This is a genomic window from Aliivibrio kagoshimensis, from assembly GCF_050337105.1.
Lineage (GTDB): Bacteria > Pseudomonadota > Gammaproteobacteria > Enterobacterales > Vibrionaceae > Aliivibrio_A > Aliivibrio_A kagoshimensis.
This window is the reverse complement of the sequence record NZ_JAKJSQ010000039.1, coordinates 1-42056: the sequence shown is the minus strand read 5'-3', so window position 1 is coordinate 42056 and position 42056 is coordinate 1. Positions and strand designations below refer to the sequence as shown.

The 42056-nt window shown below is 44.1% G+C and carries 34 protein-coding genes and 3 tRNA genes; 23 read left to right on the top strand and 14 right to left on the bottom strand.

The window, feature by feature from the left end:
* Nucleotides 1-213: 213 nt before the first annotated feature.
* From uvrY to L4C32_RS13240, 9 genes are all read left to right on the top strand, one after another.
* On the top strand, nt 214-858 hold the full coding sequence (gene uvrY, locus L4C32_RS13280; protein ID WP_428197362.1) for a UvrY/SirA/GacA family response regulator transcription factor: 645 nt from the start codon (nt 214-216) through the stop codon (nt 856-858).
* Complete coding sequence (gene uvrC, locus L4C32_RS13275; RefSeq protein ID WP_428197361.1) at nt 858-2696, top strand: excinuclease ABC subunit UvrC; 1839 nt, start codon at nt 858-860, stop codon at nt 2694-2696. Before uvrY ends, uvrC begins: the two co-directional genes overlap by 1 nt.
* A gap of 66 nt (nt 2697-2762) precedes the next feature.
* Nucleotides 2763-3320 carry a CDP-diacylglycerol--glycerol-3-phosphate 3-phosphatidyltransferase gene (gene pgsA, locus L4C32_RS13270; protein ID WP_428197360.1) on the top strand — a complete coding sequence of 186 codons (558 nt, stop codon included), beginning with the start codon at nt 2763-2765 and terminating at the stop codon, nt 3318-3320.
* Nucleotides 3321-3539: 219 nt separating this feature from the next.
* Nucleotides 3540-3613: transfer RNA gene (locus L4C32_RS13265), tRNA-Cys, on the top strand.
* Nucleotides 3614-3712: 99 nt separating this feature from the next.
* Nucleotides 3713-3799, top strand: a tRNA-Leu gene (locus L4C32_RS13260).
* Between the two features lie 8 nt (nt 3800-3807).
* A tRNA-Gly gene (locus L4C32_RS13255) sits at nt 3808-3883 on the top strand.
* Nucleotides 3884-4225: 342 nt separating this feature from the next.
* Nucleotides 4226-5203 (top strand): esterase/lipase family protein, encoded by a 978-nt coding sequence (locus tag L4C32_RS13250; protein ID WP_428197359.1) that lies wholly within the window; start codon nt 4226-4228, stop codon nt 5201-5203.
* A gap of 172 nt (nt 5204-5375) precedes the next feature.
* Entirely contained in the window at nt 5376-6716 is a 1341-nt protein-coding gene (gene hflX / locus L4C32_RS13245; protein ID WP_428197358.1) for a GTPase HflX, read from the top strand.
* A 123-nt stretch (nt 6717-6839) separates the two neighbouring features.
* Nucleotides 6840-8366 carry an NAD(P)H-hydrate dehydratase gene (locus tag L4C32_RS13240; RefSeq protein ID WP_428197357.1) on the top strand — a complete coding sequence of 509 codons (1527 nt, stop codon included), beginning with the start codon at nt 6840-6842 and terminating at the stop codon, nt 8364-8366.
* Between the two features lie 71 nt (nt 8367-8437).
* Here the strand turns inward: L4C32_RS13240 and L4C32_RS13235 are convergent, their stop codons facing one another.
* Complete coding sequence (locus L4C32_RS13235) at nt 8438-8779, bottom strand: cytosolic protein (RefSeq protein WP_428197356.1); 342 nt, start codon at nt 8777-8779, stop codon at nt 8438-8440.
* Between the two features lie 274 nt (nt 8780-9053).
* On the opposite strand from L4C32_RS13235, the gene L4C32_RS13230 reads away from it, so the two are divergent.
* Nucleotides 9054-9674 carry a hypothetical protein gene (locus L4C32_RS13230; RefSeq protein ID WP_428197355.1) on the top strand — a complete coding sequence of 207 codons (621 nt, stop codon included), beginning with the start codon at nt 9054-9056 and terminating at the stop codon, nt 9672-9674.
* 23 nt (nt 9675-9697) lie between these two features.
* Here the strand turns inward: L4C32_RS13230 and L4C32_RS13225 are convergent, their stop codons facing one another.
* The gene (locus tag L4C32_RS13225) at nt 9698-10126 is read right to left on the bottom strand and encodes an Lrp/AsnC family transcriptional regulator (protein WP_428197354.1); all 429 of its coding nucleotides are present in this window, start codon (nt 10124-10126) and stop codon (nt 9698-9700) included.
* A gap of 139 nt (nt 10127-10265) precedes the next feature.
* On the opposite strand from L4C32_RS13225, the gene yjeH reads away from it, so the two are divergent.
* Entirely contained in the window at nt 10266-11528 is a 1263-nt protein-coding gene (gene yjeH, locus L4C32_RS13220) for an L-methionine/branched-chain amino acid transporter (protein WP_428197353.1), read from the top strand.
* A gap of 39 nt (nt 11529-11567) precedes the next feature.
* Complete coding sequence (locus tag L4C32_RS13215; protein ID WP_428197352.1) at nt 11568-12017, top strand: GNAT family N-acetyltransferase; 450 nt, start codon at nt 11568-11570, stop codon at nt 12015-12017.
* Nucleotides 12018-12081: 64 nt separating this feature from the next.
* On the opposite strand, the gene L4C32_RS13210 is transcribed toward L4C32_RS13215, so the two are convergent.
* Entirely contained in the window at nt 12082-13665 is a 1584-nt protein-coding gene (locus L4C32_RS13210; RefSeq protein ID WP_428197351.1) for an aldehyde dehydrogenase (NADP(+)), read from the bottom strand.
* A 48-nt stretch (nt 13666-13713) separates the two neighbouring features.
* The gene (locus L4C32_RS13205) at nt 13714-14715 is read right to left on the bottom strand and encodes a 4-hydroxyproline epimerase (RefSeq protein ID WP_428197350.1); all 1002 of its coding nucleotides are present in this window, start codon (nt 14713-14715) and stop codon (nt 13714-13716) included.
* Between the two features lie 98 nt (nt 14716-14813).
* Between L4C32_RS13205 and L4C32_RS13200 the strand changes: the two genes are divergently transcribed.
* The 6 genes from L4C32_RS13200 (at nt 14814) to L4C32_RS13175 (ending at nt 21630) form a co-directional block, all read left to right on the top strand.
* Nucleotides 14814-16067: an NAD(P)/FAD-dependent oxidoreductase gene (locus L4C32_RS13200; protein ID WP_428197349.1), complete on the top strand. Its 1254-nt coding sequence runs from the start codon at nt 14814-14816 to the stop codon at nt 16065-16067.
* A 145-nt stretch (nt 16068-16212) separates the two neighbouring features.
* Nucleotides 16213-17289: an ABC transporter substrate-binding protein gene (locus L4C32_RS13195; protein WP_428197348.1), complete on the top strand. Its 1077-nt coding sequence runs from the start codon at nt 16213-16215 to the stop codon at nt 17287-17289.
* 103 nt (nt 17290-17392) lie between these two features.
* Nucleotides 17393-18304 carry a dihydrodipicolinate synthase family protein gene (locus tag L4C32_RS13190; RefSeq protein WP_428197347.1) on the top strand — a complete coding sequence of 304 codons (912 nt, stop codon included), beginning with the start codon at nt 17393-17395 and terminating at the stop codon, nt 18302-18304.
* A 73-nt stretch (nt 18305-18377) separates the two neighbouring features.
* On the top strand, nt 18378-19463 hold the full coding sequence (locus L4C32_RS13185) for an ABC transporter ATP-binding protein (RefSeq protein WP_428197346.1): 1086 nt from the start codon (nt 18378-18380) through the stop codon (nt 19461-19463).
* A 39-nt stretch (nt 19464-19502) separates the two neighbouring features.
* Complete coding sequence (locus tag L4C32_RS13180) at nt 19503-20783, top strand: ABC transporter permease (RefSeq protein WP_428197345.1); 1281 nt, start codon at nt 19503-19505, stop codon at nt 20781-20783.
* A 1-nt stretch (nt 20784) separates the two neighbouring features.
* Nucleotides 20785-21630, top strand: a complete 846-nt coding sequence (locus L4C32_RS13175; RefSeq protein WP_428197344.1) for an ABC transporter permease — start codon at nt 20785-20787, stop codon at nt 21628-21630.
* A gap of 7 nt (nt 21631-21637) precedes the next feature.
* Here the strand turns inward: L4C32_RS13175 and L4C32_RS13170 are convergent, their stop codons facing one another.
* The 6 genes from L4C32_RS13170 to L4C32_RS13145 form a co-directional block, all read right to left on the bottom strand.
* Nucleotides 21638-22513, bottom strand: a complete 876-nt coding sequence (locus L4C32_RS13170; RefSeq protein ID WP_428197343.1) for a LysR substrate-binding domain-containing protein — start codon at nt 22511-22513, stop codon at nt 21638-21640.
* Nucleotides 22514-22647: 134 nt separating this feature from the next.
* A complete protein-coding gene (locus L4C32_RS13165; RefSeq protein WP_428197342.1) occupies nt 22648-23922 on the bottom strand; it encodes an ABC transporter substrate-binding protein in 1275 nt (424 codons plus the stop codon).
* Between the two features lie 56 nt (nt 23923-23978).
* Nucleotides 23979-24863 (bottom strand): carbohydrate ABC transporter permease, encoded by an 885-nt coding sequence (locus tag L4C32_RS13160; protein WP_428197341.1) that lies wholly within the window; start codon nt 24861-24863, stop codon nt 23979-23981.
* 14 nt (nt 24864-24877) lie between these two features.
* Nucleotides 24878-25735 carry a carbohydrate ABC transporter permease gene (locus tag L4C32_RS13155; protein WP_428197340.1) on the bottom strand — a complete coding sequence of 286 codons (858 nt, stop codon included), beginning with the start codon at nt 25733-25735 and terminating at the stop codon, nt 24878-24880.
* A gap of 11 nt (nt 25736-25746) precedes the next feature.
* Nucleotides 25747-26877: an ABC transporter ATP-binding protein gene (locus tag L4C32_RS13150; protein ID WP_428197339.1), complete on the bottom strand. Its 1131-nt coding sequence runs from the start codon at nt 26875-26877 to the stop codon at nt 25747-25749.
* A gap of 208 nt (nt 26878-27085) precedes the next feature.
* Nucleotides 27086-27769: a GntR family transcriptional regulator gene (locus tag L4C32_RS13145; protein ID WP_428197338.1), complete on the bottom strand. Its 684-nt coding sequence runs from the start codon at nt 27767-27769 to the stop codon at nt 27086-27088.
* Between the two features lie 544 nt (nt 27770-28313).
* Here L4C32_RS13145 and L4C32_RS13140 point away from each other — a divergent pair.
* Genes L4C32_RS13140 through nspC form a run of 3 tightly spaced genes read left to right on the top strand, consistent with a single transcriptional unit; the run spans nt 28314 to nt 33662 of the window.
* Nucleotides 28314-31241: a pyridoxal phosphate-dependent class III aminotransferase gene (locus L4C32_RS13140; protein ID WP_428197337.1), complete on the top strand. Its 2928-nt coding sequence runs from the start codon at nt 28314-28316 to the stop codon at nt 31239-31241.
* A 9-nt stretch (nt 31242-31250) separates the two neighbouring features.
* Complete coding sequence (locus L4C32_RS13135) at nt 31251-32495, top strand: carboxynorspermidine synthase (protein ID WP_428197336.1); 1245 nt, start codon at nt 31251-31253, stop codon at nt 32493-32495.
* 36 nt (nt 32496-32531) lie between these two features.
* A complete protein-coding gene (gene nspC, locus L4C32_RS13130) occupies nt 32532-33662 on the top strand; it encodes a carboxynorspermidine decarboxylase (protein ID WP_428197335.1) in 1131 nt (376 codons plus the stop codon).
* On the opposite strand, the gene L4C32_RS13125 is transcribed toward nspC, so the two are convergent.
* The 3 genes from L4C32_RS13125 to yccS all read right to left on the bottom strand — a co-directional run bounded on the left by L4C32_RS13125 (nt 33659) and on the right by yccS (nt 38459).
* A complete protein-coding gene (locus L4C32_RS13125; protein WP_428197334.1) occupies nt 33659-34801 on the bottom strand; it encodes a DUF1501 domain-containing protein in 1143 nt (380 codons plus the stop codon). The genes nspC and L4C32_RS13125 overlap by 4 nt on opposite strands.
* An 8-nt stretch (nt 34802-34809) precedes the next feature.
* Nucleotides 34810-36192 carry a DUF1800 domain-containing protein gene (locus L4C32_RS13120; protein ID WP_428197333.1) on the bottom strand — a complete coding sequence of 461 codons (1383 nt, stop codon included), beginning with the start codon at nt 36190-36192 and terminating at the stop codon, nt 34810-34812.
* A 98-nt stretch (nt 36193-36290) separates the two neighbouring features.
* Nucleotides 36291-38459 (bottom strand): YccS family putative transporter, encoded by a 2169-nt coding sequence (gene yccS / locus L4C32_RS13115; RefSeq protein ID WP_428197332.1) that lies wholly within the window; start codon nt 38457-38459, stop codon nt 36291-36293.
* Nucleotides 38460-38642: 183 nt separating this feature from the next.
* On the opposite strand from yccS, the gene helD reads away from it, so the two are divergent.
* Nucleotides 38643-40706: a DNA helicase IV gene (helD, locus tag L4C32_RS13110; RefSeq protein WP_428197331.1), complete on the top strand. Its 2064-nt coding sequence runs from the start codon at nt 38643-38645 to the stop codon at nt 40704-40706.
* A 46-nt stretch (nt 40707-40752) separates the two neighbouring features.
* Here helD and L4C32_RS13105 read toward each other — a convergent pair whose 3' ends face one another.
* Complete coding sequence (locus L4C32_RS13105; protein WP_428197330.1) at nt 40753-41211, bottom strand: methylglyoxal synthase; 459 nt, start codon at nt 41209-41211, stop codon at nt 40753-40755.
* A 334-nt stretch (nt 41212-41545) separates the two neighbouring features.
* Here L4C32_RS13105 and L4C32_RS13100 point away from each other — a divergent pair, with 334 nt between their 5' ends.
* Nucleotides 41546-42031 carry a hypothetical protein gene (locus tag L4C32_RS13100; RefSeq protein ID WP_428197329.1) on the top strand — a complete coding sequence of 162 codons (486 nt, stop codon included), beginning with the start codon at nt 41546-41548 and terminating at the stop codon, nt 42029-42031.
* Nucleotides 42032-42056 lie beyond the last annotated feature (25 nt).

Genomic DNA, 42056 nt, shown 5'->3' with positions numbered 1-42056 from the left:
CTATTGAAGCCATTAATGATAGAGTACATGAAATCTATTTTTGCTGTAATTTTCAGCAATTTAATGTATTTTATTAAAAGTTTGGGATGTAACGCAAAAAGAAAATGAGTTTTTAATATCAGTTGAGTTAGAATCTTTGAGTAGCATTTTTTCGTATTATGTTGAAAGTCTGTACTGAAACAAAAGTGAATAGTAAAATGTGGAGATGCAAGTTTGATTAAAGTATTCCTTGTAGATGATCATGAGCTGGTTCGCACAGGGATTAGACGTCTTCTTGAAGATGTCCGTGGAATTAAAGTAGTAGGGGAAGCTGACAGCGGTGAGCAAGCGGTAAAATGGTGCCGTGCTGAAATGGCAGACATTGTTCTTATGGATATGAACATGCCTGGTATTGGTGGATTAGAAGCAACACGAAAGATTTTACGATTTAATCCAGATGTTAAAATTATTGTGCTCACGATTCATACGGAAAACCCATTTCCTACGAAAGTGATGCAAGCTGGAGCTGCCGGTTATTTAACCAAAGGTGCAGGACCAGACGAGATGGTTAATGCCATCAGAGCCGTGAACAGTGGCCAACGTTACATATCACCTGAAATTGCCCAACAGATGGCATTGAGTCAATTTTCACCCGCGTCAGAAAATCCATTTAAAGAACTTTCTGAACGAGAATTGCAGATCATGTTAATGATCACTAAAGGTCAGAAAGTGACGGACATTTCAGAGCAGTTAAATTTAAGCCCGAAAACAGTCAACAGCTATCGTTATCGATTGTTTAGTAAATTGAACATCGGGGGCGATGTCGAATTGACGCATCTTGCGATCCGTTATGGAATTTTGGATACCGAGTCTCTTTAGTGCCAGCATCAACGACAACCTTTGATTCAAAAAGCTTTTTAAGTAGTGTGACTCAACAGCCAGGCGTGTACAGGATGTATAACGCTGAGTCTGTTGTGATTTATGTTGGTAAAGCCAAGAATTTACGCAAACGCCTTGGTAGTTACTTCCGTAGCAACATTCCTAATGAAAAAACCAAAGCGTTAGTCAGTCATATTACCCATATTGACGTCACTGTTACTCATACAGAGACGGAAGCGTTGATCCTTGAACACAACTATATCAAGCAGTACATGCCTAAATATAATGTGTTGTTACGTGACGATAAATCCTACCCCTATATATTCATCAGCCAACATCGACACCCTAGAATTTCCATCCACCGTGGCAGTAAAAAGCGCAAAGGGGAATACTTTGGGCCTTACCCTGACTCTGGGGCAGTACGCGAAAGCTTGCACCTCATGCAGAAGCTATTTCCAGTTAGACAATGTGAAGATTCAGTGTATGCCAATCGTCGACGTCCTTGCCTAATGCACCAAATTGGTCGATGTGTTGCGCCGTGTGTTGAAGGAATTATTAGCGATGAAGCTTACCGTGAGCAGGTCAGCTTTATCCGTCTATTTCTGCAAGGGAAAGATCAACAGGTAATTACTGAGTTGGTGGAGCAGATGGAGCAAGCCAGCCAAGCATTGAACTTTGAAGCTGCCGCGAAATACCGAGATCAGATTCAAGCGATGAGGCGGGTGCAAGAGCAGCAATTTGTCACCGGAGAGAGCGGTGAAGATATTGATGTGCTCGGTTTTGCCATTGATCAAGGGATGGCGTGTATTCATCTGTTAATGATTCGTCAGGGCAAAGTATTAGGTAGCCGCAGTTATTTCCCTAAAATCCCCGTTAATACGGAGAAAGAAGAGGTTTTCGCCAGCTTTCTGAGTCAATACTATTTAAGTTACTCAGAAGGCCGTACTATTCCTTCTCGGGTGGTCATTGGTGAGCACCCAGAAAGAGATGTGTTTGAACAAGCACTTACCGAACTGGCCGGTCGGAAAGTGACTCTGCAGGTTAACCCCAAAGGCATCAAAGCTCGATATTTTAAACTTGCCAATACCAATGCGACGACTGCACTGAGCAGCAAACTGAATCATAAAATGACCGTTCACCAGCGATTCAAGAAGCTGGAGAAAGTACTGGCGCTTGACGCTATTTCGCGTATGGAGTGTTTTGATATTAGTCATACCATGGGTGAAAAAACCGTAGCGTCATGTGTGGTCTTTAATCATGAAGGCCCCGTTAAAGCCGAATATCGTCGTTATAACATCACTGGGATTACTGGCGGGGATGACTATGCCGCTATGGGGCAAGTACTCGAGCGAAGGTACAGCAAACAGTTGGATGTGGATAAAATACCAGATGTGATTTTCATCGATGGGGGTAAAGGGCAACTCAATCGTGCTCACGATATTATCAGTACGCACTGGGATGATTGGCCTAAGAGACCACTGCTCATTGGTATTGCTAAAGGTACAACACGTAAGCCCGGTTTAGAGACCTTGATTAAAACCAGTGGTGAGGAGTTTTCGTTACCGAGTGATTCTTCTGCCCTTCATTTGATTCAACATATTCGCGATGAGAGTCATAATCATGCGATCAGTGGGCACCGTGCTCAACGTGCTAAAGTCAGAAAACGTAGTGTGCTTGAAGATATTGAAGGGATAGGGGCTAAACGAAGACAGAACTTATTGAAGTTTATGGGTGGGATTCAAGAGTTAAATCGAGCAACTGTTGAAGAAATCGCCAAAGTGCCTGGCATTAGCCATGCATTAGCAGAAAAAATACATGATGCATTGCAACAGAAGTGAATTTAGCGCACCATTGTAGCTATTAGAGCTGACCAATAAAAAAGCCAATACTAAGAATAATTTATTATGAAACTTTCAATACCTAATGTTTTAACATTGATTCGACTTTTCCTGATCCCTGTCTTTGTGGTGGTTTTTTATCTGCCTTATGAGTGGTCTGCAATGGCTGCGGCTGCTATTTTTTGGGTAGCAGGCTTTACCGACTGGCTTGATGGTCTTATCGCTCGAAAGTTGCAGCAAACCACTAAGTTTGGTGCCTTTATTGACCCGGTCGCTGATAAAGTGATGGTGGCAGCTTCATTAGTATTGATCACTGATTATTATCACTCACTCTGGATTACTATTCCTGCGATAACAATGATTGCGAGAGAGATTATTATCTCTGCATTGCGAGAGTGGATGGCTGAAATTGGAAAGCGTTCGAACGTAGCGGTTTCTTGGGTAGGTAAAGTAAAAACCGTTACTCAGATGTTTGCGCTGTGGGTATTAATTTGGCACCACAATGATTACATGATTTGGGTGGGGTATGCCTCTTTATACGTGGCAACTATTTTAACCTATTGGTCTATGTTCCAGTACTTATCAGCCGCTAAAGGCGATCTGTTAGACAGTAAACACCACTAAGTCGCATAAACCGGATTCAAGAGAGCGAGCTGATATAGCTCGCTTTTTTTATATTTGTGACGAGTAGAAAGAGGCATAAAGTCTGAATTATAGACGTTCTGATGCAAAATTAGCCAAACGGCACAAAATTATTAAAATAGTGTTGACTCCACTTAGTGAATCCGTAGAATGCATCCCGTACCCAAGAGGAAGCAACCAAACTTCTTATTGAGTGACAACGGCGCCTTGGCAGAGTGGCTATGCAGCGGATTGCAAATCCGTGGACCTCGGTTCGACTCCGGGAGGCGCCTCCAAAATTTGTAATAACGATTGATATTGAGAGATTGAAATCAGTCGGTATTAAGATGGTGTCTAACTAAATCAGTTACAAGCACCGCAATCCAGAATTGCGTGCCCTGGTGGTGGAATTGGTAGACACAAGGGATTTAAAATCCCTCGGCGTTCGCGCTGTGCCGGTTCAAGTCCGGCCCGGGGCACCATCTATAATGCGATACTAGCTCAGTTGGTAGAGCGCAACCTTGCCAAGGTTGAGGTCACGAGTTCGAGCCTCGTGTATCGCTCCAAACAWCRAAGCCCTGACAGCAATGTCGGGGCTTTTTTGTATTTGAGATATAGCTAATAAAAGTGTGTGTCCCTRCAAAAAGTTGATAGAGCGTAACCTTGCCAAGGTTGAGGTCACGCCTAAGACCTCGAAGATCGGGAGCCTCGTGTATCGCTCCAAACAWCRAAGCCCTGACAGCAATGTCGGGGCTTTTTTGTGCTTGAAGGAAAATGAAATTAGCACTCTGCGCGGATGATGAGGTTACGATAATTAAACAGTGTTAGGATGAACTAACAAAGCACAGTAATAATGCTTTAATTATATAATCAATAAGTTAATTCGTTTGAAGTCAGTAGGGTGCCTAATGAATAGAGTCGATCTGTTTCGTTGTTCGAGTATTGGAGTTTTACTTACCGTAATAGGGTGCTCTTCACCTGTACTAAATGAAACTGATACGCTTGTGATAGAAAACTCCTCCACCACCCAGTCCTTACAAATCGATGGGTTAAAGCACTGTAACAATGAAAATGATGCCACTATTAACGTTAATCCAGATGAACCGTTAACCGTTATTGTACATGGCTGTTTTTCATCGGCTGGGCGATTCCGTACCCTGGCAGATGTTTATAGTCTGCATGATCAACAAGCTATCTGCTTTGAGTACAATGACAGAGATAGCCTCGAGAAGGCGTCCGGTGAGTTAGTGTCTGCCTTGAATCAATTGAGCCAACAGAATCCGCAGCAGTCACTGCATGTTATCGGACATAGCCAAGGCGGATTGATTTCCCGACGGGCACTAACGGCTGAAAGAGAAGATCAAAAAGCGGTGAATACCGAACAGCTTCAGCTTACTACCGTCTCTGCGCCATTTAATGGGATCAACGCCTCTTCTCATTGTGGAATAACATCACTTCGCATTTTATCGTTAGGGATTGTTGATCTGATTTGCTATGCAGTGACTGGGGAAAAGTATCAGCAAATCCCACCGAATGTTGAGTTTATACAGCAACCGGGCAGTCTGCTCTCTTCCGTATCACAACATGTCGTGATCAAAACAGATGAGCGCAATCAATGCCGTCATGTCGATGAGAGTGGTGAATGTGTAGAAGATGATTACGTATTTAGTGTGAGTGAACAAACCAATCAAAATGTCGATGGGGCAGGGCAAGTCAGTACGGTTACTGTCGCCGCTGGACATGTGGAAATTGTTGGAAATGGGCAATCAGTACCCACGGATCTCATTACTATTTTAAAAGAAAAAAATCTTCTGGTGGATAAAAAAGGGGTTGACGACTTACAACAAGCCAGACGAATAAAAGCGCTGTATTTACCTCAGAGATAAAAAATCCCTTGAATCATGCCAACATATTGTTATTAAAGATAAAAATCATATCATTTAGATAATATATGTATTTAGTTTTCTATTGCCCTATAAAGCTTACTTATAACAGCGTAGGATCACACTACATTAGATGAGAATTAGGTTGCACTTAGGTGCATGAACATAAAAAAATATGCAACTAACAGAAAAACCATTACTGAATCACGCGTTACTTATTTCTATTTGTACACCGCAATTTAAAGGGTATGAAGCAGAAGAGTCCCTTGCCGAGCTTGCGCGTTTGGTGACAACGTTAGGATTTAAAGTTGTAGGCACTCAGTCGCAAAAACAGAACTCTACACAAAAAGTGAATGTGTTGGGTGAAGGGAAGCTGATTGAAATAGCGCGTCTCACTGGCAACAAAGGTGAGGTCGAAGACAGCTCTGGAGGTGACTACTTCCTAGATGACACGGATTTATTTGATATCCCTTCAGATAATCTACCGTCTGCCTGTGCTGATGTGGTGGTATTTGACTGCGACTTAACCCCATCTCAACTGCGTAACGTCGAGAATCAATTAGGTGTAGAAGTATTTGATCGCACTGGTATTATTATTGAAATATTCAGCCGTCATGCCCGCACCAAAACAGCGAAGTTACAAGTTGAAATGGCTCGTCTTAATTATGTCGCACCACGACTTCGTGAGACATCATGTGGCGATAGAGAACGCCAAATGGGTAAAGGTGCCGGTGAAACGACACTGGAGCTAAACCGCCGTAAAGTACGTGACCAGTTAGCCGACATTAAGCGCGAACTGGTGAGTGTTCAAGATGAAATGAAAGGGCGACGTACACAACGTTCTGACCTTTTTTGTGTTGCTTTGGTTGGCTATACCAATGCGGGTAAGTCATCGATGATGCGAGCCATTACAGGGAGTGATGTTGAAGGTGAAAATAAGCTTTTTGCAACACTTGATACGACGGTTCGCGCTTTGTACCCCGAGACACAACCTCGAATATTAGTGTCAGACACTGTTGGTTTTATTAAAAAACTGCCGCACGATTTAGTTGCCTCATTTCATTCAACCTTAGCTGAAGCGCATGATGCATCATTGTTGTTATATGTGGTGGATGCTTCAGACCCTTCTTTTCGCGCACAGTTAGATGTGGTGCATGAAGTATTGGAAGAGGTAGGTGTTGAGGATAGCCAAAAATTATTGGTGCTGAATAAATCCGATCGACTGAGCTCAATGCAACAACAAGCGCTGATGGAAGAGTTCCCTGATGCCATGATGACGTCCACACGAAATCCGGCAGACATCACTAAACTTCACAAATACATTGTGGACGTTTCAGAGAAGGGGATGATCGAAGAGGAAGTCGTTGTTCCTTATACTGCAAAAGGTATTATCGGTGAAATTCGTTCCAGCATGAGTGTGACTAAAGAAGAGTATGAGTATGAGTATATCAAGCTCACGGTACGGTCAAACTCGATTGATCTAGCAAGATTGAAAAAACGCATGCTGGAGTTGTGACCTTCTTTCGGCACCCACTAAATTGGTTTTCGGTCTGGCATTGGTAGCAATAGAACCCGATGAACATCGAATTAGAGTGTTTGCCCACAAAGAATCAACTCATATCAAATAAAGGTGCTTTTTATGTCGGTGACTCCCGCTATTCAACCACTTCCTGTCCCTCTTCATTTATCGTCGACGGTTCGTGAAGGCGAGAAAGAGGCGGCGAGAGCGCTGAATATCTCAATGTTTGACTTAATGCAGAGGGCTGGGCAGTCCGTATTCTCGGTGATTGAACAGCGTTTCAATCACGGTCGTCACATTCTGGTTGTTGCAGGAATTGGCAATAACGGGGGGGATGGCTTTGTAGTCGCTCGTTTGGCGTTGCAATCCGGTTATCAAGTCACTGTATGGCAAGTTGGCAATTCTGCTCGGCTTTCGGAAGGTGCACAGCGTGCGAAGCAGCAATTCCTCGATGTTGGAGGAGAGGTTCAATCACCACAGGCTCAAATCGATGAAGATATCGATCTTATTGTTGATGCTATTTTGGGAACGGGTATAGCCGGACAAGTCAGGCCTGATGTTCAAGGTGTGATTGATACAATCAATCAAAGCAAACGCCCCATTATCGCGGTAGACATCCCTTCGGGACTAGATAGTGACAGTGGCCGAATCTTAGGTTGTGCCATTCGAGCAACGCTCACCATTACCTTTATCGCAGTGAAACAGGGGGCCGTTACGGGGCAAGCTCGGCGTGTCACGGGTGAACTTCTGTTTGCCGGGCTGGGGGTTGATCATATCTTTACTCAGCAAAACCCAACACAGACGCTGCTCACTCACCCTGATTGGTTGAATTCTTTGTCAGAGAGAGAACAAGATTCGCATAAAGGAAGCCATGGGCGCTTGCTTATAGCCGGTGGTGCTGAAGGGATGAGTGGAGCGGCTTATTTAGCCGCTGCAGCTTCTCTTAGAGCAGGAGCTGGCCTCACTGCTGTGATTTGTCACGACTCTAGTTGCGGTGCCATACGAGGTTTGTTGCCCGAAGCGATGGTGGCAACTCAAGCACAATTAACGACTCGCTTAACGTGGTGTTCCGTCATCTGTTTAGGGGTTGGCTTAGGGCGAGATGAATGGGGGGAAACACTCTACAATACTCTCCACCACCATACGGCCAACAACGAAGACATTCCCAAACTCATTGACGCAGATGGTCTTTTTTGGCTCGCTAACAGCGACGACCAGAGCGAAAAGTGGCAGAACTTGGTGATCACCCCACATCCAGGTGAAGCAGCTATGTTATTGGATTGTGATATCTCAGAGGTTGAAGCTAACCGTTATCAAACCGTGCTATCACTGTGTAAAAAGTATCGTTGCATAACGGTATTAAAAGGGGCAGGAACCCTAATTAGTGATGGCGAAACCGTGGTTGTCTGTCATGCGGGGAATGCGGGAATGGCAACGGGTGGTATGGGAGATCTGCTTGCTGGTATAATCACCGCCTTACTCGGCCAAGGTTACACGCCGATGCGCGCAGCAACCCTAGGTACATTACTACACAGTATGGCAGCGGACCATGAGGCTCAGCAATTTGGAGAAGTCGGTATGGTCGCCTCGGATCTATTGTCATCGATTCGCTTGATGGTGAATAAGCGAGCCTTAACGATAGAGTGATACATTTTTCCTAAGCAAGTTGTGCCCTATTTCTTGCTAGGAATGTCAATTTCAACTTATTGAATATCTTTTCAGTCGATTCGGGTAATAAAGGTGTGCTCGTCATCCACAAAAGCCACAAAGCCGCCATGACCATATAAAAACACCCGACCACGCCCTTCAACTAGACAGGCAAGCTGTGGGTTCAAATCTTCTTCGTTATCTTGGCTTTGAAATATCCCAGTATCAGTTATTACGCCGTTGAGTGTAGGCAAATATCCATAAGTGCGCTTGGCTTGATCAATCAGGCTCAATTCGCTGGCGGTAGAGAAGCAAGAAGGGATCGCACCGGCTTCCTCGATAAATAGAGTTTTCAGTTCTTCAAAACCGGTAATCACCAGCCAGTCGATGTCGTTAACATGATGGATAAACATAGAGTTTCTCGATAATTCTGATGCGGAGATTCTATCACTATCAGAGGCAGAACGTAGTAGAGATTTAGTTGCTAAAGACGGTAATTCTGTGCCATTTCCGGACATTCACTCGGCCTACATAAAACACGGTTATTTCTAAATGTCACGGCAACCAATTCGTTAATTATCGCTTTTATCATTAACCTAAAGTGTGTGTCCCCCTAAAAAAGTGTTAAGATTGAATGGTGTATGTTGCTAATAAGTTACTTCCGTTGGTTTATAGAAGGGTAATGCGATGAATTTTGATTGGGTTGAGTGGTTTGGTTATCTGGCATCATTAATTGTTCTTGTCTCTTTGACGATGACGTCAATTATCAAGCTAAGGACAATCAACTTAATTGGTTGCCTTGCGTTTGCTGCTTTTGCGTACTTTATTGACTCTTATCCGACCATGCTGATGAACTTAGGTATTGCCGGGATCAATATTTATTACTTATGGAAACTCTATTCAACCCAAGAGCAGTTTAAATTGGTTGTCGCTCCAGTACATACAGAGTATTTTCAACATTTTATCTCAACCAATCAGAGTGAAATTGAGTTGCAAACCACCGCAGATGAGCTTAAAAATGCCAATACCGCCTTTTATATGTTGAGAAATAATAGCATTGCGGGTGTGCTCGCGGGCAATATAAATGCAAAAGGGGAACTGTCTGTGCTGCTGGATTTTGTCACCCCTCAGTATAGAGATTTTAAATTAGCCAACTACTATTTTGTGTCGCATCCAGAAGAGATTAAACAGCGTGGCGTTAAGACGTTAAAGGCAAAAGCGAAGACAGAGAATCACAAAGAGTATCTATTGAATATTGGTTTTACTGCTACTGATGAGTCAGAGGATGTCTATCAGAAGCAGCTGTAGAGAGTTTGTGTGGAGGTTGAAGGTTAGCCTCCATTATTTATCCACTCACTCATAACGACATTGGTACGGATTTTCTCGATGTCTCCCTGCATATCAATAAACTCGCGAATTTCATGAATGCGGCTCATTGTTTCCGCTTTTACAAAAACCACCAGATCCATATCTCCAGTAATACCACGGCATGTGATGACTTCAGGAATGTCTTGAAAGAGTGGGATCACATCTGAGCAACGCGAACATTTGTGTTTGATTTCAAAGTAGGCCGATACCCCCTCTTTTTGAGATTCACTCAGCAATACTTGATAGCCTTTGATCACATCCGTGTTTTCAAGTTTTTTTATCCTTTCCGATACCGATGATCGAGATAAGTTAACGGCCTCTGAAATGTGAGAGATACTTTGACGCGCATTTTTACGCAACTCGTTGATAATCGCTTTATCGAATTTATCCACACTGCTCCCTTATGCATAGCGTTATGTTGAAATTCCGTTATTTTGTTGGCTTGGCAGAACTATTGTTGGATATTGCCGTCACTTTGTCACCGTGTTTGTGCATATAATGACTTTATCATTAATAACGAACAAGAAGCCAATGAATAACCATCAAGGAACGATCGGACGCTGGCAGGGCGCTGGTCTAATTGCCACAACACTACTGGGGACCGGTGTCTTTATTTTACCCCAAATGACCATCGCCAGTTCGGGCAGTGGTGCTCTGTTTGCATGGGCGATACTGACGTTGGCAATCATTCCAGTAACATTTGTGTTTGGACGACTGGCCAGTGTATTTCCTCATGCAGGAGGCCCTGCTTATTTTGTCGAGAAAGCCTTTGGACGAATCATAGGAAGGACCATAGGGTTGAGTTTTTTATTGGTGATACCGTTCGGTGCTCCTGTTGCGATCATTATTACCTTTCAATTTATTAATGAATTAGTGCCGATGACAGGCATAAAAGAACTGTCTGTAGAATTGGGACTGATTGCATTAATTTTTATTCTAAATATTAAAGGCATACAGGTATCTGCTAAGTTGCAGTTTGCACTCACCATGGCCATCGTTGCGATTGTGTTGGTACTGTTTGGTGCGGTGGGCATTAATAGCGGGAGTTTATCCTCTTTGTCGTTTGAAGAGATAAGCCATGAAAGTGCAGTTTTTCGCGCTGTCGGTATCGCGTTTTGGAGCTTTTTAGGCGTAGAGGCTATCACCCACTTAGCCAATGATTTTAAACGTCCTGATAGAGATATGATCCCTGCGATGTTAATTGGTGTCACAGTAGTCGGTATGATCTATCTTGCGTGTACTTTACTGCTGTTATTAGTGCCAACCGACGCCCCTTTGGCCATGGTCGAGGTATTTGATCGCTTATTAGGGGGTTACGGTGCGGAGGTTATCGGAATTTTAGGCATCTCTGCGGGTGTTGCCACAGTGAATGTGTATACCGCCAGTGCGGCTCGATTGATGTGGTCATTCAGCTCTGAAGGTGTGCTACCGCGTTATTTTAGTACACGTAATCGCCATAACGTGCCTGTTCGAGCACTCAACGCTCAGTTGATTGGAATGTCGATTGTATTAATTTTCACCTTTTTTAGTGGTCAAGATCTTGAAGAGTTAATCAATTGGAATAATGGGGTCTTTGTTTTTATCTATTTGGCTGCAATGCTGTCGGCGATTAAATTGTTAAACAAACGCTACCTTCCCCTCATTTTTATAAGTTGTCTATTCTGCATGTTGTTAGCCTATTCCATAGGTTGGGATATGATCTTTTCTATCATTCTATTCTCTGTTATTGCCCCGTTTATTTGGTGGCAACAGAGTGTGTTAGACAGAAGAGCACTGGCGGCAGAGTGCCAATAGACTATGACTAAAAACTGGATGAAACAGAGGAAGGGATTGATGGGGATTATCATAGAGAGAGCGACCAACCAAGATATTGACCAAGTGTCGGAGTTGTTTAATCAATATCGACTGTTTTATGGTTGTGATGACCAACTTAATTTAGCCAAACAGTTTATTGCAGAGCGGATCAGCCTACAACAGTCGGTGGTTTTTTTCGCTAAAGATGAGAAGGGCGTAATGCTGGGGTTTACTCAATTATATCCGTCATTCTCTTCGGTATCTATGCAGTCTATCTGGGTGCTTAATGATCTATTTGTGGCTGAATCTGCAAGAGGGTTAGGAGTAGGAAGAGTGTTGATGGAGCGAGCAAAAGAACATGCGGCTGAAACCAAAGCAAAAGGATTGGCTCTAGAGACAGCGGTGACAAATGACAAGGCACAAGGATTGTATGAGTCATTGGGATATGAAAAACAGAGTGACTATTTTAGCTATTTTCTGAGCTTATAAAAAATGAGCTGAATCTCTTCAGCTCACTGTTTCTCAGCTAATCATTAGTTTTCATAGCTAACAACTAGTTAATAAATTGAACCGATTGCTGGCTCATCTCACCATTAATCTGTCTCCAAGTCCCTTTTGAGTTTCGATCTCTCAGCACTTCAGGAAGCAGTGCTTGCGGGAAGTTTTGATATGAGACTGGACGTAACCAGCGATAAATTGCGCCAGAACCGACTGATGTGCTACAGCTCATTGTGGCTGATGGATAAGTACCACCGTGTACCATGCTGTGACATACTTCAACGCCCGTTGGCCAACCATTGAGTAGTACGCGTCCAACTTTATCACTTAAAATACTGGTTAAGCGTTCAGCTTGGTAGTGATCCTCTTCACTGCAATGGATCGTTGCGGTTAAGTGGCCACTTAACTTCTTGCTGATGATCTCTAATTGTTCATTATCTTCACAGGTAATAACGAGTGCTTGTGGCCCGAAAATCTCATCTTCCAGAGCGGGATTATTTAGCCAATCTTGAGCAGAGACTTGATATAACTTGGCCATCACGCTGTTATCGTCAGAGTCGGCGGTGATTTTGGTTAAGTTTGGCTCCAACTCCCTCTCTTTACATAAAGCGATGTAACTCTGCTTAATGCCTTGAGTCAGAAGCGTGTGTGATTGCTGAGCAGCAAGCTGTGTTTGAGCCTGTTTAATAAATAGGTTTAATGCCTCGCCTTCGACTGCGATGATCAAGCCTGGTTTGGTACAGAATTGACCTGCACCCATTGTCATTGATTGTACAAACTGTTCAGCCAATTGAGTGGCTGAGTTTTCCAGTTGGTTTTTAAGAAGGTAGACAGGGTTCGCTGAACCTAGCTCGCCATAGAATGGAATAGGCTCTGGACGAGAGCTCGCTATGTCCATTAATAGACGACCGACTATTGTTGAACCAGTAAAACCGACGGCTTTAATGTTCGGATGACGAACCAACTCACTACCAAGTTCATTTGAAGTCCCTTGCAGTAGAGAGAACACACCTTCAGGAAGTTGACACATAGAAAGTGCATTTTTGATGCAGCGTTCTACACGTTCACTGGTTCCTGGATGAGCAGGGTGACTTTTCATGACGACCGGACAGCCAGCGGCTAATGCTGAAACAGTGTCACCACCGGCGGTAGAGAACGCCAGAGGGAAATTCGATGCACCGAATACGGCAACGGGGCCAATGGCAATATTGTGAGAACGAATATCAGGTTTTGGTAGCGGCTGGCGATCGGGATCCGCCGTGTCGATCACCGCTTGCTGCCATCCTTCACTTAATAGGTTATTTGCGAACAAGTTGAGTTGACCAATCGTACGGCCCAGTTCGCCATTAAGGCGCATTTCAGGTAATCCAGACTCAAGCATGGCGCGACTAACGATTTCAGCTCTGTTCTCTTCGAGTTGCTGTGCAATCGTCTGTAAAAAGGTAGCGCGCTGCTGACTGTTGGTTGATTTATACTCTAAAAAGCAATCTTGAGCACCTTGAGCTGCGTGATTAATTTGCAGCAGCGAGTCTTGCCTAAAGTCGCCAGTAAGCTTAGATCCATCTACCGGGTTAACGGCTTGAAAAACATTCGTAGAAGCTGTATTTACTGGGCTTGCTTGAGTTGTCGAGGTTGACATGGTTATTCCTTACGTCCAAATTCATGTATGAGTTATTTGTTACTGTATCTACTTCACTTCAAAACCAAATGCATACGGGTCATCTTCATCTACCCAAATGGTGTTGTGACCAAACACTTTTGCCCAGCCCTCTACACTTGGGTTAATCCCTTCATAACGGCCCACTTGTGCGGTGGATTCCACTCGACCTTTAAACATGCTGCCAATGATGCTTTCATGAACAAAATCGTCACCGACTTGCAGTTTTCCTTTGGCATACCATTGCGCCATTCGAGCACTGGTACCGGTACCACATGGGGATCTATCGATGGCGCGATCACCATAAAAAACGGCGTTACGGGCGACCGCTTCTGGCTGGGTTGGTTCACCTGTCCATAACACATGGCTGACGCCATTCACGGTAGGGTCTTCTGGATGGATACATTCAACGGCGCGGTCTACCGCTTGGCGAACTATTGGGCTTAACTGTAGGATCTGATCGGCACTGAAATGTTCTAACCCTTGGTAATTCTTCTGAGGATCAACAATGGCGTAGAAGTTTCCTCCATAAGAGACATCCACCACTAACTCACCCAGTGTCGGTACATTAACCACCACATCGGTGTGAGCTAAATAAGAGGAGATATTGTAAATTCTCACGGATTCAACTTTGCCATTAACTTGTTGATACTCGATTTTGATTTGGCCCGCGGGGACATCAAGAATAAGTTCACCGGGAACTTTTGGCGTAATAATGGCGTTTTCGATGGCCGAGGTGACAGTACCTATGGTGCCATGACCACACATTGGCAAGCAGCCGCTGGTTTCAATAAACAGGATAGAGGCATCGGCATTACTCGAACAAGGGGGCAATACCATCGAGCCGGACATCATAGAGTGACCTCGAGGTTCAAACATGAGCGCTTGTCTTATCCAATCAAACTCTTTTAAAAAATGTTGTCGCTTCTCACTCATGGTATTACCGATCAGTGGCGGGTATCCGCCAGCAACTAATCGAACAGGATTGCCGCAAGTGTGAGCATCAATACAAAAAAACGTTCCCTTTCTCATTTTTTATTCCTCCTTAAAATCGCATCTTTTAAAATGTAATAATAATGTTAATATACCCCATAGTATATTTTATACAATCTTATTTTGGGCGAAATGTGATGAATAGAGATGCAGAATCAGATGTGATAGTTATTGGTGGTGGTATTGTCGGTTTATGTTGCGCATACCGCTTACAAAAGAGTGGACTGAAAACTCGTCTTATAGATAGTAAAGGAGTTGCACAAGGTTGCTCGAAAGGTAACGCAGGTCACTTTGCCACAGAGCAAATTTTCCCACTTTCATCACCGGCGTTAATTCCTCAGTTGCCTAAAATGCTATTTGACCCACAAAGCCCAGTGTCGATTCGTTGGCGGGATATTTTGCAAACCATTCCTTGGATGTTGCGTTTTTTATTTAATGCCAGACCGAAACAATTTCGCAAAGCGACCACTGCACTGATCGAACTTAATAAGCACTCTATAGAGGCGTGGCATCAGTTACTGACAGAGATCGGGCAACTGCACATGCTGAAAGATGAAGGGTCAATGTTAGTATTTGAAACGGACATGGCGTTTAACAATTACCGCTCTGTTTTGGACGAACTTCTACTGAATGGCGTTGATGCCGTGGTGCTTGATGGCAATGCCGCTCGCCGAAAAGAACCGAACTTAAGCGACCAGGTTAAGCATGCGATTCTCTTTCCTAAAACCGGCCACACTATAGAGCCATTTGATTTGTGTCTTGCTATATCAAAGGCTTATGAGGATATTGGCGGAGAGATTATTATTGACAAAGTGGATGACCTCAAGGTGTCCGACTCAGGGTGTGAAGTGATCACCGCTGAAAATAATGCTATCAGTAGTGACAAGGTAGTGTTGTCCGCGGGTGTGTGGTCCGCCAAGTTAGCCAAACGTGTGACTAATATAAACGCCCCTTTACAGGCAGAGCGCGGCTACCATCTCATGATACCTAATCCCATTAAGTCGTTATCAATGGCGGTCAGTTCTGCGGAAAGAAAGTTCATCATGACGCCTATGAATGGAGGATTACGTTTGGCGGGTACAGTGGAATACGCCAATGTGGATGCAGTAGAAAACCAACACCGCTCAACGATGCTGCATCAACATGCAAGTGCACTTATTCCTGACTTATCGCAAGAGAGAGGGGAAGGGTGGATGGGACCAAGACCGTCACTGCCAGACTCACTGCCTGTGATTGATTCCACATGTGATGGACGAGTTCTCATGGCTTTTGGGCATCAGCATTTAGGCCTGACACAAGCCGCGTTTACCGCTGATCTTATCTTGTCATTGCAACAGGAACAGCCAACTAAGATTGATTTAGAACCTTACTCCATTTCACGATTTATTTAAAAAATTTGCATAAATATATTGTATACARTATAAAATGCTGATAGCTTTGTTAACGATTCATTAACATTATTAAATATTAAAACAAAAAATACGCGCTTGACCGCAGTAATGAATAAGCGTTAATTAATTTAAATGGAGAAGGTCAATGTTAAAGAGTATCAAGCTAAAGCCATACCTCTTACTTCCTGTATTTTTAGGAACTGCGTTTAGTGCTGTCAGTGCGGATAAACTGACTGTCGTATCTTGGGGTGGGTCATTTACCAAGAGTCAGGTAGAGGCGTATCACAAACCATTTATTGAAGAGACGGGTGTTCAAATCGTTTCTGAAGATTTTAACGGTGGCTTAGCAGAGATTAAAGCACAGGTTGAGTCAGGTAATGTGACTTGGGATCTTGTCTCTTTAGACAAGCCTGACATTGTAAGAGGTTGTGCTGAAGGGTTGTTAGAAACGTTTGACCCATCTTTATTACCTGCGGGTGCTGATGGAACGCCAGCCAAGGATGACTTCATTGACGGTGCGGTACATAAATGTGCGGTTAACTCGATTGTTGTTTCAACCATTTTAGCCATCAATGAGAGCCAATTTGAAGGCAAAGCTAAACCAAGCAAGATGACCGATCTTTTTGATATAAAAACATTTCCCGGTCGTCGTGGTTTACAAAAAATCCCTCAAGGTAACATGGAATGGGCACTGTTGGCAGATGGTGTAGCACCACAAGATGTGTATGCGCAATTAGAGACACGTGAAGGTCGTGATCGCGCGTTTAACAAACTGAACAGTATTAAAGAGCACGTATTTTGGTGGACAACCGGCGCTCAAGCACCACAGATGTTAGCGGATGGCGAAGTGGTGATTTCATCGGCATTTAATGGTCGTATTTCAAACGCTAAGCGTGATGAGAACCAACCATTTGCAATTATCTGGGATCGTCAAATGGGTTACATGAACGGTTGGGCTATTCCAAAGGGCAGTAAGAACTTAGAGCGCGCGGTTGAATTTGTTGTGCACTCTTCTAAAACCAAACCATTGGCAGACCAGGCTAAATACATCTCATACGGTCCGACTCGTAAGTCATCGACCATTAATATGGATAAAGATCTGCTAGACACACTTCCAACAGCACCTCAAAACTTTGAAACGGCTTTCCTAGTGAATGACGAGTGGTGGGGCGATTATGCGGATGAGTTAAACGAAGAATTTAATACTTGGTTAGCTAAGTAAGAAATAAAATTGATGGAGGCGCTGTTCAATTCTGAATTGACGCTTCCATTTTTTAAGAGTGGTATTTTTGTATAAAATATCCAATATTAGAAAAGGACTTAACATGAAAATTAATTGGAAAGGCGTTTACCCAGCAGTAAGTACACAGTTCAATGCAGACGAATCATTGAATATTGAGGCAACTCAACAGGTGATTGATAACCAAATCAATGATGGTGTCGATGGGATTATCTGCCTAGGTACAGTTGGTGAGAACTGTACATTATTACCAGAAGAGAAGAGACAAGTGTTAAAAGCCGCACATGAAGTGGTTGATGGCCGCGTTCCTTTGATTGCTGGTACTGCAGAATCAAGAACTGCAAGTTCAATTGAATACATGCAAGATGCCCTTAAGATTGGTATTGACGGATGTATGGTTATGCCAGCGATGGTTTACCGCACTTCTGAGCGTGAAACTGAAGCGTATTACTCGACGCTTGCTCAAGCCACACCAGAAATGGCAATGATGATCTACAACAACCCAGTCTCTTACGGTGTAGATGTTGGTCTGAGCAGTATGGAAAAACTGGCTGAGTTTGACAACATTGTTGCGATTAAAGAGTCAACAACCGATACCCGTCGTATCACCGAGTTGTATAACAAATTTGATGACCGTTTCACTGTATTCTGCGGTGTTGATGATATCGCTTTAGAGTCACTCATGCTGGGTGCAACGGGTTGGATCTCAGGTCTAACTAACGCTTTCCCTAAAGAGTCTGTAGCCATTTACCGTTTGGCTTCACAAGGTCGCTACGCTGAAGCTTTAGAGATCTACCGCTGGTTCTTACCACTATTGAAACTGGATACGATTCCGACATTGGTTCAGTGTATTAAATTAGCTGAGCAAGTATGTGGACGTGGTTCTGAAGTGGTTCGTGCACCACGTTTGGCTCTTGAGGGTGCAGAGCGTGACGCTGTGATTCGCCTTGTTGAAGAGTCAATGGCTTCTCGCCCAGATCTTAATAAGTACCAATAAGCTCGACTCGTTGGTTCATTGAGATGGGTAGCGAAAGCAGCTACCCATTTAATTTCAAAATTAAGAGGCAGTGATGAATAGTCAATACGTGAGTTTTAAAAAAGTACAAAAGACCTATGACGGTGAACAGCTAGTGGTTAAAAACTTCAACCTTGATATTGCAGAGGGGGAGTTTGTCACTATGTTAGGACCATCAGGATCCGGCAAGACCACTTGCTTAATGATGCTTGCGGGCTTTGAAACTGCCACTAATGGTGAAATCTTTATTGATCAAGTCGCAGTGAATAATTTAGCTCCTCACAAGCGTGATATTGGCATGGTGTTTCAAAACTATGCCTTGTTCCCGCATATGACCATTGCAGAAAATTTAGCCTTTCCACTGAAAGCACGAAAAATGAGTGCAGAGGTGATCGATAAAAAAGTCAAAGATGTTCTTGAGATGGTTGAGTTGGGTCATGTTGCAAGCCGTCGTCCTGGACAGCTTTCGGGTGGACAGCAGCAGCGTGTCGCGTTAGCACGAGCCCTTGTCTTTGAACCTAAACTGGTGTTAATGGATGAGCCTTTAGGTGCATTGGATAAACAACTTCGGGAACAGATGCAATATGAGATAAAACGTCTCCATGAAAAACTCGGCATTACCATTTTATACGTGACTCACGATCAGACTGAAGCGCTTACTATGTCCGACAGGATTGCGGTTTTCAATGATGGCGCAGTACAACAGTTAGCGAGCCCAATCGATCTGTATGAGCACCCTGAAAACACTTTTGTTGCCCAGTTTATCGGTGAAAATAATCAACTTGATGGCCATGTCGGCGAATTTAACAATGATTATTGTGTGATAAATATCTCTGGTGAGAAGGTTAAAGCCAGAGCGGTTAAGGTGAATGAGATCGGCGAAAATAGCACCTTATCGATACGCCCTGAAAAAGTGGTTGTTGACCCTGAAAGTGGCCAATACGACAATATTTTCCAAGCAAAAACTCAAGAAGTTATCTATCACGGTGACCATTTAAGATTGGTTGTTGATCTACTCGGTAATCGCAATTTTGTGGTTAAAGTTCCGAATAACTCTGATCATAAGCTAATGATAGGTGAAACAATTTCGGTGGGATGGTCAAGTCATGACTGCCACGCATTGAACGCGGTAGCAAGTTAATTTGATTTATCTAATTCAACTGAAAGCAAGGAGAGATGTATGTGCCAGGAGCTGGCGAGTTTGTCATCTGTAGTGGGTGTACAAGAGTCATTAAAAGAAGAACAAACTAAGCTAAAACAGAAGTTACAAAAAGCGGAACGACAAAAGCGTGTTCGCTCTTTGATGCTAACTCTACCAATGTTAGCCTTTATCATGGTGACTTTTGTGGTACCGATCGCTGAAATGTTGTATCGCAGTATCGACAATCCATTGATTGTAAAAAACCTACCTAACACGGTGACATCACTTTCTGAGTGGGATCAATTGAGCCTACCACCAACAGAGAGTTACGACGTATTGGCCAAAGAGCTGATCACGTTATATAAAAATAAAACCTTACCCCCTTTGGCCAGTCGACTTAACATTGAAGTGGCAGGTATGCGCAGCTTGATGATGAAAACCGGTCGTAAACTGAGCAACCTTGAAGAGATTAACGACTATCAAGCGGTGATGATAAAAATCGATAAGCGCTGGGATAATGTTGAATATTGGGGAGCGATTAAGAATTTAAGTTCGCGATTTACCCTAAGTTACTATTTGGCGGCTTTGGATTTTCGTCAAGATGCACAGGGTGATATTGTCGCTCAGCCAGAACATCGACAGGTTTATGTTGATCTTTTTGTCAAAACCATCGGTCTGTCGGCACTGATTACCGGATTATGTCTCTTATTGGGTTACCCATTAGCGTATTTATTGGCGACACTGCCAGATAGCAAATCCAATTTACTGTTGATTTTAGTTCTACTCCCTTTTTGGACCTCACTTCTTGTTAGAACGACTTCTTGGATTGTTATGCTGCAAATGCAAGGTGTGGTGAATGATCTATTGCTCTATGTGGGGGTGATTACTGAACGGATACAACTGGTACATAATACGTTTGGTACCGTTGTTGCAATGGTGCATATCCTGTTGCCGTTTATGATTCTTCCGCTTTATAGTGTAATGAAAGGGATCTCATCGGACTATTTCCGTGCAGCGCGTTCATTGGGCGCGACACCAACCGTCGCCTTTGTCAAAGCGTATATGCCACTGACGATGTCGGGTGTGGGGGCAGGGGTGCTGTTGACCTTTATCTTATCAATTGGTTTCTACATTACTCCGGCGTTAGTGGGTGGACGTAGTGGACAGATGATCTCTAACTTTATCGCCTATCACATGCAGACCTCCCTGAATTGGGGCATGGCTTCAGCACTCGGTGCCATCTTGTTACTGGGTGTTTTAGTGATGTTCTATCTGTTTAATCGAATTGTTGGTATTAATAATATTAAGGTGGGTGGCTAAGATGGCGTTACCAAAATATTGTACTCCGATGGAGAGAATCGGCTTTGCTGGTTTCAAACTTTACTGTGCAGCCGTGCTCTTTTTTCTTGTGGCGCCGATCATCATTATTGTGCCGCTCTCATTTAATGCGACGCCTTATTTTTCGTTTACTGAAGGGATGTTAACCCTTGATCCCTCTGCGTATTCGCTACGCTGGTATCAAGATATGATTGATAATCCGCAGTGGTTCGCCGCGCTTAAAAACAGTACCTATGTGGCGGTGGCGGCGACGCTTATCGCGACCATACTGGGTACGGTGGCAGCGTTGGGTTTAGCCAACAGTAAAATGCCATTTCGTAATGCGGTGCTGGCATTGTTAATATCTCCGATGATTGTTCCAGTGATTATCTCTGCAGCAGGTATGTACTTTTTCTATACTCGCTTTGGTCTGTCACAAACCTATCTCGGAATTATCTTGGCGCACGCTGCATTGGGAACTCCCTTTGTGGTGATTACCGTGACAGCAACGCTATCGGGTTTTGATCACAGCTTGGTGAGAGCGGGAGCAAGCTTAGGGGCAACCCCCGTATATACTTTCTTTACGGTGACTTTTCCTTTGATACGACCTGGGGTGATTTCGGGTGGATTGTTCGCGTTTGGTACTTCATTTGATGAAGTGGTGGTGGCGCTATTTATCACCGGGGTTGAACAGAGAACGGTTCCTCGGCAGATGTGGTCGGGCATCCGTGAACAGATCAGCCCAACCATCTTGGCGGTGGCCAGTGTGTTAATTTTGATGTCAGTCATGTTACTGCTGACGTTAGAGCTGCTAAGACGTCGTAATGCCAGGTTAAGAGGGTTGAGTTAACGCCGATTTACGATATTGACTGCATGAAGAACTCATGCAGTTTAACAATATTAATGTTTGAATCTTGTCCCTCTGGATAAACCAGATAGTAGTCTTTACCTTTGGCCAGAGTCTTGTCAAACAGTTGAATTAACCGGCCGTTTTTTATGTCATCTTCTAAGACTGAAATTCGGCCAAGTGCAACCCCATGACCTTCCATTACCGATTTCATTAATGAGCTACTGTCATCAATGATAGGCCCACGCTCTGTATTAATATTTACCTTCGCTTGTTTACCCCAAAGGTTCCAGTCATTGCGGCTATCTTCATGCAAAATGGGAACGTTGATCAGATCGGATGGGGTTGTAATGCTAACTCCTTTACTCAGTAACAATGGGCTACACACAGGAGCCAGATCCCCAGAAAGGAGTTTTTTAGAGATAAGTCCCGGCTGCTGTCCATCACACCAACGAATGGCTAAATCGGCTTCACCGCTGGTGAGATCGGCAAAATCCAAACTGTGGTGCAGTCTCAAGTCAATATCAGGGTGCTGTTTCCAGAACTTGTGTAGCCGTAGCACTAACCACTGTGTAGACAATGCGGGGGTTAATGAGATGGTTATGGTGGATCTTTTGCCTTTGGATTTAATTTTATCTGAGGCTTGGCGGATAATATTGATAGATTGAGCGACACTTTCATACAGCGTGGCGCCGTCTGTCGTTAGTTCAAGCTTTCCTGGTAAGCGAGTAAACAACTTGACGCCCAAATTCTCTTCCAGTTTTTTAATTTGTTGACTAATCGCTGGTGGAGTCACGCACAATTCATCAGCCGCTTTAGTGAAGTTCATAAAATAGGCCGCACGTTCAAAAAAGACCAATGACTTAAAGGGAGGCAGTGCACTCATTTCGCAGCTCTTTGTAGTAACAAAACGTTACAGTAACACTGCTGTTGATAAATAAATAAGAGATAAACAGTAAAATGCCATATGGATCATCTCCATACGGCATTGCTTATTGTGTTTTTTCTCTGTGCTATGGATTATTTAGCGATGGATAAACCCGTTGCTTTTGCAATCTGATCAGCGGCTTTATCCAGTGCTTTTTGCGCATCAGGATACTCCCCTGACAGCACTTTTCCTTGAGTAAAAATATAGATGTCCTTGGCTTCAACCGAGTAAGGCGTGCTGGCCACAACAGGAATATCATCCAGAGTATTGAGCATGAGCTCCCAGACTTTTTGACCTCCCCAGTAAGGTTGGTCGCTATGAACATAGTTATCTTTAGTTGCCGGAAGATAGGAAGGAATCAACCCCCCTTTAAGCATGGCGATTTGATTACCTTTGTTAGCTAATGCAAATGTTATAAATTCATAGGCGATCTTTTTATGTTTGCTGTTATTGGGTATGGCAAGGGCAGAGCCACCATTGTTAGACGCTCGCACTCCGCCCGGTTTTGATGCGGGCATTAACTGCACTCCCCATTTTCCCGATTGCTCAGGCATAAAGTCTCGGATTGATCCTTCAAACCATCCTCCATATAGGGCGGTAGCAGCTTTGTTGGCACGTAGACCTTGTAGTTTTCCATCCCAGTCACCATTGCCAAGCAGATCGTTTTTCACCATTTTACTTAAGGTTTGAAGTGCATTGACACAACCAGGTTGGTTAATAGTGATTTGAACCTCACTGCCTTCATTTTTAAAGTAGCTACAGCCATTCTGCCCCGCCATCATAGAGAACCAGTTATCCCCTGAAGCGTGATTGGTGAGGGCCATTTTGACCTTGCCATCGTAAGCAGATTTCATCTTTTCACCCGCTGAGATGTAGTCGTCCCAGGTTTTGATATCGTCTGCTTTTATTCCGGCTTTTTCATACATATCACGGCGATAGAACAACACAACAGGACCTGAATCCCACGGCATCGCATAGACATTGTCACCCTTTTGTAATTCTGACCATTTGAATGAGGCAAATTGGTTGCGGTACTCTTCAATGCCAAACTCATTCAATGTGGTGAAACAGTTGGGGAAACTGTGCCAGTAACGCTCTGCCGCCTGGTTTTCTAAAGTGAGTATATCCGGTAAGTTAATGCCTCCAGCAGAGCATCCGGCTAACGCTTGGTCATAGATCTGTTGTGGCCCCATGTCGATGACTTCAACATTAACCCCTGGGTGCTGTTTTTCAAATTCAGGAGCCAGCGCTTTTAGTGCATCAGCGGCTATATCCCAACTCCAAACTTTGATGGTTTCATCTGCCTGAGCAAAATGAGAAAAACTCAGTGTTAAACAGAGTGTGCTTAACAGTGTTCTTTTATTCATCTTCATCGTGTTCCCTTTTATGTGTGAGTGAATATCCGATGTCGCGTTGTGAGAGGTTACTTAACTGCGCCTGCAGTAATGCCGGCGATCAATTGACGCTGTAAAATTAAAAATAGGAGTAAAAATGGCAGTGACATCATGACGACGCCAACCATAATCATGCTCCAGTCAACTCGGGCAATACCCAGTAGAGTACCCATGGCAACCGGGGCGGTGAACATAGTGCTGTCGGTGAGTATCAGTAACGGCCACAGGTAATCATTCCACGCAGTAAGAAAAAGAATGATGGCTAACGCTGCCATTCCAGGCCTCACCATGGGAAGCGCGATTTCAAAGAATATTCGGCTCTCACTGGCACCATCTACTCGGGAGGCATCTAACACCTCTTGAGGCAGTGATAAGAACATTTGACGCATAAAGAAAACGCCCAGTGAGTTGGCTAAATAGGGCAGTAATACCCCGATATAGCTGTTGGCCATACCAAGATCTCGAGCCACCAAGGTGCATTGAGGAATAACAACCGCCATCATCGGGATGGTTAAGGTGCCAATGATCAATGCAAAAGCCACTGTTTTGCCTTTAAAAGAGAATCGAGCGAGAGCGTAACCGGCTAAACTGGTTAAGATCATCGACAGAAAGGTAAAAGTACCTGCTACGATCACGCTATTGGTGATAGCGGTAACAAAGTCCATTTTCTCATTCAAGTTGGTAAAGTTATTAATAAATTCAGTGCCTAAACCCAGCGGAGGTGGACTGGCATAAATGGCACTCTCATCGTGACTTGAAAAGACTAACATCAACCAGATTGGTGCCAGCCATAGCAGTGCCATCAGTAACATCATTAGATGCAGAATTACGCTTTTTATCAGCTTGTTTACTTTGTGTTTACTGGCGCTGGTAAAGCGGCTATCGGCAGAGGGGTGGGTCTCTATCTGCTCCATGTGCGTCATCTCCTTTACTTTTTACCCAGCAATTTAACTTGCAGGCTGGATGTGATTACCGCTAAGAAAACCACCACATAAGCAATGACCGAGGCGTAACCAAAGTTGAAGCTTCGAAACCCTTGGTTATACATATAATTACCCAGCATGGTGGTACTGCCACTTGGTCCTCCGGCGGTAATTAGGGCAGGTTCACTAAAGAGTTGTAGGCTGCCAATAATGGAGAGGACTAAGCAGAATAGGATCACTGGTTTGAGTTGAGGCAGCGTAATATGAAAAAACTGTTGTACTTTTGATGCGCCATCTAATGAAGCAGCTTCGTATTGGTCTCGGGGAATGTTCTGCAAGCCAGCCAATAAAATGATGGCATTGTAGCCAGTCCAACGCCAAGTGACTGCCATAATGATGACGGCCATGGCGCTAGTAGGCTCATACAACCAATTGATGGGTTCAAGGCCAATCACATCAAACAGTTTATTGACCGGACCTAAATCAGTATTAAACAGCAAACGAAAGATGGCGGAATAGGCGACTTCACCCACCACAATCGGGGCGAAAAATGCAAAGCGAAAAAAACCTTTTAATCTGAGTTTTTGTGACGCTAGAATCACTGCGAGTAGGGTGGCAATAACCAACATTAATGGGGTTTGCAAGCAGACAATCCATAACGTATTTTGTAGCGCTTGCCAAAACTGAGGATCGAAGAGCACGCGTCCCCAGTTGGCGGTCAGATCAAAATGCCATGGAAAGCTTCGGGTATTCATAACAGTTAAATAGAGTGAATACCCAATCGGCCACAACCAAAATAGCGTGAAAATGGCGAAGTAAGGGGCTATGAATTTATAGGGAGTAGAGCGTTTCACTAGACTCATGCTAATGCTCCTTATGCGATGGCTGCGAGAAACTGTTGGTCTGGGAAAGGGCGTGGAATAGCCTCTCCATCCCCAGTAAAAAGGTAACAATCCTCACCTGAAAGACGGATGTAGATCTCTTGTCCCGCCTGACAGGCAATTAAATTCTCTGTTGATATGGTCAATGGCGTGTCTTGGCCCGTTTTCACATACAGCATTGCATTGCCTCCCAAGCGCTCTAATACCCCGACAGTGCCTAATAAGACGTTCTCTTGAGGCGTGGTCTCTACCATAAGGTGCTCTGGTCGAATACCTAATGTCAGAGCATCGCCAATAGCACAGTTGTGGCCTGGTTGAACGGGAATAGTCGTTTGGGTTTGGGAGTAATTTTCTGTAACAGTCACCGTGGTGTGAGAAATGGCGGCAACGGTAGTGCTTAAAAGGTTCATGGTGGGTGAGCCTATGAAGGTGGCAACGAAAAGGTTCGCAGGTTGATAGTAGAGCTCTAATGGTGAGGCGGTTTGCTCAATCGCCCCATCTTGCAACACAACAACGATGTCAGACAGGGTCATGGCTTCTATTTGATCGTGAGTGACGTATACCATTGTGGTATCGAGCTCTTGGTGCAGTCTGACTATTTCCATTCGCATGGTGACTCGCATTGAAGCATCGAGGTTTGATAGTGGTTCATCAAATAGAAATACGTCCGGCTCACGCACAATCGCTCGTCCAATCGCAACCCTCTGTCTCTGACCTCCAGAGAGTTGGCTAGGTTTACGGGATAGGTAGGACTCAAGCTCTAGGGCTTTGGCAACCGCGGTGACACGCTGCTCAATATCGGCTTTACTTTTTTTCGCTAACTTTAAACAGTAACCAATATTTTGCGCAACCGTCATGTGTGGATAGAGTGCATAAGATTGAAACACCATTGAGATGTTTCGTTGGGCAGGGGGAAGATGTGAAATGGCATGGTGACCCGTTGAGATCTCTCCTGAGTTAATCTCCTCTAAGCCTGCAATGCAGCGTAAGAGAGTCGATTTCCCGCAACCTGACGGGCCTAAAAAACTGACAAACGATTTATCCGGTATCTGTAAATCAATCTCTTTGAGTACTTCGGTTTTACCGTAACTTTTTGATAAATTACTGATGGTGAGACTGGCCATTTCTACCTACTATAAATAATTCTTCTTGCTCTATTGTTGCGATGAAATGTCCGCAATTACAATTAACAAAATATTATCTATGGGTAAGTTTTTCTATGGGTATCGAAGCGAGTGTGAGGTTCAAAAGGGACGGGGGAGTGTTGCCGCGCGGAGAAATAAAAAAAGGCCACATTAATCGGCCTTTTTATGTTGCTGTTATTTCATACTTCTATTTATCGCTAGGTTCGTTTTGTTGCAATAACAAGTCTCTAATAGCATGACCAGCTTCAATAATATGCTTTCGTAACAGCTCTTTTGCACCTTCAACATCTCGTTGCTGACAAAGCTCAAACAGCCGATGGTGTTCACTTTCTGCTTTTTTGATGCCAGTCGTAAATAGCAACTGCATACGAATATAGCGGTCACACTTGGTGTTTAAGCTATAAACGATGTCCATAGATTCTGGAAGGTTTGCCGGTTGATAAAGCGCTTTGTGGAAGTCGTAATTATACGCACTCCACTCTTCAATATTGGTACCGCTCTCGACCGCTTGTTCGAAGTTTAATTTCACGGTTTCGATATTGGCTAAATCAATATCCGTCATATTAACGATGGCACGCTCAAGCACGTAACACTCAAGAATTGCCCTTAGCGCAAACAATTCATCAATCTTTTCGGGTGAAAGCTCAGTAACGGTTGCCCCTTTATGGGATTCAAATTGCACCAATCCCTGGACTTCCAATTGCATTAACGCTTCTCTTACTGGTATTCGACTTACTTCCAACTCTTTCGCAATGGCATCCTGCCTTAGTGGCTGGCCTGCTTTAAATTCCCCTGATAGAATTTTAGTACGAATGGCTTCTTCAACGATTTGGGTTCGGGTTTTGAAAACCAGTCCTTTCTTTGAGGACATAAAACCGCTCCTTGTTCTTATTATATTATATGCAATTCATTATCTATTCATAATGTGAATTGTAAAGCGTTTGTGAGTGAAACTTTGAAATACTCATTCAGATAAGAATATAAGTTGTGATTATGAACGTCTTTATGATAAATTCTCGGCAACTCTGCGCATAACAATCTCTTTACTGAGTTATGCATCAATATTTATGTAGGTACTAGTGTGTTTGAGCAAAGATACTAGTAGACGGGAAATATAGTGTTTGAAGGACACTCATTTTAGGAACCCAACCATGAAGACATTTGCCCAAGAAATCTTAAACTTCTGCCTGACCGAAGACCGCATTATTACTGAGCCTTGAGTTCCTCTCTTAATATCTCGAAATAACATTTTATAAATTTAACAATAATTGCCATATGTATGGTGATCTATTTTTGTCATCTATTGCGCCCGAAAACCATCAACTCATCTCTCATGTGTTGATGGTTTTACGTTGCCATTGATTCTTAATATCAATGATAAATGACAACAGTAGGGTATTAATTGGATAGGCTCCATGAACAATATTAATGACTTAGACAAAATGACACACACTTTAGATGTGCCTGTTGTTAATGGGTTATATAACCTTGAACCGGATCAAACACTCCTTAATCAGCAACAGAATGAATCGGATGTTCGTTCGTATCCAAGACGCATTCCTATTGCTATCGAAAAGGCGTATGGCGCACTGATAGAAGATACCCGTGGTCAGTTATTTCTTGACTGTTTAGCTGGAGCGGGCACCTTAACGCTGGGCTATAACCATCCGGAGATAAATCGCGAAATTAAAACGCAGCTGGATTCTGGTCTGCCGTACCAAACGTTAGACATCACAACGCCAGTCAAAGATCGATATATGCGTGCGATATTAGATTTCTTACCCACAGAGTTTGCCAGAAACGCTTGTATTCAGTTCTGTGGACCTTCTGGAGCCGATGCCGTTGAAGCGGCGATCAAACTGGCTAAGCAGACGACCGGACGAAATACCATGGCGGCATTTCACGGCGCATACCACGGTATGACAAATGGCACGATGGCGATGATGGGTAACCTCAGCACCAAAGCGCGACGTCAAGGTTTGATGGCTGACGTTCACTTTTTACCTTTCCCTTATCGTTTACGTTGCCCCTATGGGTTGAGTGGGGATGAAGGGGCGAAGCAGAGTCTGCGTTATATCGAGAGAATGTTGTGTGACGATGAGAGCGGAGTGCAAAAACCTGCTGCGATTATCGTTGAACCTGTCCAAGGCGAAGGTGGAGTGATTCCTGCTCCCGCATTTTGGTTACAAGAGTTACGTCGGATTACCAAAGAGCAGGGGATTCTATTAATCTTTGATGAGATCCAGTGTGGCATCGGTAAAACTGGATATAATTTTGCATTTGAAGAGTCAGGGGTTACCCCCGATATTCTCTGCCTTTCAAAAGCTGTGGGTGGCGGTTTGCCAATGTCACTGTTGGTGTTTGATAAATCGATTGATACTTGGTTACCTGGTGAACACACTGGAACGTTCCGTGGCAACCAGTTAGCCATGGCCACAGGAGCAAAAGCGTTAGAGATAATCACTCGTGATGGGTTAACTCAATATGCGCAAGAGGCAGGACACTATTTTCAACAAGGGTTGGAAAAAATAGCGAGTCAAACCAGCTGCATTGCTGAGGTACGTGGTAAAGGCTTAATGCTTGGCATGGAAATAGTCAAACCTTGCGGTGCACGTAACAAGTTTGGTGAGCCGGAGGCTGATCCTGATCTAACCGCAAATATCCAAAGAGCGGCACTAGAGCGTGGGCTGATTATTGAGAAAGGCGGACGTCAAGGCTCAGTGCTTCGCCTGCTCCCCCCTTTGATCATCAGTTATGAGCAGATAGACTTTGCCCTTGATGTGATTGAGCGTGCGATCGACTCCTTAGTGGATAATCAAACCAATGCGAATATAGAGATGCCATCACTTGGTGATCATCACCCGTGGCATCATCACTTTATTCAAACTTCAGAAGGTGGTGCGGATAACTTTGAATCGGCGCTAAACCAGACCACACAAGTATTAAAATCGGTCTTTGAAGGGGCGACACAACCCTATTCAGGACTCGAACCGCAGCAGTTGCAGACATTGATCAATGAGCTGGACCTTGATGATGTACAGATGCCTCTTGAAACCGTGATTGAACAAACGGGTGAGTTAATTGCCCGTAACTCTATCATTGTTCAGCACCCTAATTGCATTGCGCATTTACATACTCCTCCACTCTTGCCTGCGGTGGCAGCGGAAGCGTTTATCAGTGCCCTGAATCAGTCAATGGACTCTTGGGATCAGGCCAGTGCGGCAACCTATGTTGAACAAAAAGTGCTGGACTGGGCGTGTGACACGTTTAAGTTAGGCGCCAAGTCTGACGGAGTGATGACCAGCGGGGGCACACAAAGTAATTTAATGGGCCTTTTACTTGCTCGTGACTGTGCGGCGGAGCAACTTACCGGTCACAACATTCAAAAGCAGGGTTTACCTGATTACGCGGGTAAAATGCGAATCCTCTGTTCAGACAAATCTCACTTTACGGTACAAAAGTCAGCGTCGTTGATGGGGCTGGGTGAACACTCTGTGGTTTGCGTTGATACTGATCTGAATGGCACCATCAAACTGGATGCTCTATCGACCACCATTGCCAACCTGAAGTCTGAGGGTTTGCTGCCGTTTGCGTTAGTGGCAACGGCAGGCACGACCGATCATGGTGCGATTGATGACCTTGCATCAATGTCCGACATTGCCGAGCAGCAAAAGCTCTGGTTACACGTTGATGGTGCCTATGGTGGAGCTTTGATGCTTAGCAGTCATAGTGCTCGATTAAAGGGGATAGAGAAAGCAGATTCGATCAGTGTTGATTTCCATAAGCTGTTTTATCAGCCAATCAGTTGTGGGTCGATTCTGCTCAAAGATAAGAAGCACTTTAAGTACTTTTTACACCATGCGGACTACTTAAATCGCGAACATGATGAACTGCCAAATTTGGTGGACAAATCCATCGCGACGACTCGACGTTTTGATGCCTTGAAAGTCTTGATGACCATGCAGTGCGTTGGGCCTAAACAGTTGGGTGAAATGTTTGACCACCTGTTAATTCAGACCAAACAGATAGCCACATGGGTTGACCAAAGTAGCCAATTTGAACTGTTGGCTGATCCGTCTCTCTCTACTGTGCTGTTTAAGTATGTCGGCAGCGAGGGCAATCAAAGCGTCGGGCATATTGATGAGATGAACCGATTAATAAGAACAGAAGCGTTAGTGAAAGGGATCGCGGTGCTTGGTGAAACCACCGTAGCAGGCCGCTCTGCACTGAAATTAACCATTTTAAATCCTTGTTTACGTTTAACGGATTTTGAATCACTGTTTAATGGAATACTTGCGTTGGCTCAACAGATTGAAACCAACGGCAACACACAAATTATATAAGGAAAAGAGATGTCTATTTTACAAATTGGTGCTGGTGGCGTTGGTTGGGTTATTGCTCATAAAGCGGCGCAAAATAATGATGTATTAGGGGATATTACCATCGCCTCTCGCACACTCTCTAAGTGTGACAAAATCATCCATTCGATTAAAGGGCGTAATAACCTAAAAGACAGCAGTAAAAAGTTAGAGTCACGCCAAGTTGATGCTGATGATGTTTCTGCATTGGTAAGCTTGATTGAGGAGCTGCAACCGGATTTGGTGATCAATGCGGGGCCTCCGTGGGTTAACGTCGCGATCATGGAAGCCTGTTACCAAGCTAAAGTCTCTTACATGGATACGTCGGTCGCGACCGATCTATGCAGTGAAGGGCAGCAAGTACCTGAAGCGTATGATCCACAGTGGGCTTTCCGTGAAAAGTTCGCTCAAGCAGGTATTACGGGCATTTTAGGTGCGGGTTTTGATCCTGGTGTAGTAAGTGTTTTTGCAGCTTATGCCGTTAAACACCTGTTTGATGAGATTGAGTCAATTGATGTCATGGATGTGAATGCTGGTGACCATGGCCAAAAATTTGCGACTAACTTTGATCCTGAAACCAACATGCTTGAGATCCAAGGAGACTCATTTTACTGGGAGAACGGTGAGTGGAAACAGGTGGCTTGCCATACTCGTATGCTTGAGTTTGATTTTCCTTTAGTTGGTTCACAAAAAGTGTACTCAATGGCGCACGACGAAGTGCGTTCTATGAAAGAGTTTATTCCCGCAAAACGCATCGAATTCTGGATGGGATTTGGTGATGCATATCTGAACTATTTTAATTGCATGCGTGATATCGGCCTGTTATCGCCCGATCCGATCACTCTGCACGATGGCACGGTAGTTGAACCGTTGAAAGTCCTTAAAGCGCTACTGCCTGATCCGACGTCATTGGCTCCTGGCTACACCGGAAAAACCTGCATTGGAACTTGGGTTCAGGGTGTGAAAGACGGTAAAGAACGCAGTGTGTTTTTATACAATAATGCTGACCATGAAGTGGCTTATGCGGATGTTGAGCATCAGGCCATCTCATACACAACAGGCGTTCCAGCGATTACTGCCGCTCTTCTTTACTTCCGTGGCCAATGGAGTGACAAAGGGCTGTTCAATATGGAGCAGCTTGACCCTGATCCGTTCTTGGCCTTAATGCCTGAGATTGGTTTGGACTGGCATGTTCAAGAGCTAGAAGTAAAACAACCGCACATTCATATTTTAAAATAATGGTCGGTGTGGCGCCTATTTGAACTGGAAAAATCGATGACAGAACAAGAATTAAAAACACCTTATTTTCTGATTGATGAAAATAAACTGGTGGCTAATTTAGAGATTGCCAAGCGACTCAAAGCGCTCTCTGGTGTGAAATTGGTGCTTGCTCTCAAGTGCTTTTCAACCTGGGGGGTGTTTGACATTATCAAACCCTATTTGGATGGCACAACCAGCAGTGGCCCCTACGAAGTGAAGTTGGGTCACGAAACGTTTGGTGGCGAAACACATGCTTATAGTGTGGGCTATAGTGAAGAGGATGTACTGGAAGTTGCTGATCTGTGTGACAAATTGATTTTTAACTCGCAAAGTCAGCTTGAGGCCCATCGTCATTTGGTGGAAGGCAAGGCATCGATTGGTTTGCGTCTCAATCCAGGTGTCAGTTGTGCTGGGCAAGATTTAGCCGATCCTGCCCGCCGTTACTCCCGTTTAGGAGTGCATAAAAATCAGCTTAAACTGAGTAATATCGATACGATTGACGGTGTAATGTTTCACATGAACTGTGAGAATAAATGCGCAACCTCATTTGTGCAGCTATTGGATCAACTCTCTGAACAGTTTGGTGAACAACTTGATAAGCTTGACTGGGTTAGTTTGGGGGGCGGTGTCTTTTTTACTTGGCCTGACTACGATCTAGAGGGGTTAGCGAACGGGTTAAAGGCGTTCGCACAACAGCACAATGTGCAACTCTATCTAGAACCCGGTGAGGCGATCATTACCAAAACCACTGACTTAGTGGTGACGGTGGTGGACGTGGTTGAAAACGAGGTGCAAACTGCGATTGTTGACAGTGCAACCGAAGCACACCGTTTGGATACCTTGATTTATAACGAACCCGCTACGATTGAGCAGGCGAGTGAGCAGGGGGAGCATCACTATATTATCGGCAGTTGTTCCTGTTTAGCTGGTGATCAGTTTTGCGTTACTCAGTTTGAACAGCCGTTGAAGATTGGTCAACGTCTCAATATTATGGATAGCGCGGGTTATACAATGGTGAAGCTCAACTGGTTTAATGGCCTTAAAATGCCGGCAATTTATTGTAAAAAAAGCAGTGGAGAACTTAAAAAACTGAACGAGTTTGGTTACCAAGATTTTAAGCGTTCCCTGTCGCAGTGGAGCGTTTAATAACGGATTAAATTAAGAGTCGATTTCACTTGGTGGCTATTAGGAAAAGCACGGTTAATGGTTGATACCGATAACTGTAAATGGTCACTAAGTACCGCCTTTATCACCTCTCGCATGTCGGTCGTAGGGGCTAAGTCTCGGCCTTGATAGAGATCGTTGGCGCTGAGTCCCGGCCAGCGGGTAATTAATTGTCCGCCATTTACTGCTCCGCCAGCAACAAACATCGCATTTGCCGTGCCGTGGTCGGTGCCTTTGGTGCCATTCTCTGCGGCAGTACGGCCAAACTCACTGGCGACCATAACGACGGTTCGGTTCCAGTTTGAACCTAAAGCACGCTTTAACTTGGCTAAGCCAGTGTCTAATACTTTCAATTGATTCGAGAGTTTTCCTGAGGTAGACCCTTGATACGCATGGGTATCCCAGCCCCCAAGTTCTAACACCGCAATATTGGGCCCTGATGGGGCGGATAGGAACCTGCCAGCGTTGTCGCATAGATTATTAAATTTTTTCGACGCTTTACCGCTAGCAGAGGAGGCCATGCTGTTCACTCGCATCATTTGACCGAAGTTTCTGGATAGGGTTTTATCTGATTGCAGCATTTCACCTAAGAGGGTTTGCAATTCGTCTTCAGCTTTTAATTTATTTGGGTACCAACTGCCTGAGGGCGCATCCCCTTGTAGGATCAGTGGCATCCCTGAATCGATGGCAATACTGCTATTGTGTTGAGCATTTTCTACCACTCGGTTTAACCAGCCTGAGTTATGAAATGGGTCGTCGGTACCATTCTCTAATACTTTTTGCCCATCAAAATGCGAGCGCGCACGATATGGACTGGCACAGGCATGGACAAGGGCGAGCTCCCTATTTTGATACCAAGTATAAAGGTTTTTTAGGGCTGGGTTGAGTCCGAAAAATCCATCAATATCGTTGAGCTGTGATTGTTTCAGGCCAATAGATGGGCGAAGGTGGCTGTAGTTAATGTCGTTATACGGCACGACCACGTTGAGCCCATCCATTGCGCCTCGTAACGTGACCCATACCAAAATAGAGGAAGAAGGGGTGCTGGCAAAGGAGAGGGTTGGCAGTGCGCTAGAGATCCCAATAGCGGCCATGGATTTGAGCAGATCACGTCTTTTCATAACAGCCTCTATCGATATTGAAACTGTGGACTGAGCCACAAGAGAGTAAGTTTGTTGATGAGATCATCCGTTTTACTAAGAGCGGCAAAGAGGTGTTGGTCGATATCATTGCCGTACAGTGACGAGATTAAGTCGTTAACGATAAATGTAGAGCCACCACTCTGTTTTTTACTCTCTTTCACTACTATTCTGGCGTAACGTTGTGCAAGCTGCCAACGCTGAGTGAGTGCCGATGCACTGTTATAATCACTATCTCTATCTGACCACCCTGCTGGAGATCCTGCCATAAAAGGTTCTTGCCCTAGCTGCTGCAGTGCTTGATGAACCACGTTATTTGATGGGTAGTGATTGGCACTGCGTAATACTGAAAATAGCCACTGTTGCGGGGTTCTAAATCGAACCGGATTCGCTGTCCAGCAGTCTGGATGTTGAATCAAAACAGTATAAACAGGCATTAGTTGGCCTTTTGAAGCAATAAATGCCGCAGTGAGTTGCTGTTCGAGATCGGCGTGTCCGCTTCCAGCAAAGTGTTGGGCCAGTTTTTTTGCAATATGAGCGGCAGTATTGGGGTGAAGGGCAAGGTCATGTAAACAGGCTTCTCCTTGCTCAATATCTGTTTGTCGATATTGAGTATCCATTAGGGTAATGGGGCCAGGCTGATGACGCTTTTTATTGAAGGTAAATCCAGCGTCCTGCTCGGTCTTTACTTTAACACTCCAACCGGTGATCGCTTTCGCTAACTGAATGATATCGAGTTGAGTATATCCACCGTTGACGCCTAAGGTGTGCAGCTCTAAGATCTCTCGAGCGAGGTTTTCATTTAACCCTTTGTCGGTACGCTTTCCTTGAGTAGATTCGGGGCCGATAGAGAGGTTGTTATCCAAATAGATGAGCATGGCAGGGTGTTGACTCACCTGACGCAGCATGGTGGAAAAGTCCCCATTCCAGTTGGCTCGAATCACTTCATTCTCAATACTAGCAACAAACGGACGAACTCGACGGTTATCGGCAGAGACTGAAAAGTGATTGCTCCAAAATTGAATTAAACGCTCTTGAAAACTGAGAGGCGTTGAGAAGCTCTGCTGGTTTCTAGCGTAGACCTGCTGAGAGTAGTGGCTTCGCTGAAACTGATTAATTTTTTTTTGTAGAGCGACTTTTGCTTGGCTCTCAGTGGTTTTCTTTCGTTGCTGCTGCAATTGGTACATTGCCGACAGGATTAGCGCACTCGATGGGAGTGCATTGATGGAGGGGTGAACATAAGGTGTCGCGTTAAGTTGTTGTTCAAGCCAGTGCTGAGCACCAAGCTCTTTGATATTATTCCCGTCAGCCGCCATCGAACCAAACCCAAAGCGTTGAGTAGCAATAGTGTGACTCGAATAGTGTAAGATCATAACAACGCCCCTGAAACCTAATGGGTTAAGTGTATCAGGGGAGTGGGAAAATGTGAGGGAATTGCGGTTAATTTTCAGTAAGTTTGATCGCCATCAACTCATTTTTTACTTGGCATTTTAGCTTGTGCTCTTGACGCGACTTTATTCGCCAACGAATGCATTTCAGGCATCATACGGTGAATCAGGTGGATCTGTTGTAATACCATCTTAACTGAATCTGCGTCATCCTCTCGCCATTGACCTAAACGTTTGTCCAAATCTTGGTCCTCTTTCTCTGTCGGGTTACTCTCTTTGGTCAATTGGTTCAACTGCTCACTCATACTAGAGAGGTGGCGATGAATAACACGATGAGACTCTGCCACTAATTGATGCGTTACCTCGTCACTTAATCGAGTGCGGTGAGCACCCAACGCTGAGATGTAACTGAGCATGGCGTGATTGAGGCAGAGAAAACGAAAGCTCTCATCCACATAGGTACGGTACCGCCCCGGTTCTACTAGCATGTTGTTAATGGCTGAGCTGAGTTGTGCATCAGCATTGTGTGCTTTGCGACGTGCAATACGATAGGCGAGGCTGTCTTTTTTCCCTGCTCGGTATTGGCCGATAATTTGTGCCAAATAGTCTTGATTAGCTTTGACTGCATCGCTCATGACTTTGTGCAAGCGCCTTGATTGCCAATCGGGAAAGATGAAGGTCACGGCTAACACGGCGAGTAAGCAACCAAGCAGAGTATCTCCAAGCCTCGGCAGAATCACGGCATACCCATCGCCAAGCTGGTTAAAACCAAACAAGACTAATAGCGTGATAAATGCCGTTGAAAAGCGATAGTTTTGGCGACGGAAAGCGAAAAACAGTACGCCAGCAATGACCATTAGCACTAACTGACTGTCATGGGACGGGAACAGCATTAACAGTGGAATACCCAGCAGAATACCTGCAATGGTACCGACAACACGGGCTATCAGTTTCACCTTGGTCGAGCTGTAGTTGGGCTGACAGACAAAAAGGGTGGTGAGCAAAATCCAGTAGCCATTATCAAGCTGGGTTAATTGAATAATGCCATATCCGATGGTTAAGGCGACAGCCATACGAATAGCGTGACGAAAGAGCATTGATCGCGTATTGAAGTTGGCGATAACTCGTTGCCCCATCTCTTTTAGGGTGTGGGCGTTATCATCCGCCAGAACACTCTCATCACTGTCTGAGATCTCAAGAGGATTCCCGATGTTTGATAATTGGCGTTCCACCGTAGAGAGGTTATTCAGTAGATACTCCAGTTGAATCAGTGATAGACGCCACTCTGCATTGTTTTGTTGCTTTAAAAACTGTAAAGAGTCGGTCATCTCATCAATGGCTGTGGACGAAGAGGGGTGTGAATAGGCATTGCCCAAGCGCAAAGCATTGGCTGCTTGATCACACGCTTTAGATTGCTGTTTTAATAGATGCTCTAAACGAAACAGAATGTCACTACGCTTGAAGTTGGAGGCCAGATCTTGATAACGGTAGTGGGTTGAACTGACTCGTTCGTGGATATCTTGCGCTAGAAAATAGATCTTTAAGAATCGATCTTTTGCCCCCACCACGTGCCCACGTTTTGCGCGTGCTAATAGCGTTGCTTTGCAGTTATTGAGGGCAGTGACTACTTTCACATTCTGTTGTGAAGCTTTGATGCGATAAGGCTGTGGGTTTAGATTGGATACTGGGTGAAAGAGTTCACTCTTAATGATGAGGTTTTTTCCTAGAGCGTCAAACACTTCCGCTAAGCTCTGTTGTACTGGTTGCATAGGCCAAAAAAGTTGCCAACACAGGGAGATGAAGTAATACCAAGCTGCGCCACTGAGTAGCATACTTGGTTGATACCAAATGTTGGTACTTTCTGACGCCCCTAACATGGTATAGATCGCCATCATCAAGGAGCCAAATGCAATGCCTGCGTACCTAGGGCCAATGGCACCGAGCATGATAAATGCTATCGATGAGAAGAAAAGTCCCGCAGCAAAAAAAACGGGGTAATTAAAAAGTAACTCAATAGAGAAAGAGGCAATGGCAAAGCTGATAAGGGTAAGGCTTTGTGCTTTAATTCGCCCTGAGAAGCTGCCATCTGTTTCAGCCAATGCCGCGGCGATAATGCCTAAAATAAGCAAGGTTGCAGTGCTGTTTTGATCAAAGTACCAACAGGGAATAACTACCCCCAATAGGGCCAGTAATATACGAACACTGTAATTTATATGGTTGTTTGCCCAATATTTTTTGATGGTTGAGTTCATTTCTACGCTTATTGTGAGAACGTTCAAAATAGAGGCTTATCATAGCAAAGCTACAGCCAACTCTTAATCAGTAAATGCAATAAACATCATAAATTTCTTTCACCATTTAATTCGTATTCAATCAGTGGAACTGTTAATCTGACTGTGTTTATTTACAGTGTTATATGCATGAATGGATTTTTGATGGAATTACGAGCAAGTCGTTTGGCACAAGTGTTTGTACAAGGTGATAACTATCAATTGGTTTTGGATGATAATAAGTTAAATTTAGTATCAAAATTTAAGACTGACGAGCTGTTATTTGAGCATTGGAATGGTTCGGTTACTGTACAGCGCGGTCTCTTATGGGGCAGCTTGGTTTTTCATGATCATCATAATCAGCCTAAGTGGAGAGTATTTGGTCTTCCTTGGTGGAAGTGTAAACACACCGCAGAACAGCTTTCTCAATGTCATTTAGAGTGGAAAAATAACTGCATCAAACGGTTAGAAGCATTGCTGCCCGATCTCGAACAAAAGATTGATCAATTATTGAGCGCCAATCAATACATTAAGCACTCAATGGTCACTCAATTAGCGCAGGATCTACAGCAGTCGTTTCATCAAGCAGAGATGAGTGATTCCCTGGCTCGTTCGTTAATGCCAAATCGGGTTGAACCTATCTTAGGCTGGATCACACAAGCTAACGAATGGGCTAGCCAGTTTAATCAGCAGTGGGTAGCGGCAGAGCAACTGCGTTGGCAAGAGTGGTTTTCAAGTTGCGAATCGAGCCCACTTAACTTGTCGCAGCAGCAGGCTGTGTTGATGAATGATGATCATAATTTACTATTGGCTGGCGCCGGCTCAGGAAAAACCAGCGTATTAATGGCCCGAGTGGGCTACTTAATTAAAAGTGGCAAAGCACAAGCGTCGGAGATCGTATTGCTGGCATATGGGCGCCAAGCGGCTCAAGAGATGTCGCAGCGTCTGATTACAAAACTGGGTGAAGCGCTGGGAAAGAAGGTTAAAGTGACGACGTTTCATCAGTTTGCTTTAGAAGTGATCCGAGAAGTGGAGTACCACTCGCCAGTGATCTCACCACTCGCCACAGATAAAGAGGCGAAGTCTATCTGGTTAACAGAGCAGTTGAGTGAGCAGTGGCAAAACGAAACAGCCATCAAACGCTGGCAAAAGCATCATCAACAGTGGCCATTCGCGAAATTAAATGCGGATGAAGTACTACTAGAGCAGTCGGCAAACCCGCTACTACACGGATGGGTTTTTCAACAGATAGAGGCGTTAAATAACCAACAGGCATCGAGCAAAAAAGAGACAGTTAGCACACTTGAGCAGCACGGGGAGTTAGTGAAGCTAAAGAGCGAACTTAATTTGATTTGGCCTCTGTACAAAGCGTATTTGAAAGCACTAAAACAGAACCGTGCTTTTGACTTTACCAGCATGATCAATAAAGCGATTGATTACCTTGATCAGGGTAAATACACGGCGAATTATCGGTATGTTATGGTTGATGAGTATCAAGATATTTCACCACAGCGTTTGCAACTGCTTGAAAGCCTTTGCCAAGTTACGAGTGCTTCTCTGTTTGCTGTTGGTGATGATTGGCAGGCGATTTATCGATTCACAGGTGCAGATGTCAATCTAACCACAGGTTTTGAACAGCGTTTTGGGGCGTGTACTGTGAACTTTTTGGATACCACGTATCGATTTAACAGCCAGATTGGAGCTGTTGCCAATCGTTTTATTCAACAGAATCCTGCTCAAATTAAGAAGAGCTTAAACAGTATTAAGCAGCAGAAGCAAAAAGCGGTCACGGTTATTCATCATGCAGCGTTAGCTGAGACATTAAAGACGTTACACGAGAAATGTAAAAAGGGTGAAAGCGTGTTATTGATTGGCCGTAATCACTACCATCGGCCGGAAGAGCTACTAAATTGGTGTTCGGAGTTGCCAAACCTTAGTCTTGAGTTTTCGACTTGCCATGCTAGCAAAGGTCGAGAAGCGGATTATGTGGTAATCGTTAATCTTGATAAAGGGCAGTTCCCAACATTCACACGTCAAGTGTCATTAAAAGAGGCTCTGTTGGCCAGTGAAGACACATTCGCTGATGCGGAAGAGAGAAGACTGTTTTATGTGGCGATGACCAGAGCGAAGAAAAGAGTATGGCTAACAACAGTTAAAGAGCCTTCGCCTTTTATCAATGAGTTGAAAGAAGAGGGATATCCCATTATTTATAAATTAAAAAAACAGTGAATGAATAGGTAACCACCTATTACAATCACTGAATGTAGAGGGGCCGTTAAGAGATTCTCTCTGCTAAGTAGGCTTGATAGTCTGGAATTTCAATCTCTACTTCTTGATCGAGAAGTGGAGAGTGAATCATGAAGTTAGCACTGGCGCGATTAGTCGCTACAGGAACATTCCAAACCGCAGCAATACGCAGTAGTGCTTTGACATCTGGGTCATGTGGAACGGCATTTAATGGATCCCAGAAAAAAATCATCATATCGATTTTTCCTTCAGAGATAAGTGCACCTAGTTGTTGATCACCGCCCATCGGGCCACTGATTAAGTTTTTAATGGCGAGCCCTGTTTCACTGGTTAACATGTGCCCAGTGGTGCCTGTGGCAAATAGGAAGTGCGATTGCAGTTTTTCTTTATTCTCTCTCACCCATCTAAGCAGTTCATCCTTACAATTGTCATGTGCAACTAAAGCGATATGCTTATGGGCTGCCATCATTCGAGTTGTTTTTTGCATCTTGCACTCCACGATTAATGCTAATTTTATAACTTGTTTCGAGTGTACTTAATTTCAAAAGTAACTCAATGAAAATGCACGCTATAGAAGAGGTGAACGAAAGAATTTTTCGATATTGCTGATGGGTTATCTTATTTAATAGACAGTACTCGCTTTGAAAGTATGACAAATATCACGTTTTTCTCGCAATGTTGGTTCTATTGACTACGCTTAAATAGTCAAAAAATTATAAGAGAATGTAAGAATGTAAGAATGTAAGAATGTAAGAATGTAAGAATGTAAAAAGTAATAGATTGGTCACGCTTTTGTTGGCTACTAATACAAGGAGAGCATTATGTGGGCAACATTGGAGTTCGAATCGTCTGGTCTTACAACTTGTTCTTATCCAATCGAAGTTGGATATGCATCATCTGATGGTGAGAGTTATTCACTATTAATCGATCCAAGACGCTCAGGGGCAGACTGGAATCGTTGGGATGATGAGTTCGCAGATCAAAAACACAGTATCTCATTAGCGGATTTGTATAGCAGTGGTTATCCTGCGATACAGGTGTGCCAGAAACTTAATCAAGCATTGTGCGATAGTAAATGTGTATTTTGTTCTAGTCAGTGGAATCTATTGTGGTTAGCAAAACTGTACCAAGCGGCAAGAATGCGCCCAACCTATCAGGTTGTTGAGATTAACCAATGGCTCAAAGAGAATGAGGGTATCGATCCCAAAATATTCCATAGAGTGTTGAATGAAAGTGGCAATATGAAATTCCGTGCTGAACATGATGCGATACAGATCCAATCCGCGATTGATAAGTTACTTACTTAAAATAGAATTAAACAGTATAATACTC

Excerpts from the sequence above, each read along its gene's own strand:
- pgsA (WP_428197360.1), top strand. The coding sequence starts at position 2,763 with ATGAAACTTTCAATACCTAATGTTTTAACATTGATTCGACTTTTCCTG.
- L4C32_RS13250 (WP_428197359.1), top strand. The coding sequence starts at position 4,226 with ATGAATAGAGTCGATCTGTTTCGTTGTTCGAGTATTGGAGTTTTACTT.
- hflX (WP_428197358.1), top strand. The coding sequence starts at position 5,376 with ATGCAACTAACAGAAAAACCATTACTGAATCACGCGTTACTTATTTCT.
- L4C32_RS13240 (WP_428197357.1), top strand. The coding sequence starts at position 6,840 with ATGTCGGTGACTCCCGCTATTCAACCACTTCCTGTCCCTCTTCATTTA.
- L4C32_RS13235 (WP_428197356.1), bottom strand. The coding sequence starts at position 8,779 with ATGTTTATCCATCATGTTAACGACATCGACTGGCTGGTGATTACCGGT.
- L4C32_RS13230 (WP_428197355.1), top strand. The coding sequence starts at position 9,054 with ATGAATTTTGATTGGGTTGAGTGGTTTGGTTATCTGGCATCATTAATT.
- yjeH (WP_428197353.1), top strand. The coding sequence starts at position 10,266 with ATGAATAACCATCAAGGAACGATCGGACGCTGGCAGGGCGCTGGTCTA.
- L4C32_RS13215 (WP_428197352.1), top strand. The coding sequence starts at position 11,568 with ATGGGGATTATCATAGAGAGAGCGACCAACCAAGATATTGACCAAGTG.
- L4C32_RS13210 (WP_428197351.1), bottom strand. The coding sequence starts at position 13,665 with ATGTCAACCTCGACAACTCAAGCAAGCCCAGTAAATACAGCTTCTACG.
- L4C32_RS13205 (WP_428197350.1), bottom strand. The coding sequence starts at position 14,715 with ATGAGAAAGGGAACGTTTTTTTGTATTGATGCTCACACTTGCGGCAAT.
- L4C32_RS13200 (WP_428197349.1), top strand. The coding sequence starts at position 14,814 with ATGAATAGAGATGCAGAATCAGATGTGATAGTTATTGGTGGTGGTATT.
- L4C32_RS13195 (WP_428197348.1), top strand. The coding sequence starts at position 16,213 with ATGTTAAAGAGTATCAAGCTAAAGCCATACCTCTTACTTCCTGTATTT.
- L4C32_RS13190 (WP_428197347.1), top strand. The coding sequence starts at position 17,393 with ATGAAAATTAATTGGAAAGGCGTTTACCCAGCAGTAAGTACACAGTTC.
- L4C32_RS13185 (WP_428197346.1), top strand. The coding sequence starts at position 18,378 with ATGAATAGTCAATACGTGAGTTTTAAAAAAGTACAAAAGACCTATGAC.
- L4C32_RS13180 (WP_428197345.1), top strand. The coding sequence starts at position 19,503 with ATGTGCCAGGAGCTGGCGAGTTTGTCATCTGTAGTGGGTGTACAAGAG.
- L4C32_RS13175 (WP_428197344.1), top strand. The coding sequence starts at position 20,785 with ATGGCGTTACCAAAATATTGTACTCCGATGGAGAGAATCGGCTTTGCT.
- L4C32_RS13170 (WP_428197343.1), bottom strand. The coding sequence starts at position 22,513 with ATGAGTGCACTGCCTCCCTTTAAGTCATTGGTCTTTTTTGAACGTGCG.
- L4C32_RS13165 (WP_428197342.1), bottom strand. The coding sequence starts at position 23,922 with ATGAATAAAAGAACACTGTTAAGCACACTCTGTTTAACACTGAGTTTT.
- L4C32_RS13160 (WP_428197341.1), bottom strand. The coding sequence starts at position 24,863 with ATGGAGCAGATAGAGACCCACCCCTCTGCCGATAGCCGCTTTACCAGC.
- L4C32_RS13155 (WP_428197340.1), bottom strand. The coding sequence starts at position 25,735 with ATGAGTCTAGTGAAACGCTCTACTCCCTATAAATTCATAGCCCCTTAC.
- L4C32_RS13150 (WP_428197339.1), bottom strand. The coding sequence starts at position 26,877 with ATGGCCAGTCTCACCATCAGTAATTTATCAAAAAGTTACGGTAAAACC.
- L4C32_RS13145 (WP_428197338.1), bottom strand. The coding sequence starts at position 27,769 with ATGTCCTCAAAGAAAGGACTGGTTTTCAAAACCCGAACCCAAATCGTT.
- L4C32_RS13140 (WP_428197337.1), top strand. The coding sequence starts at position 28,314 with ATGAACAATATTAATGACTTAGACAAAATGACACACACTTTAGATGTG.
- L4C32_RS13135 (WP_428197336.1), top strand. The coding sequence starts at position 31,251 with ATGTCTATTTTACAAATTGGTGCTGGTGGCGTTGGTTGGGTTATTGCT.
- nspC (WP_428197335.1), top strand. The coding sequence starts at position 32,532 with ATGACAGAACAAGAATTAAAAACACCTTATTTTCTGATTGATGAAAAT.
- L4C32_RS13125 (WP_428197334.1), bottom strand. The coding sequence starts at position 34,801 with ATGAAAAGACGTGATCTGCTCAAATCCATGGCCGCTATTGGGATCTCT.
- L4C32_RS13120 (WP_428197333.1), bottom strand. The coding sequence starts at position 36,192 with ATGATCTTACACTATTCGAGTCACACTATTGCTACTCAACGCTTTGGG.
- yccS (WP_428197332.1), bottom strand. The coding sequence starts at position 38,459 with ATGAACTCAACCATCAAAAAATATTGGGCAAACAACCATATAAATTAC.
- helD (WP_428197331.1), top strand. The coding sequence starts at position 38,643 with ATGGAATTACGAGCAAGTCGTTTGGCACAAGTGTTTGTACAAGGTGAT.
- L4C32_RS13105 (WP_428197330.1), bottom strand. The coding sequence starts at position 41,211 with ATGCAAAAAACAACTCGAATGATGGCAGCCCATAAGCATATCGCTTTA.
- L4C32_RS13100 (WP_428197329.1), top strand. The coding sequence starts at position 41,546 with ATGTGGGCAACATTGGAGTTCGAATCGTCTGGTCTTACAACTTGTTCT.